Annotated in this window: 54 protein-coding genes and 4 tRNA genes (2 of these 58 only partly in view); 16 read left to right on the top strand and 42 right to left on the bottom strand. The window is 70.7% G+C overall.

Annotated elements, in window-relative coordinates:
* The 11 genes from ACIQ6Y_RS30575 to ACIQ6Y_RS30625 form a co-directional block, all read right to left on the bottom strand.
* Positions 1-374: the 5' portion of a DNA-directed RNA polymerase subunit beta' gene (locus ACIQ6Y_RS30575; protein ID WP_404043723.1), read on the bottom strand. The gene continues 3,523 nt to the left of window position 1, outside the view; only the first 374 of its 3,897 coding nucleotides appear in the window; the start codon lies at positions 372-374; the stop codon falls past the left edge of the window.
* A 99-nt stretch (positions 375-473) separates the two neighbouring features.
* Positions 474-3,959, bottom strand: coding sequence for a DNA-directed RNA polymerase subunit beta (gene rpoB, locus ACIQ6Y_RS30580; RefSeq protein WP_404043725.1), 3,486 nt, complete (start codon positions 3,957-3,959; stop codon positions 474-476).
* Positions 3,960-4,570: 611 nt separating this feature from the next.
* Positions 4,571-4,909, bottom strand: a complete 339-nt coding sequence (gene rplL / locus ACIQ6Y_RS30585) for a 50S ribosomal protein L7/L12 (protein ID WP_404044176.1) — start codon at positions 4,907-4,909, stop codon at positions 4,571-4,573.
* Between the two features lie 166 nt (positions 4,910-5,075).
* Entirely contained in the window at positions 5,076-5,606 is a 531-nt protein-coding gene (gene rplJ, locus ACIQ6Y_RS30590) for a 50S ribosomal protein L10 (RefSeq protein WP_356692205.1), read from the bottom strand.
* Positions 5,607-5,922: 316 nt separating this feature from the next.
* Positions 5,923-6,885 (bottom strand): hypothetical protein, encoded by a 963-nt coding sequence (locus tag ACIQ6Y_RS30595; protein WP_404043728.1) that lies wholly within the window; start codon positions 6,883-6,885, stop codon positions 5,923-5,925.
* 76 nt (positions 6,886-6,961) lie between these two features.
* Positions 6,962-7,768, bottom strand: a complete 807-nt coding sequence (locus ACIQ6Y_RS30600) for a hypothetical protein (protein WP_404043730.1) — start codon at positions 7,766-7,768, stop codon at positions 6,962-6,964.
* Between the two features lie 119 nt (positions 7,769-7,887).
* Positions 7,888-8,613 carry a 50S ribosomal protein L1 gene (gene rplA, locus ACIQ6Y_RS30605; RefSeq protein WP_404043732.1) on the bottom strand — a complete coding sequence of 242 codons (726 nt, stop codon included), beginning with the start codon at positions 8,611-8,613 and terminating at the stop codon, positions 7,888-7,890.
* An 81-nt stretch (positions 8,614-8,694) separates the two neighbouring features.
* A complete protein-coding gene (gene rplK / locus ACIQ6Y_RS30610) occupies positions 8,695-9,129 on the bottom strand; it encodes a 50S ribosomal protein L11 (RefSeq protein ID WP_028805116.1) in 435 nt (144 codons plus the stop codon).
* Between the two features lie 168 nt (positions 9,130-9,297).
* A complete protein-coding gene (gene nusG / locus ACIQ6Y_RS30615; protein WP_404043734.1) occupies positions 9,298-10,194 on the bottom strand; it encodes a transcription termination/antitermination protein NusG in 897 nt (298 codons plus the stop codon).
* 80 nt (positions 10,195-10,274) lie between these two features.
* Positions 10,275-10,559: a preprotein translocase subunit SecE gene (gene secE, locus ACIQ6Y_RS30620; protein ID WP_404043736.1), complete on the bottom strand. Its 285-nt coding sequence runs from the start codon at positions 10,557-10,559 to the stop codon at positions 10,275-10,277.
* 105 nt (positions 10,560-10,664) lie between these two features.
* Positions 10,665-10,737 (bottom strand) — tRNA-Trp (locus ACIQ6Y_RS30625).
* Positions 10,738-11,021: 284 nt separating this feature from the next.
* Between ACIQ6Y_RS30625 and ACIQ6Y_RS30630 the strand changes: the two genes are divergently transcribed.
* Both ACIQ6Y_RS30630 and ACIQ6Y_RS30635 read left to right on the top strand, forming a co-directional pair.
* Positions 11,022-12,248 (top strand): pyridoxal phosphate-dependent aminotransferase, encoded by a 1,227-nt coding sequence (locus tag ACIQ6Y_RS30630; protein ID WP_404043738.1) that lies wholly within the window; start codon positions 11,022-11,024, stop codon positions 12,246-12,248.
* Positions 12,249-12,368: 120 nt separating this feature from the next.
* Positions 12,369-13,409, top strand: a complete 1,041-nt coding sequence (locus ACIQ6Y_RS30635; protein ID WP_404043740.1) for an adenosine deaminase — start codon at positions 12,369-12,371, stop codon at positions 13,407-13,409.
* Here the strand turns inward: ACIQ6Y_RS30635 and ACIQ6Y_RS30640 are convergent.
* Positions 13,390-14,061, bottom strand: coding sequence for a hypothetical protein (locus ACIQ6Y_RS30640; RefSeq protein ID WP_404043742.1), 672 nt, complete (start codon positions 14,059-14,061; stop codon positions 13,390-13,392). The two genes, ACIQ6Y_RS30635 and ACIQ6Y_RS30640, sit on opposite strands and share 20 nt — an antisense overlap.
* Positions 14,062-14,092: 31 nt before the next feature.
* Positions 14,093-14,713, bottom strand: coding sequence for a TetR/AcrR family transcriptional regulator (locus ACIQ6Y_RS30645; RefSeq protein WP_404043744.1), 621 nt, complete (start codon positions 14,711-14,713; stop codon positions 14,093-14,095).
* A 106-nt stretch (positions 14,714-14,819) separates the two neighbouring features.
* Between ACIQ6Y_RS30645 and ACIQ6Y_RS30650 the strand changes: the two genes are divergently transcribed.
* Positions 14,820-15,458: an NAD(P)-dependent oxidoreductase gene (locus ACIQ6Y_RS30650; RefSeq protein WP_404043746.1), complete on the top strand. Its 639-nt coding sequence runs from the start codon at positions 14,820-14,822 to the stop codon at positions 15,456-15,458.
* A 68-nt stretch (positions 15,459-15,526) separates the two neighbouring features.
* Here ACIQ6Y_RS30650 and ACIQ6Y_RS30655 read toward each other — a convergent pair whose 3' ends face one another.
* The 9 genes from ACIQ6Y_RS30655 to ACIQ6Y_RS30695 all read right to left on the bottom strand — a co-directional run bounded on the left by ACIQ6Y_RS30655 (position 15,527) and on the right by ACIQ6Y_RS30695 (position 20,770).
* Entirely contained in the window at positions 15,527-16,582 is a 1,056-nt protein-coding gene (locus tag ACIQ6Y_RS30655; protein WP_404043748.1) for a UDP-N-acetylmuramate dehydrogenase, read from the bottom strand.
* Between the two features lie 123 nt (positions 16,583-16,705).
* Positions 16,706-17,086: a DUF3291 domain-containing protein gene (locus ACIQ6Y_RS30660; RefSeq protein WP_404043750.1), complete on the bottom strand. Its 381-nt coding sequence runs from the start codon at positions 17,084-17,086 to the stop codon at positions 16,706-16,708.
* Between the two features lie 21 nt (positions 17,087-17,107).
* Positions 17,108-18,562: an MFS transporter gene (locus ACIQ6Y_RS30665; protein WP_404043752.1), complete on the bottom strand. Its 1,455-nt coding sequence runs from the start codon at positions 18,560-18,562 to the stop codon at positions 17,108-17,110.
* An 89-nt stretch (positions 18,563-18,651) separates the two neighbouring features.
* On the bottom strand, positions 18,652-19,221 hold the full coding sequence (locus ACIQ6Y_RS30670; protein ID WP_404043754.1) for a TetR/AcrR family transcriptional regulator: 570 nt from the start codon (positions 19,219-19,221) through the stop codon (positions 18,652-18,654).
* A 91-nt stretch (positions 19,222-19,312) separates the two neighbouring features.
* The gene (locus tag ACIQ6Y_RS30675) at positions 19,313-19,741 is read right to left on the bottom strand and encodes a MaoC family dehydratase (protein ID WP_404043756.1); all 429 of its coding nucleotides are present in this window, start codon (positions 19,739-19,741) and stop codon (positions 19,313-19,315) included.
* A 7-nt stretch (positions 19,742-19,748) separates the two neighbouring features.
* On the bottom strand, positions 19,749-20,201 hold the full coding sequence (locus tag ACIQ6Y_RS30680; protein WP_404043758.1) for a MaoC family dehydratase N-terminal domain-containing protein: 453 nt from the start codon (positions 20,199-20,201) through the stop codon (positions 19,749-19,751).
* 124 nt (positions 20,202-20,325) lie between these two features.
* Complete coding sequence (gene rpmG, locus ACIQ6Y_RS30685; protein ID WP_003948671.1) at positions 20,326-20,490, bottom strand: 50S ribosomal protein L33; 165 nt, start codon at positions 20,488-20,490, stop codon at positions 20,326-20,328.
* An 88-nt stretch (positions 20,491-20,578) separates the two neighbouring features.
* Positions 20,579-20,651 (bottom strand) — tRNA-Met (locus ACIQ6Y_RS30690).
* 46 nt (positions 20,652-20,697) lie between these two features.
* A tRNA-Thr gene (locus tag ACIQ6Y_RS30695) sits at positions 20,698-20,770 on the bottom strand.
* Positions 20,771-21,230: 460 nt separating this feature from the next.
* Here ACIQ6Y_RS30695 and ACIQ6Y_RS30700 point away from each other — a divergent pair.
* Positions 21,231-22,487, top strand: coding sequence for an amidohydrolase family protein (locus ACIQ6Y_RS30700; protein WP_404043760.1), 1,257 nt, complete (start codon positions 21,231-21,233; stop codon positions 22,485-22,487).
* Between the two features lie 88 nt (positions 22,488-22,575).
* Entirely contained in the window at positions 22,576-23,232 is a 657-nt protein-coding gene (locus ACIQ6Y_RS30705; protein ID WP_404043762.1) for an SDR family oxidoreductase, read from the top strand.
* A gap of 161 nt (positions 23,233-23,393) precedes the next feature.
* Here the strand turns inward: ACIQ6Y_RS30705 and ACIQ6Y_RS30710 are convergent, their stop codons facing one another.
* Positions 23,394-23,606, bottom strand: coding sequence for a hypothetical protein (locus tag ACIQ6Y_RS30710; RefSeq protein ID WP_399649652.1), 213 nt, complete (start codon positions 23,604-23,606; stop codon positions 23,394-23,396).
* Between the two features lie 92 nt (positions 23,607-23,698).
* Positions 23,699-23,780, bottom strand: a tRNA-Tyr gene (locus ACIQ6Y_RS30715).
* Positions 23,781-23,947: 167 nt separating this feature from the next.
* On the opposite strand from ACIQ6Y_RS30715, the gene ACIQ6Y_RS30720 reads away from it, so the two are divergent.
* Both ACIQ6Y_RS30720 and ACIQ6Y_RS30725 read left to right on the top strand, forming a co-directional pair.
* Positions 23,948-24,436, top strand: a complete 489-nt coding sequence (locus tag ACIQ6Y_RS30720) for a YajQ family cyclic di-GMP-binding protein (RefSeq protein WP_393585090.1) — start codon at positions 23,948-23,950, stop codon at positions 24,434-24,436.
* 101 nt (positions 24,437-24,537) lie between these two features.
* Positions 24,538-25,779, top strand: coding sequence for an APC family permease (locus tag ACIQ6Y_RS30725; RefSeq protein WP_404043765.1), 1,242 nt, complete (start codon positions 24,538-24,540; stop codon positions 25,777-25,779).
* Positions 25,780-25,901: 122 nt separating this feature from the next.
* Here ACIQ6Y_RS30725 and ACIQ6Y_RS30730 read toward each other — a convergent pair whose 3' ends face one another.
* The 12 genes from ACIQ6Y_RS30730 to ACIQ6Y_RS30785 form a co-directional block, all read right to left on the bottom strand.
* On the bottom strand, positions 25,902-26,294 hold the full coding sequence (locus tag ACIQ6Y_RS30730) for a YccF domain-containing protein (protein WP_404043767.1): 393 nt from the start codon (positions 26,292-26,294) through the stop codon (positions 25,902-25,904).
* Positions 26,291-27,154: a zinc metalloprotease HtpX gene (gene htpX / locus ACIQ6Y_RS30735; protein ID WP_404043769.1), complete on the bottom strand. Its 864-nt coding sequence runs from the start codon at positions 27,152-27,154 to the stop codon at positions 26,291-26,293. Before htpX ends, ACIQ6Y_RS30730 begins: the two co-directional genes overlap by 4 nt.
* 251 nt (positions 27,155-27,405) lie before the next feature.
* Positions 27,406-28,929, bottom strand: coding sequence for an NADH-quinone oxidoreductase subunit N (locus ACIQ6Y_RS30740; RefSeq protein WP_404043771.1), 1,524 nt, complete (start codon positions 28,927-28,929; stop codon positions 27,406-27,408).
* Positions 28,926-30,500, bottom strand: coding sequence for an NADH-quinone oxidoreductase subunit M (locus ACIQ6Y_RS30745; RefSeq protein WP_404043773.1), 1,575 nt, complete (start codon positions 30,498-30,500; stop codon positions 28,926-28,928). Before ACIQ6Y_RS30745 ends, ACIQ6Y_RS30740 begins: the two co-directional genes overlap by 4 nt.
* A 6-nt stretch (positions 30,501-30,506) precedes the next feature.
* Positions 30,507-32,501, bottom strand: coding sequence for an NADH-quinone oxidoreductase subunit L (locus ACIQ6Y_RS30750; RefSeq protein WP_404043775.1), 1,995 nt, complete (start codon positions 32,499-32,501; stop codon positions 30,507-30,509).
* Positions 32,498-32,875 carry an NADH-quinone oxidoreductase subunit NuoK gene (nuoK, locus tag ACIQ6Y_RS30755; RefSeq protein WP_404043777.1) on the bottom strand — a complete coding sequence of 126 codons (378 nt, stop codon included), beginning with the start codon at positions 32,873-32,875 and terminating at the stop codon, positions 32,498-32,500. The genes ACIQ6Y_RS30750 and nuoK overlap by 4 nt, the downstream gene beginning before the upstream one ends.
* Positions 32,875-33,609, bottom strand: coding sequence for an NADH-quinone oxidoreductase subunit J (locus tag ACIQ6Y_RS30760; RefSeq protein ID WP_404044178.1), 735 nt, complete (start codon positions 33,607-33,609; stop codon positions 32,875-32,877). Before ACIQ6Y_RS30760 ends, nuoK begins: the two co-directional genes overlap by 1 nt.
* A gap of 17 nt (positions 33,610-33,626) precedes the next feature.
* Positions 33,627-34,235 carry a NuoI/complex I 23 kDa subunit family protein gene (locus tag ACIQ6Y_RS30765; protein WP_404043779.1) on the bottom strand — a complete coding sequence of 203 codons (609 nt, stop codon included), beginning with the start codon at positions 34,233-34,235 and terminating at the stop codon, positions 33,627-33,629.
* Entirely contained in the window at positions 34,235-35,203 is a 969-nt protein-coding gene (locus ACIQ6Y_RS30770; RefSeq protein WP_404043781.1) for an NADH-quinone oxidoreductase subunit H, read from the bottom strand. Before ACIQ6Y_RS30770 ends, ACIQ6Y_RS30765 begins: the two co-directional genes overlap by 1 nt.
* Positions 35,200-36,843 carry an NADH-quinone oxidoreductase subunit C gene (locus ACIQ6Y_RS30775; RefSeq protein ID WP_404043783.1) on the bottom strand — a complete coding sequence of 548 codons (1,644 nt, stop codon included), beginning with the start codon at positions 36,841-36,843 and terminating at the stop codon, positions 35,200-35,202. Before ACIQ6Y_RS30775 ends, ACIQ6Y_RS30770 begins: the two co-directional genes overlap by 4 nt.
* A complete protein-coding gene (locus ACIQ6Y_RS30780; RefSeq protein ID WP_404043785.1) occupies positions 36,840-37,460 on the bottom strand; it encodes an NADH-quinone oxidoreductase subunit B in 621 nt (206 codons plus the stop codon). The genes ACIQ6Y_RS30775 and ACIQ6Y_RS30780 overlap by 4 nt, the downstream gene beginning before the upstream one ends.
* Positions 37,451-37,858 (bottom strand): NADH-quinone oxidoreductase subunit A, encoded by a 408-nt coding sequence (locus ACIQ6Y_RS30785; protein WP_404043787.1) that lies wholly within the window; start codon positions 37,856-37,858, stop codon positions 37,451-37,453. Before ACIQ6Y_RS30785 ends, ACIQ6Y_RS30780 begins: the two co-directional genes overlap by 10 nt.
* Positions 37,859-38,062: 204 nt before the next feature.
* On the opposite strand from ACIQ6Y_RS30785, the gene ACIQ6Y_RS30790 reads away from it, so the two are divergent.
* The 5 genes from ACIQ6Y_RS30790 (at position 38,063) to ACIQ6Y_RS30810 (ending at position 45,033) form a co-directional block, all read left to right on the top strand.
* Positions 38,063-39,241 (top strand): sensor histidine kinase, encoded by a 1,179-nt coding sequence (locus ACIQ6Y_RS30790; protein WP_404043789.1) that lies wholly within the window; start codon positions 38,063-38,065, stop codon positions 39,239-39,241.
* Between the two features lie 124 nt (positions 39,242-39,365).
* The gene (locus ACIQ6Y_RS30795; RefSeq protein WP_404043791.1) at positions 39,366-40,721 is read left to right on the top strand and encodes a sensor histidine kinase; all 1,356 of its coding nucleotides are present in this window, start codon (positions 39,366-39,368) and stop codon (positions 40,719-40,721) included.
* A gap of 410 nt (positions 40,722-41,131) precedes the next feature.
* The gene (locus ACIQ6Y_RS30800) at positions 41,132-41,803 is read left to right on the top strand and encodes a LuxR C-terminal-related transcriptional regulator (RefSeq protein ID WP_399649616.1); all 672 of its coding nucleotides are present in this window, start codon (positions 41,132-41,134) and stop codon (positions 41,801-41,803) included.
* Between the two features lie 259 nt (positions 41,804-42,062).
* Complete coding sequence (locus ACIQ6Y_RS30805; protein WP_404043793.1) at positions 42,063-43,991, top strand: 2-oxoacid:acceptor oxidoreductase subunit alpha; 1,929 nt, start codon at positions 42,063-42,065, stop codon at positions 43,989-43,991.
* Positions 43,984-45,033 carry a 2-oxoacid:ferredoxin oxidoreductase subunit beta gene (locus tag ACIQ6Y_RS30810; RefSeq protein ID WP_404043795.1) on the top strand — a complete coding sequence of 350 codons (1,050 nt, stop codon included), beginning with the start codon at positions 43,984-43,986 and terminating at the stop codon, positions 45,031-45,033. Before ACIQ6Y_RS30805 ends, ACIQ6Y_RS30810 begins: the two co-directional genes overlap by 8 nt.
* Before the next feature lie 39 nt (positions 45,034-45,072).
* Here ACIQ6Y_RS30810 and ACIQ6Y_RS30815 read toward each other — a convergent pair whose 3' ends face one another.
* On the bottom strand, positions 45,073-45,492 hold the full coding sequence (locus ACIQ6Y_RS30815; RefSeq protein ID WP_404043797.1) for a winged helix-turn-helix transcriptional regulator: 420 nt from the start codon (positions 45,490-45,492) through the stop codon (positions 45,073-45,075).
* Between the two features lie 89 nt (positions 45,493-45,581).
* Between ACIQ6Y_RS30815 and ACIQ6Y_RS30820 the strand changes: the two genes are divergently transcribed.
* Both ACIQ6Y_RS30820 and rarD read left to right on the top strand, forming a co-directional pair.
* Positions 45,582-46,436, top strand: a complete 855-nt coding sequence (locus ACIQ6Y_RS30820; protein ID WP_404043799.1) for an SDR family oxidoreductase — start codon at positions 45,582-45,584, stop codon at positions 46,434-46,436.
* Between the two features lie 187 nt (positions 46,437-46,623).
* Complete coding sequence (rarD, locus tag ACIQ6Y_RS30825; RefSeq protein WP_404044180.1) at positions 46,624-47,550, top strand: EamA family transporter RarD; 927 nt, start codon at positions 46,624-46,626, stop codon at positions 47,548-47,550.
* A 33-nt stretch (positions 47,551-47,583) separates the two neighbouring features.
* On the opposite strand, the gene ACIQ6Y_RS30830 is transcribed toward rarD, so the two are convergent.
* On the bottom strand, positions 47,584-48,216 hold the full coding sequence (locus tag ACIQ6Y_RS30830; protein WP_404043801.1) for a CGNR zinc finger domain-containing protein: 633 nt from the start codon (positions 48,214-48,216) through the stop codon (positions 47,584-47,586).
* Positions 48,217-48,237: 21 nt separating this feature from the next.
* On the opposite strand from ACIQ6Y_RS30830, the gene ACIQ6Y_RS30835 reads away from it, so the two are divergent.
* Entirely contained in the window at positions 48,238-48,729 is a 492-nt protein-coding gene (locus tag ACIQ6Y_RS30835; RefSeq protein ID WP_404043803.1) for a VOC family protein, read from the top strand.
* 135 nt (positions 48,730-48,864) lie between these two features.
* Here the strand turns inward: ACIQ6Y_RS30835 and ACIQ6Y_RS30840 are convergent, their stop codons facing one another.
* Positions 48,865-50,430 (bottom strand): tetratricopeptide repeat protein, encoded by a 1,566-nt coding sequence (locus tag ACIQ6Y_RS30840; RefSeq protein ID WP_404043805.1) that lies wholly within the window; start codon positions 50,428-50,430, stop codon positions 48,865-48,867.
* A gap of 227 nt (positions 50,431-50,657) precedes the next feature.
* On the opposite strand from ACIQ6Y_RS30840, the gene ACIQ6Y_RS30845 reads away from it, so the two are divergent.
* On the top strand, positions 50,658-51,239 hold the full coding sequence (locus ACIQ6Y_RS30845; RefSeq protein WP_404043807.1) for a flavodoxin family protein: 582 nt from the start codon (positions 50,658-50,660) through the stop codon (positions 51,237-51,239).
* Between the two features lie 43 nt (positions 51,240-51,282).
* Here ACIQ6Y_RS30845 and ACIQ6Y_RS30850 read toward each other — a convergent pair whose 3' ends face one another.
* From ACIQ6Y_RS30850 to ACIQ6Y_RS30860, 3 genes are all read right to left on the bottom strand, one after another.
* Positions 51,283-52,158 carry an ABC transporter permease gene (locus tag ACIQ6Y_RS30850; protein WP_404043809.1) on the bottom strand — a complete coding sequence of 292 codons (876 nt, stop codon included), beginning with the start codon at positions 52,156-52,158 and terminating at the stop codon, positions 51,283-51,285.
* Positions 52,145-53,149: an ABC transporter ATP-binding protein gene (locus tag ACIQ6Y_RS30855; RefSeq protein WP_404043811.1), complete on the bottom strand. Its 1,005-nt coding sequence runs from the start codon at positions 53,147-53,149 to the stop codon at positions 52,145-52,147. Before ACIQ6Y_RS30855 ends, ACIQ6Y_RS30850 begins: the two co-directional genes overlap by 14 nt.
* Before the next feature lie 163 nt (positions 53,150-53,312).
* Positions 53,313-54,240 carry the 3' portion of an outer membrane lipoprotein carrier protein LolA gene (locus ACIQ6Y_RS30860; protein ID WP_404043813.1) on the bottom strand. It continues 278 nt past the right edge of the window, so the window shows 928 of its 1,206 coding nt (coding positions 279-1,206); the start codon falls outside the window, past its right edge — the gene reads right to left on this strand; it ends in the stop codon at positions 53,313-53,315.

Below are 54,240 nucleotides of genomic sequence, written 5' to 3' on the forward strand. Positions count from 1 at the left end.
AGGTCCTTCGGGGCGAGGTCGAGCAGGTAGCCCAGGCGCGACGGGACACCCTTGAAGTACCAGATGTGCGTGACCGGGGCGGCCAGCTCGATGTGGCCCATCCGCTCACGGCGCACCTTGGCGCGCGTGACCTCGACGCCACAGCGCTCACAGATGATGCCCTTGAAGCGGACGCGCTTGTACTTGCCGCAGTAGCACTCCCAGTCCCGGGTCGGACCGAAGATCTTCTCGCAGAAGAGTCCGTCCTTTTCGGGCTTGAGCGTGCGGTAGTTGATGGTCTCCGGCTTCTTGACCTCGCCGTGGCTCCACTGACGGATGTCGTCAGCGGTAGCCAGACCGATCCGGAGCTCGTCGAAGAAGTTGACGTCGAGCACTATGCGTCAATCCCTCTCAGGGTTGTAAGTCTTGGGGTCTGAAACGGGGGTCCTGGGGCCGGCCGGGGGACCATCACTGGTCCCCCCGCCGGACTCCCGTCAGACCTCTTCGACGCTGCTCGGCTCGCGCCGGGACAGGTCGATGCCGAGCTCCTCCGCAGCGCGGAAGACGTCCTCGTCGGTGTCGCGCATCTCGATGGACATACCGTCGCTGGACAGCACCTCCACGTTCAGGCAGAGCGACTGCATCTCCTTGATGAGCACCTTGAAGGACTCGGGGATGCCGGGCTCGGGGATGTTCTCGCCCTTGACGATGGCCTCGTAGACCTTCACGCGGCCGGTGACGTCGTCGGACTTGATGGTCAGCAGCTCCTGGAGGGCGTACGCGGCGCCGTAGGCCTCGAGGGCCCACACCTCCATCTCGCCGAAGCGCTGGCCACCGAACTGCGCCTTACCACCCAGCGGCTGCTGGGTGATCATCGAGTACGGGCCGGTCGAACGGGCGTGCAGCTTGTCGTCGACCAGGTGGTGCAGCTTGAGGATGTACATGTAGCCGACCGAGATCGGGTCCGGGAACGGCTCACCGCTACGGCCGTCGTACAGCCGCGCCTTACCGGTCGGGAGCACCATGCGCTCGCCGTCGCGGTTCGGGACGGTGTGCTGCAGCAGACCCGCGAGCTCGTCCTCACGCGCACCGTCGAAGACCGGGGTGGCGACGTTGGTGCCGGGCTCGACGCGGTCGGCGCCGATCGCCTGGAGGCGCTGCGCCCACTCGTCGGCCAGGCCGGAGACGTCCCAGCCGCGGCTGGCGAGCCAGCCGAGGTGGATCTCCAGGACCTGTCCCGGGTTCATTCGGGACGGCACACCCAGCGGGTTGAGGATGATGTCGACCGGGGTGCCGTCCTCCAGGAACGGCATGTCCTCGATCGGCAGGATCTTGGAGATGACGCCCTTGTTGCCGTGACGGCCGGCGAGCTTGTCACCGTCGGTGATCTTGCGCTTCTGCGCGACGTAGACGCGCACCAGCTGGTTCACACCGGGGGGAAGCTCGTCGCCCTCCTCGCGGTCGAAGACGCGCACACCGATGACCTTGCCGGTCTCGCCGTGCGGCACCTTCAGCGAGGTGTCACGGACCTCACGGGCCTTCTCACCGAAGATCGCGCGCAGCAGGCGCTCCTCCGGCGTCAGCTCGGTCTCACCCTTCGGGGTGACCTTGCCGACGAGGATGTCACCGGCGATGACCTCGGCACCGATACGGATGATGCCGCGCTCGTCGAGGTCGGCGAGGACCTCCTCGGAGACGTTCGGGATGTCCCGGGTGATCTCCTCGGGGCCGAGCTTGGTGTCACGGGCGTCGACCTCGTGCTCCTCGATGTGGATCGAGGAGAGGACGTCGTCCTGCACGAGGCGCTGCGACAGGATGATCGCGTCCTCGTAGTTGTGACCCTCCCACGGCATGAACGCCACGAGCAGGTTCTTGCCCAGCGCCATCTCGCCGTTCTCGGTGGCGGGACCGTCGGCGAGGACCTGGCCCTCGACGACGCGGTCGCCCTCGGCGACGACGACCTTCTGGTTGACCGAGGTGCCCTGGTTGGAGCGGGCGAACTTGGCCAGGCGGTACGTGATGTACGTGCCGTCGTCGTTGGCGGTGGTGATGTAGTCCGCGGAGACCTCCTGGACCACACCGGCCTTCTCGGCCTTGACGACGTCACCGGCGTCGACGGCGGAGCGGTACTCCATGCCGGTGCCGACGAGCGGGGCCTCCGCCTTGATGAGCGGAACGGCCTGGCGCATCATGTTCGCGCCCATGAGGGCACGGTTGGCGTCGTCGTGCTCGAGGAACGGGATCATGGCGGTCGCGACCGACACCATCTGGCGCGGCGAGACGTCCATGTAGTCCACGTCGTCACCGGCGACGTAGTCGACCTCGCCGCCACGACGGCGGACCAGGACGCGGTTCTCGGCGAAGCGCATGTCGTCGGTCAGGCCGGCGTTGGCCTGCGCGATAACGAAGCGGTCCTCCTCGTCGGCGGTCAGGTAGTCGACCTCGTCGGTGACCTGGCCGTCGACGACCTTGCGGTACGGCGTCTCGACGAAACCGAACGCGTTGACGCGGCCGTAGGAGGCGAGCGAACCGATCAGACCGATGTTCGGGCCTTCGGGGGTCTCGATCGGGCACATACGTCCGTAGTGGGACGGGTGCACGTCTCGGACCTCGAAGCCGGCCCGCTCACGGGACAGACCACCCGGGCCGAGCGCGGACAGACGACGCTTGTGCGTCAGCCCGGACAGCGGGTTGTTCTGGTCCATGAACTGCGACAGCTGGCTGGTGCCGAAGAACTCCTTGATGGAGGCGACGACCGGCCGGATGTTGATCAGGGTCTGCGGCGTGATCGCCTCGACGTCCTGGGTCGTCATGCGCTCGCGGACGACTCGCTCCATACGCGCCAGACCCGTACGGACCTGGTTCTGGATGAGCTCGCCGACGCTGCGCAGACGACGGTTGCCGAAGTGGTCGATGTCGTCGGTCTCGACGACGACCGTGTCGCCGTTGTCGCCGACGGTCTCGGTCTCACCGGCGTGCAGCTTCACCAGGTACTTGATCGTCGAGATGATGTCCTCGACGGTCAGGATGCCCGCGTCGAGCGGGGCGTCCGCGGCCAGCTTCTTGTTGACCTTGTAGCGGCCGACCTTGGCGAGGTCGTAGCGCTTGGGGTTGAAGTAGAGGTTCTCCAGCAGCGTCTGCGCGGCCTCACGCGTGGGGGGCTCGCCCGGACGCAGCTTGCGGTAGATGTCGAGCAGCGCGTCGTCCTGGCCCTGGGTGTGGTCCTTCTCCAGGGTGGCGCGCATGGACTCGTACTCGCCGAACTCCTCGAGGATCTGCTCGGTGGTCCAGCCGAGCGCCTTGAGCAGGACGGTCACCGACTGCTTGCGCTTGCGGTCGATGCGGACGCCGACCATGTCGCGCTTGTCGATCTCCATCTCCAGCCAGGCACCCCGGGACGGGATGATCTTGGCGGAGAAGATGTCCTTGTCGGACGTCTTGTCGATGCTGGAGTCGAAGTAGACACCCGGCGAACGGACCAGCTGCGACACCACGACACGCTCGGTGCCGTTGATGACGAAGGTGCCCTTGTTCGTCATGAGCGGGAAGTCGCCCATGAAGACGGTCTGGGACTTGATCTCGCCGGTCTCGTTGTTGGTGAACTCGGCCGTGACGAAGAGCGGCGCGGCGTACGTGAAGTCGCGCTCCTTGCACTCGTCGATCGAGTTCTTCGGCGGCTCGAAGCGGTGGTCACGGAAGGTCAGCGACATCGACCCGCTGAAGTCCTCGATCGGGGAGATCTCCTCGAAGATCTCCTCCAGACCGGACTTGGTGGGGACGTCCTGACCGTTCTCCAGAGCCTCCTCGACCCGACTCTGCCAGGCGGTGTTTCCGAGCAGCCAGTCGAAGCTCTCGGTCTGCAGCGCGAGCAGGTTCGGAACCTCGAGAGGCTCCTTGATCTTTGCAAAAGAGATGCGCAGCGGGGCGGTGCTGGCGCCGTTGTTCGTATTCGCGGTCGAGGCGTTGCGCGAGGCGGCCAAGAGGGGGTCCTTCCGAGGGCTCGGACTCACTACGCGCGTACCGGCCCCTCACTCACACATGGCGACAGGCTTCCCTTTGTGGCTGTTCGGCCAGGTCAGAGAGTTCTGATCGTCAGTGCTGAGGTGAGGGCAGACCCCTGGTGACGGGCAGGGGACAGCTAACAGGCAGCGCAAAGGGTCAGTGTAGCCACTTGGCACACTGATGTCCAGTCCCGGTTTGCACCACAGCCATAGGGACCCTCTTTGTTCTCAACGTCTGCGGCATGCCTGCCCTCAACGCACGTTGATACTGCCCTCTTCGTCGTCGATCCATGCCTCGGATTCGGACCGTTGTGACGACGCGTCCTGAGAATTGCGCGCTGCGTTCGGTTCGTCAAGGCCCCCTGGCCGGAACCAGGACGTTCGGAGACACGACGAAGATCACCATACCCCCCGCCGTACCGGGTGCAAGGCAACCGCGGCCGGCCCCCCGCAAACGCCGAAGAGCGACCACCCGGATGGATGATCGCTCTTCGGTGCGTTCGCGTTACAGCCCTATCGGGCCGCGTTCAGCTCGCGCCGCCGCATCAATATGCGCCTACCGGCGCGCGGCCGTGTGGACCCGTGAGGTCTTACTTGACCTCGACGGAGGCGCCGGCAGCCTTGAGGGACTCGGCAGCCTTGTCCGCGGCCTCCTTGTTGACCTTCTCCAGGACCGGCTTCGGGGTGCCGTCGACCAGGTCCTTGGCCTCCTTGAGGCCCAGGGAGGTGAGCTCGCGCACGACCTTGATGACCTGGATCTTCTTGTCGCCGGCGCCGGTGAGGATGACGTCGAACTCGTCCTTCTCCTCCGGGGCCTCGGCGGCGGCGGCCGGACCGGCCGGACCGGCAACGGCGACCGCGGCGGCGGCGGTGACGTCGAACTTCTCCTCGAACGCCTTGACGAACTCGGAGAGCTGGATCAGGGTCATGCCCTCGAACTCGGCGAGCAGTTCTTCCTGGGTGAGAGCCACGATGGCTTTCCTTCCACTAATTCGGCTGGTGCCGGGATGTACATGAATGGCGGGCGTACGTTGGCCCGCTACGACCACTGCCTGCGGCGGAGCGCCTCAGGCGGCGATCATGTTGCGAGCCGAATTACTCGGCACCGCCCTGCTCGTCCTGCTTGGCGCGAAGAGCGTCCACGGTGCGGACGAGCTTCGTCGGAAGCGCCTGGAAGAGCTGCGCAGCCTGCGTCTGCTTGCCCTTCATGGCGCCCGCCAGCTTGGCGAGCAGAACCTCGCGGGACTCGAGGTCCGCAAGCTTCTTGATCTCATCGGCGGACAGCGCCTTGCCGTCAAGGACACCGCCCTTGATGATGAGATTCGGGTTGTCCTTGGCGAAGTCGCGCAGACCCTTCGCCGACTCCACCGGGTCACCGGTGACGAAGGCGACGGCCGTCGGACCAGCGAAGAGCTGGTCGTCCAGCGTGATCCCGGCCTCGTTGGCCGCAATCTTGGTCAGCGTGTTCTTCACCACGGCGTACTGGGCGTTCTCACCGAGCGAACGACGCAGCGTCTTGAGCTGCGCCACGGTGAGACCGCGGTACTCGGTCAGCACGGCGGCGTTGGAGCTACGGAACTTGTCCGTCAGCTCGGCAACCGCGGCAGCCTTGTCGGGCCTCGCCATAGAGCCTCGGCCTCCTTCCGGGTGATTCGGACCGCGCGGACCCGAAGGAGGACTGGGGAAAACGAAACGCCCCGGCGCAGGCGCTCGGGGCGGACTCGACCGGCCGTACACACACTTCGGTGTGCACTCCGGGAGTTCTTCCACGGTCACCTGCGCGGGTCGTCCGCATTTTCAGCGGATCCTTCGGCCACCGCGCCCTCTCACGAGCGCACGGCAACGACCAGCGGTCTTTGGCTTCGAGAAGGAGATTACGTGACCGGATCGCCGGGAAGCAAATCCGGTCGTACCAGGATCTTCGCAGAGGCCGAGAAGGGGCTCAGCTCGTGCCGAGAGGCTCGCTGTCGTCCAGGCCCTCCAGGTCGAGCGTGTCCTCGTCGATGGCGCTCTCGTCGAAGCCGCCGTCCTCGCCGAGGTCCTTGAACATCTCCATGAGGTCGAAGGTCTCGGACGCCGGCGGCACCTCGACCTCGGCCTTGGTGCCGTAGTCGGAGAAGGTCATGCTCATGTCGACGTCGCCCTCGGGGGTGTCGATCCCGATGTCCATACGGACCGGCAGGTCGTCATCGTTGACCCACACCTCGGTGTCGTAGCCCTTGATGCCGGACTTCTCGATGTTGTCCAGGAGCTGCTTGCGCTCGGCGGGCTTCAGCACCTCCAGCGACTTGTTGGTCTTCATCATCTCGGCGACGGTGAGCGTGCCCTTGTAGTGCTCGGCCTCGACGCCGCCGACCTTCTCGCTGCCCACGTGCTTGAGGTTGGGCGACTCCAGCAGGAGGGCTATCTGCTCGGCCGGGTTCTGGTTCATGTTGTCCATGCCGGCGGTCATCTGGCGGGCCAGGTCCTCGTTGCCGGCGGCCTCGGCCGCGGCGCCGAAGTCCAGCTTCATCCAGCGCTTGCCGTCCATCTCGACGGCGGCCTCCTTGCCGCCGTCCATGTACATGACGTCGTCGCGCATGATCATGCGGATCTTCTCCGGCATGTCCGGCTCCGCCGCGTAGCCCTCGACCGTGAGGTCCATCACGGCCGGGTCCCAGCCCATGACGCCGCTGACGATCGCCTTGTCGCCGCCGCCCATCATCCCGGGCGCGCTCATGGTCATGTGGACCTTGGCGGACTTGGCCTCGGCGGTCTTCTCGTACGCCGCCGTCAGGACCTGGAACGGCGTCCGGTCGGCCCTGTCCCCCTTGTCCCCGCCACAGCCGACGGCCCCGCCCGCGAGCAGGAGCGCCGAGAGACCGGCGAGAGTGGCCCCACCCCGGGTACGTACAGAAAGGCCCATGATTCCCCCCACGGAACGAACGGCCGATACACAGTCAGTCTGTCGAGCGTATCCGAGGCCACCGACAGCCGACCTCTCAATTCCGGCCGGGACGGACGAGGTCCTTGAAGTCCTGGGTGTCCCGCGCGGGCGGCGGCTGGACGGAGACGCGCAGGCCGTAGTCGTCGTAGTACGCGGTCTGGATCACCGTCCCGCTCCTCTCGGCCTTCTTGACCAGCAGGCCGTCGCCGGCGATCCACAGGTCGACGGTCTGCCCGGGGAGGCCTGCGGGCTGCGCGCTGCCCGTGTAGTGCGTGGCCGGCTCGCCGCGAACGGGCTCCGTGCCGACCAGGCGTACGTCCCCGGAGGCCAGCAGCAGCGCCACGGCCCGGTGCGGGGCGGCCTCCCGGATCTGCGCGGCGAGCCGGGCGCCGGAGGCGTCGCCGAGGTCGGCCAGGTCGTCCCAGCCGTACCGGATCCAGTGCCGGCCGCCCGCCTTCGCCGCGAACGCCTCGCCCACGCGCGTGTAGTACGCGTCGGGCAGATAGCGGGCCTGCGTCGAGGTGCTGCCCAGCTCCGCCAGGGTCGCGGCGACGCCGCCGCCGGTGTAGGTGAGGGCGAGGGCGCCGGTGAGCCCGTCGCGCCACGCGAGCGTGCCGGTGGAGGTCATGGTGGCGTCCGGCCCGAGCGTGGTCGTGGACCGCACACGCGCCGACCCGGCCCTCTCGGTGGCCCGCTCGGCGTCCCGCAGCGCAGCGAGGACAGCGGGCGCCGCCCGGGCCGTACGACGTTCAGCGGCGTGGTCCGCCGGGGAGTCGCTGTCCGCCGAGGTGCAGGCGGCCGCGCCCGTGAGCAGCAGCGCCGCCATCAGTACCCGGCCCCGCCATGCCCTGCCGCCGGCCATACGCCCTCCCCCGCGCCCGTCCCTGCCGGCACGCTAGCGCAGGACCGGGCAACGGGAACGGGCCCCGCACCTTCGAGAAGGTGCGGGGCCCGTGGCCTGCTTCAGTGAGCCTTGGGGGCTCAGACCGCGGCCGGGTCCTCCTCGACGAGGAGGTTGCGGGTGCGGTTCGGGTCGACCGGAATGCCGGGGCCCATCGTGGTGGTGATGGCGGCCTTCTTGATGTAGCGACCCTTGGCGGCGGACGGCTTCAGACGGAGGATCTCCTCCAGCGCGGCGCCGTAGTTCTCCACCAGCTTGGTGTCGTCGAAGGACGCCTTGCCGATGATGAAGTGCAGGTTCGAGTGCTTGTCGACGCGGAACTCGATCTTGCCACCCTTGATCTCGGTGACGGCCTTGGCCACGTCGGGGGTGACGGTGCCGGTCTTCGGGTTCGGCATCAGACCACGCGGACCGAGCACGCGGCCGAGGCGGCCGACCTTGCCCATGAGGTCCGGGGTGGCGACGACGGCGTCGAAGTCCAGGCGGCCCTTCGAGACCTCGTCGATCAGCTCGTCGGAGCCGACGATGTCGGCGCCGGCGGCCTCCGCGGCCGCAGCACGGTCACCGGTCGCGAAGACCAGGACCCGGGCAGTCTTGCCGGTGCCGTGCGGCAGGTTCACGGTGCCACGGACCATCTGGTCGGCCTTGCGCGGGTCGACACCCAGACGGAAGGCGACCTCGACGGTGCCGTCGAACTTGGTCGTGGAGGTCTCCTTGGCGAGACGGACGGCCTCGAGCGGGGCGTACAGCTTCTCCCGGTCGATCTTGGCGTCCGCAGCGCGGAGAGACTTGCTGCGCTTGCTCACTACTGCTCCTGGGGTTTTCTTAGGAGTCGTGGTCCGGGCCGAGCAGGCCCTGCCACTACTGCTGGTCTACGAGGTTGGGGCTCAGCCCTCGACCGTGATGCCCATGGAACGGGCGGTGCCGGCGATGATCTTCGCGGCGGCGTCCAGGTCGTTGGCGTTGAGGTCGGGCATCTTGGTGGTGGCGATCTCGCGGACCTGCGCCTCGGTGATCTTGGCGACCTTGGTCTTGTGCGGCTCGCCGGAGCCCTTCTCCACACCCGCGGCCTTGAGGATCATCTTCGCGGCCGGCGGGGTCTTGGTGATGAAGGTGAAGGAGCGGTCCTCGTAGACCGTGATCTCCACCGGGATGACCCAGCCACGCTGCGACTCGGTCGCGGCGTTGTAGGCCTTGCAGAACTCCATGATGTTGACGCCGTGCTGACCCAGCGCGGGGCCGACCGGCGGAGCCGGGTTGGCGGCACCGGCCTGGATCTGGAGCTTGATGAGCCCCGTGACCTTCTTCTTCTTGGGAGGCATAGCTCTCCGGGTCCTTTCGATTCGGGTCCTGCCCGCGCGCGGGAATCACCCGGACGCAGGCATACCGCACAACGATAACGGGTATGGATGCGCGGCCAAAAACCGAGCAGGTCAGACGGGCCTCAGCGGCCCGCCCGACCTGGTCGGAAGCGGTAGGTCCAGAGAGAACTAGTTCTTCTGGATCTGGTCGAAGCTCAGCTCGACCGGCGTCTCGCGGCCGAAGATCTCCACGAGACCCTTGACCTTCTTCGAGTCGGCGTTGATCTCGTTGATCGTGGCCTGCAGCGTGGCGAACGGACCGTCGGTGACGGTGACCGAGTCGCCGACCTCGAAGTCCAGCACCTGGACCTCGACCTTGCGCTGCGGAGCGGGCTTGCCCTCGGCCTCGGCGGCCTCGCGGGCCGCCTTCTCCTCCGCCTCCGGGGCGAGCATCTTGACGATCTCGTCCAGGGTCAGCGGGTACGGGTCGTAGGCGTTGCCCACGAAGCCGGTGACGCCGGGGGTGTTGCGGACGACGCCCCAGGACTCGTTCGTCAGGTCCATGCGCACCAGGACGTAGCCGGGCAGCTTGTTCTGACGGATGGTCTTGCGGTCGCCGTTCTTGATCTGGACGACCTCTTCCTGCGGCACCTCGGCCTGGAAGATGTAGTCCTCGACGTTCAGGGAGACCGCGCGCTGCTCCAGGTTGGTCTTCACGCGGTTCTCGTAGCCGGCGTACGTGTGGATGACGTACCACTCGCCGGGCAGGGTGCGCAGTTCCTCGCGCAGGGCCTGGACGGGGTCGACGGGAGCGGCCTCTTCGGCCTCCTCTTCCTCGACCTCTTCGTCAGTGGCCTCTTCGTCGGAGGGCTCCTCGTCGGAGGACTCTTCGCCGGCCTCTTCGTCGGTCGCGAGGACCTCGTCCTCGTCCTCGACGTGCACAGCGGCTTCCTCGGCGGGCTCGCCCGACTCGGCTTCGGCAGCCTCGAACTCGTCCAGGTCCTCGTCCGCGCCCTCGACGATGTCGAGCTCGTCGTCCACCGACTCTTCCGGCTCGATGGCGTCGTTCAGGTTCTGGTCAGACACGGTGGCTGCTTCTTCCTGGATACATAGGGGTGGAACATGCGAAAGGGGCGCCGGTAACCGCGGCGCCCTTCGCTCTTGGCTCAGCCGAAGACGTACTTGGCTGCGTGGTCAAGTCCATAGTCAATCACGGTGACCAGGCCGATCATGATGACCACGAAGACGATCACGACGGTCGTGTACGTGGTCAGCTGATTGCGCGAGGGCCAGACGACCTTGCGGAGTTCCGCGACGACCTGGCGGTAGAAGAGCGCGAGACGCTTCAGCGGGCCCTTCTTGGCGCGCTTGCCACCCTTGCGGGCCTTCTTCGACTCAGGCGCCTCATCCCGGGCGTCAGGCGTGTCGAGGGAGCCCACGGCGTCCGTCATTCATCCTCACCTGATCCCGGGTCGTGGCCGTGCCGCGCCCGGTCTGAGCCGCACGGCGGTGCATTGCTGTACGTACCTGCGCACACATCCTGGCGGTGTGTGTAGCAGGGCCGGAGGGACTTGAACCCCCAACCGCCGGTTTTGGAGACCGGTGCTCTACCAATTGAGCTACGACCCTTTGTGTGTCCCCCAACGTACCGCATCCGGACGGGTGCTCGGTGTGCACCGTCTGGAGTGCGTGCCGGTGGAGGCCGACGAGGTGAGAGTGTACGTGGTCCGGGGCCGGGCGTCGAACAGAAAGTGCCTGTGGGGCAGGGAAAGCTGCCGGGAAAGCGAAAGATCGCCGGAAGATCACCCAGGCCGGGCGGCGGATCCGGACACCTGTCCACAGCGTTGCCCGTCCATGTTCAGTCCGTGAAACCCGTGTGCCGGGCAGGTTTCGGGTCTGGAACGATGGGCTGCATGAGCGCTGCAACCCCTCCCACCGAGCGCCGGGTCTCCGCCCGAATCGGCGCGATCTCCGAGTCCGCCACCCTCGCCGTGGACGCCAAGGCCAAGGCCCTCAAGGCCGCCGGGCGTCCGGTGATCGGCTTCGGCGCGGGCGAGCCGGACTTCCCGACCCCGGACTACATCGTCGAGGCGGCCGTTGAGGCCTGCAAGAACCCCAAGTACCACCGCTACACGCCGGCCGGCGGCCTGCCCGAGCTGAAGGAGGCCATCGCCGCCAAGACGCTGCGGGACTCCGGCTACCAGGTGGAGGCCGCGCAGGTCCTCGTCACCAACGGTGGCAAGCAGGCCATCTACGAAGCCTTCGCCGCGATCCTCGACCCGGGCGACGAGGTCATCGTCCCGGCCCCGTACTGGACGACGTACCCGGAGTCGATCCGGCTGGCCGGCGGTGTCCCGGTGGAGGTCGTCGCGGACGAGACGACCGGCTACCGCGTCTCGGTGGAGCAGCTGGAGGCGGCTCGCACGGAGAACACCAAGGTCCTGCTCTTCGTCTCCCCCTCCAACCCGACCGGCGCGGTCTACTCCCGTGAGCAGATCGAGGAGATCGGCCGCTGGGCCGCCGAGAAGGGCCTGTGGGTCCTGACCGACGAGATCTACGAGCACCTGGTCTACGGCGACGCCGAGTTCCACTCGCTGCCGGTGGTCGTGCCGGAGCTCGCCGACAAGACCATCGTCGTCAACGGTGTCGCCAAGACGTACGCCATGACGGGCTGGCGCGTGGGCTGGATCATCGGCCCGAAGGACGTCGTCAAGGCCGCGACGAACCTCCAGTCGCACGCCACGTCGAACGTCTCCAACGTCGCGCAGGTCGCGGCCCTCGCCGCCGTCTCCGGCGACCTGTCGGCCGTCGAGAAGATGAAGGAGTCCTTCGACCGCCGCCGCCGCACGATCGTGCGGATGCTCAACGAGATCGACGGCGTGCTCTGCCCCGAGCCCGAGGGCGCCTTCTACGCCTACCCGTCGGTGAAGGGCCTGCTCGGCAAGGAGATCCGCGGCAAGCGCCCGCAGGACACCGTCGAGCTGGCCGCGCTGATCCTGGAGGAGGTCGAGGTCGCGGTCGTTCCGGGCGAGGCCTTCGGCACCCCGGGCTACCTGCGCCTGTCGTACGCGCTCGGTGACGAGGACCTCGTCGAGGGCGTCTCGCGCATCCAGAAGCTGCTGGCCGAGGCCCGCGACTGACGCACGCGCGCGTGGACGGGCCGTCTCCCTTCGGGGAGGCGGCCCGTTTCTTCGTACGAGCAAGCCCCCGTCCGGGGAAACGGCTACCGGGACATGTACGGCGTACGGCAGGATCGGCGAATGGAGCGTGTACGTGATGTCGCCGAACTGCCGAAAGCCCATCTGCACCTGCACTTCACCGGCTCGATGCGGCCGGGGACCGTGCTGGAGCTGGCCGACAAGTACGGGGTGCGTCTGCCGGACGCCCTGAGCGAGGCGCTGACGAGCGGGGAGCCGCCGCAGCTGCGGGCGACGGACGAGCGCGGCTGGTTCCGCTTCCAGCGGCTGTACGACGCGGCCCGCTCGTGCCTCAGGGAGCCGGAGGACATCCAGCGGCTGGTGCGCGAGGCGGCGGAGGAGGACCTTCGGGACGGCTCCGGCTGGCTGGAGATCCAGGTGGACCCGACCTCGTACGCGCCGCGCCTGGGCGGGCTGATCCCGGCGCTGGAGGTCATCCTGGACGCGGTGGAGACGACCTCCAGGGATACCGGGCTCGGGATGCGGGTGCTGGTCGCCGCGAACCGGATGAAGCACCCGCTGGACGCGCGCACACTGGCCCGCCTGGCGGTGCGGTACGCCGATCAGGGTGTGGTCGGCTTCGGGCTGTCCAACGACGAGCGGCGGGGCATGGCGCGGGACTTCGACCGTGCCTTCACCATCGCGCGTGAGGGGGGCCTGCTGTCGGCCCCGCACGGCGGCGAGCTGGCCGGTCCGGCCTCGATCCGCGACTGCCTGGACGACCTGGATGCCGACCGGATCGGGCACGGGGTGCGCGCGGCGGAGGACCCGCGTCTGCTGAAGCGGCTGGCCGACCGGGGCGTGACCTGCGAGGTGTGCCCCGCCTCGAATGTGGCCCTGGGCGTCTACGAGAAGCCCGAGGACGTCCCCCTGCGCACTTTGTTCGAGGCGGGCGTCCCGCTCGCCCTGGGCGCCGACGACCCCCTGCTGTTCGGCTCCCGCCTCGCGGCCCAGTACGACATCGCCCGCCGGCACCACGCCTTCACGGACCCGGAGCTGGCCGAGCTGGCCCGCCAGTCGGTGCGCGCCTCGTCGGCCCCCGAGGGGACCAAGGCGAAGCTGCTCGCGGGGGTGGACGACTGGCTCAGCGGCCCGGCCGCTTGAAGTGGGCGTACGGCGGATACGGCTTGAAGCAGATCAGCACCTCGAAGGGATGCCCGCCGCCCGGAGGCTGACGCAGCCCGGGAATCGCGGAGACGAGGGCGAGGTCGCCCTGCTGGACACGCTTGTGCAGGGGGCCGTTGCCCGCCGCGTACGCGAAGGAGTCGGCGGCCTCGGCGAACACGTCCCGGCTGCCGAACAGGAAGAACGTCCGGGCGTGTGTGGTGTGCCGCAGTTCGTCGCGGCGGTCCGCGCGGTGCGCGCGCGCCTGCCAGGCCGCCGCGTCCCGGGCGGTGCGCGCCTCGTCGGTGCGGACGGTGAGCGGGGTGCCGTGGGTGAGCCTGCGGCGCAGCCCGGGCCACTGGCTGGGGCGCAGTCCGTACGAGTGGTGGACCAGGACCAGGTCCACGAGCTCGCCCATGCCCTCGTCGGGCGGGACGCCGTCGCGGAGCGGGATGTGGACGACGGTGTGCCGGGAGTAGGCGGCGAACGAGAACAGCCCGGCGAGACGGTTCAGTCCGTCGTGGTCGGCGAGCAGGTGGCCGATGGGGTCCGGGTCGCGCAGTGAGGCGTGGCGCAGCGGGTGCAGGGGCTGGACGACGCGGTGCTCGTGGGGGCCGGTCCGGGGCCGGAACCGGCGAAGTCTCAGGCGCATGCGGGGGTTACGGCAGGCAGGTGCATGCCCTTCAGGGTCGCGGCCCGGGGTCGCTGTCGGCAACGGAGATTCCGGCGAGCAGCGTCCGTGCCAGCCGGGCGGCGAACTCGTCCACGGGTGGGCGGGCCTCCTCGTCGGCGTCGTAGGCGAAGGCGCGCTGGGCGCAGGCGCCGAGGAGGAGGGAGGCGGCGGCGAAGGTGTCCGCGTCCGCGCGCAGGCGGCCCTGCGTCCGCTCGGCCCGCAGGTACGCGTCCAGCGACTCGATGGGCAGGTGCGGGCCCATGCCCATCCGGCGCATCGCGTCGTCGTGCCGCCGCTTGAGCTGGGTCTCGGCGTACAGGGAGGCGGCGATCGGGAAGCTCTGTTCGTAGAACAGGGCCGCCTGGCGGGCGATCTCGGTGAGGTTGTCCTCCAGCGTGCCGCGGCCCGGTGCGGCGGCGAGGCTGTGCAGCAGCGGGTTCAGCCGGGGCAGCCGCTCGGTGAGGACGCGGATGAACAGCTCCTCCTTGCTGTCGAAGTGCTTGTAGAGCGCCGCCTCGGAGCATCCGGCGGCCCGCGCGATCTCCTTGGTCGTGGTGCGTGCCAGCCCGACCGTGAGCATCAGTTCGTGCGCGGCGTCGAGAATCCGGACCTGGGCCGGCTTGTGCTCCATGGGTTGTCGTCCAATCGCCCTTGACGGGTGGGTGAGTGCTTACCCACCCTAGAGGGCAAGGGGGTGAGTGAATACTCACCCACCACTCGATGGACGGGAGTCCGCCATGAAACTCACCGTTTTCGGCGCCACCGGCGGCATCGGCGGTCACGTCGTCCGTCAGGCCCTGGACGCGGGCCACGAGGTCACCGCGGTCGTACGGGACCCCTCCCGGCTCGGCATCGACAGCGACGGCGACGGCCGGCTGGAGGTGGTGCGCGCCGATCTGACCGACGCCCGGTCACTGGGTGCGGCGCTCGCGGGGCGGGACGCGGTGCTGTCGGGGCTCGGCGCCCGCAGCCGCAAGGACGCCGGGGTGGCCGCCCGCCTGACCCGTACGGTCCTGGACGCCATGGAGGCGGCCGAGGTGCGGCGCCTGGTCGTGGTGAGCGCGGCGCCGGTGGGGCCGGAGCCGGACGACGGCTTCCTCGACCGTGGGATGCGCGCGATCGTCTCGACGGTGCTCAGGGACGTCTACGACGACCTGCGGGCGATGGAGGCCGCGCTGGCGGGCAGCGCCACGGACTGGACCGTCGTACGGCCGCCGCGGCTCCAGGACAAGCCGCTGACCGGCCGCTATCGCACGGTCGTGGGCGGCTTCCCGCCCCGGGGCCGCTTCATCGGCCGCGCGGACGTGGCCCACGCGATGCTGGCGCTGACGGGGGACCCGGGCGCGGTGAAGCAGGGGGTGGGGGTCGCCTACTGAGCCTCGGCGCCGGAAGTGCTACAGGCTGACGCCCTGGGAGGCGCTACAGGCTGACGCGCCGGGAGGCGCTACAGGCTGACGCCGACCGTCACCGGCTCGTTGACCAGCGTGATGCCGAAGGCCTCGCGGACTCCGGCGACGACCTCGCGGGCCAGCGCCAGCAGGTCCTCGGTGGTGGCCTCGCCGCGGTTGGTGAGGGCGAGGGTGTGCTTGGTGGAGATGCGGGCCGGGCCGGTGCCGTAGCCCTTGGTGAAGCCGGCCTTGTCGATCAACCAGGCCGCGGAGGTCTTGGTGTGGCCCTCCCCCGCCGGGTAGGCGGGCGGCTCGACGCCCTCGCCGAGGCGCTCACGCACGCGCGCGTGGAAGGCGGCGAACTGGGCGTCGGTGAGGATCGGGTTGGTGAAGAACGACCCGGCCGACCAGGTGTCGTGGTCCTCCGGGTCGAGCACCATGCCCTTGCCCGCACGGAGCTTCAGCACGGTCTCGCGGGCCTCGGCGAGCGGTACCCGGTCGCCGGGCTCGACGCCGAGGGCGCGGGCCGTCTCGGCGTACTTGATCGGCGCGGACAGGCCGTCCGCGTCCTCCAGCTCGAAGCGGACGCGCAGGACGACGTACCGCTCGGGGTCGGCCTTGAAGCGGCTGTGGCGGTAGGAGAACCCGCACTCGGCGCCGGTGAGCGCGACGGTCTCGCCCGCGTGGCGGTCGTAGGCGATGACCTCGGTGATGGTGGAGGAGACCTCCTGGCCGTACGCCCCCACGTTCTGGATCGGGGTCGCGCCCGCCGAGCCGGGGATGCCGGCCAGGCACTCGATGCCGGCGAGCCCGGCCTCCACGCTGCGGGCGACGGCGTCGGTCCACACCTCGCCTGCGGCCAGCTCCAGGCGGGTGCCGGTCAGCTCCACGCCGCGGGTGGCGATGCGCAGGGCGGTGCCGGCGAAGCCCTTGTCGCCGATGACCAGGTTCGACCCGCCGCCGATGACCAGCAGCGGGGTGCCGTCGGCGTCGGCCTCACGGACGGCGTCGATCACTTCGGCGTCGGTCGTCGCGGTGACCAGTCGGGTGGCGGGGCCGCCCAGCCGGAAGGTGGTCAGCGGGGCGAGGGGGGCGTCGTGGAGTTCCTGCACGCGCTCAAGACTACGAGACCCCACTGACAGCCCCGGCACACGCGCGTGCGGCCCCGCCGGAGTGGGCGGGGCCGTACACGCGTGTGCCGGGTTCGGTCTCAGGTCAGGCGCCGGGGTTCGGTCTCAGGTCAGGCGCCGGGCCGCCTCGGTCCAGCCGAGCGGCAGTTCCTCGGCGGACACCGACCAGGTCGCCAACTTCACGTCCTTCATCTCGGCGGCGAGCCCCCGGGAGGTCGGAGCGTGTGCTCCGGCCCGGGCGAAGGCCTTGAGGGCGGTGGGCGACTCCCAGGCGGAGAGCGTCCAGAAGGTCCGCTTCAGCGGCTCGGCCTTCAAGGTGGCCCCGTAGGCGCCGGGCGCGCTGCTCACCTGCCGCCACACTCCCGGCGTACGGGCGAGGAACTTGAGCGCTCCCCACAGGGTGCGGGTCTCGAAGCGGGAGGCGAAGACGTGGATCTCGGCGCCGGCGGGCGGGGTGTTCGGCACGGTCCAGGGAAGGGTGGGCATGTCGGACTCCTGTCGGCGCGGTCAGTGGGAGGAGCCGGCGGGAACCTTGACCGGAGCGGGCTCGGTGGCGTCGGTCACGTCCGGCAGGGTCCCGCGGCGGGACGGGACCACCAGGGCCGCGACCCCGGCCAGGGCGACGATCCCGGCACCGACGGCGACCGCGGGCCGCAGCCCGTCGACGAAGGCCTGCGCGGACTCGTAGCCGCCCTGGGCCGAGAAGATCGAGGACATGACCGCGATGCCGAGCGCGCCGCCCACCTCGCGCAGCGCGTTGTTGGCGCCGGAGGCGATGCCCTGCTCCTTGGCCGTGACACTGGCCATGACCAGCGCCGAGGCCGGCGCGAAGAACAGCGCCATGCCGATGCCGCTGAGGATCAGGCCGGGCAGCTGGGAGGCGTAGGAGGCGTCGGCGGTGGCCACGTAGGCGAGGTAGCCGAGGCCGGCGGCCTGCAGGAAGAGTCCCGCGGCGACGACCGGGCGGCCGCCGATGCGGTCGGAGAGGATGCCGGCGATGGGTGCGACGAGCATGGGCATGCCGGTCCAGGGCAGCATCCGCAGCCCGGCCTCGGTGGGCGAGTAGCCGAGGACGCCCTGCATGTACTGGCTCAGCAGGAAGATCGAGCCGAACATACCGAGGAACATCAGCATGCTCGCGGCGTTGATCCCGGCGAAGGCCCGGGAGCGGAAGAGCCGCATCGGCAGCATGGGGTTCTTGGCGCGGGTGCCGTGCAGCACGAACCCGGCGAGCAGGGCCGCTCCGGCGAACAGGCCGAGCAGCACGGGCAGGGCGGTCCAGCCGTCGGCGGGGCCGCGGACCAGGCCGTAGACGATGCCGAACAGGCCGCCGCTGGCGAGCAGGGTGCCGGGCAGGTCGAGCGGGGCGCCGGTGCCGTGCGACTCGGCCAGGCGCAGTCGGGCGAGCGGCAGCAGGGCGATGCCGAGCGGAACGTTCAGCCAGAAGATCCACTGCCAGGAGACGTGTTCGGTGAGGGTGCCGCCGATCAGCGGCCCCGAGGCGACCGCGAGGCCGTTGACCGCACCCCAGATGCCGTACGCCATCCCGCGCTTCTCGGCGGGGACCGCGGCGGTGAGCAGGGTCAAAGTGAGCGGCATCATGACGGCCGCGCCGACACCCTGCACCGCGCGGGCGGCGATCAGCGAGTCGATGCCGGGCGCGAGGGCCGCGGCGGCGGAGGCGACGGTGAAGATCGCGAGGCCGACGCCGAAGAGCCGGCGGCGGCCGAAGCGGTCGCCGAGCGCCGCACCGAACATCAGCAGCACGGCGAAGGTGAGCGTGTAGGCGCTCACGGTCCATTCCAGGTCGTGCAGTCCGCCGCCGAGGTCCTCGCGGATGGAGGGCAGGGCGGTGGTGACGACGAGGTTGTCGAGGGCCGCCATGAACCCGGCGACGCTGGTGATGGCGAGGGCCCAGCCGACTCCTGTGCGGCGGGCGCCCGGTGCGCTGTGCTGTGACATCTCTCCCCCAGAGGATGCTTGATTAGTTATTGATGACTAACTTTTGCGGCCATGAGTAGGCGGCGGTTCCGTCTCCTCACGGTGGTGCCCTACTTCTCCAGCGTGCCCTTGAGCCTCGCCTGCGGGTACAGCCCCTCCCACACGCGGTGCTCGGGCGGAAAACCCATGGCCACCAGGCTGTTGATGAGCATGCCGTACGCCATGAACGTCGTCGTCTCCTTGACGTCCGCTCCCAGCGGCAGGTGGACGACGTCCCACAGTCGCATCCAGCCGGTCCGCACGGCCTCGCCGAACTCGTGGTCGCCCTCCTCCTCGGCGGCCCCGACGGCGATGAACATCTGCATCTGCATCATCAGCCGCTCGGGCTGCTCGGCGATGACCTTGGTGTACGCGTTGGCCATCGCCCGCAGGGCCTCCTCGCCATGGAGCCCCTCGGAGGCCTCCTGGAAGGTGCGGATGGTGCTTTCCATGCACCAGTCGGCCGCCGCCAGGAACATGGCCTTCTTGCCCGGGAAGAGCCGGAAGAGGTACGGCTGCGAGACGCCGACGCGCTTGGCGATCGCCTCGGTCGACGTGCCGTGGTAGCCGCCGCGGGCGAACTCCTTCATCGCCGCGCGGACGACGCTCTCGCGCCTCTCTTCTGCGCTCATCCTGACCATGCGGCTAAGTTAGTACTCAATCACTAACTAAGTCAAGTGCGGGAAAGGGGCGCCCCTCGCGGCAGGCGCCCCTTCACTGCGAGTTCGACCCTCAGGCGAGTCGTACGACCGCGCGGGACATCCCCAGCACCTTCTGTCCGGCGCAGGTCACCGTCAGGTCCACGCGGACGGTGTGGTCGTCGAGCTTGGCCGCGACCTTGCCGCTGACCTGGATCTCGGCGCCCTGGTCGTCGTTGGGGACGACGACGGGCTTGGTGAAGCGCACGCCGTACTCGACGAGCGCGCCCGGGTCGCCGGTCCAGTCGGTGACCACGCGCGCGGCCTCCGCCATGGTGAACATGCCGTGCGCGATGACGTCCGGCAGCCCGACCTCCTTGGCGAACTTCTCGTTCCAGTGGATCGGATTGAAGTCCCCGGAGGCGCCCGCGTAGCGGACGAGAGTGGCACGCGTCACGGGAAAGGTCTGCGCGGGCAGCTCGGTGCCGACCTCGACGTCGGCGTACGCGATCTTGGCGGTCATCTGCTGCTCACGCCTCCTCGGCCGCGCGGGCCACGAGCTTGGTCCAGGCGGTGACGACATGCTCGCCGGCCTCGTCGTACACCTCACCGCGGACGTCCAGGATGTCGTTGCCTGCCATCGACTTGATCGCCTCGATGGTCGAGGTGACCGTCAGGCGATCGCCCGCACGGACCGGGCGCGCGTAGGCGAACTTCTGGTCGCCGTGCACCACGCGGCTGTAGTCCAGGCCGAGCTGCGGGTCGTGGACGACCTCCTGCGCGGCCTTGAACGAGATCGCGAAGACGAAGGTCGGCGGGGCGATCACATCGGCGTGACCCAGCGCCTTGGCGGCCTCCGGGTCCGTGTAGACCGGGTTGGTGTCCCCGATGGCCTCCGCGAACTCACGGATCTTCTCCCGGCCCACCTCGTAGGGCTCGGTGGGCGGATACGTGCGCCCCACGAAGGACTGGTCGAGTGCCATGGTTCGGCGCCTCCTGGTCTCAGCGGTGGTCCTGCTTCTTGCGGCGGTGGTCCTGCTTCTTGCGGCAAACGGCACGAGGCCGCCCCCCTGAATGATGGGGGCGGCCTCGTACGTAAGTCTGAAGTCAGCGCGTCTCGCGGTGCGCGGTGTGCGCGTTGCAACGCGGGCAGTGCTTCTTCATCTCAAGACGGTCCGGGTTGTTACGCCGGTTCTTCTTGGTGATGTAGTTCCGCTCCTTGCACTCCACGCAGGCCAGCGTGATCTTCGGGCGGACGTCGGTGGCAGCCACGTGAGTGCTCCTTGACGAAACGGTAGGTGATTCAACACAAGAAAGAGTAGCCGACTGAAGGACCGACCCCGCAATCGGCTACTATTAGTAGCGGTGACCGGACTTGAACCGGTGACACAGCGATTATGAGCCGCTTGCTCTACCGACTGAGCTACACCGCTGCGGTGGGATCGGTTCCCGTCTTGCGACGGGAACTTCTCTCACCAGAGCCCCAAAACGGAATCGAACCGTTGACCTTCTCCTTACCATGGAGACGCTCTGCCGACTGAGCTATTGGGGCGAGCGATGAAGACATTACACGGTCCGTGGCCGTTCACCCAAATCCGTATCCCGGACCCCCTTCGCCTGTGCTCCACACCGCTCTCGGCGGCCCTTCCGGTCCCGTCCACCCCATGCGTCCACCTGGGGCCACACCGGTACGACTATTGCGCTCCTCCCGGCCAGGGGCGGACCGCCGCCCTAGGCTCGACTCACTCTGCGTGATCTTTGCGTGATCTTGCGTGCTGTGCGGCGGATGCGGTCTGAGCAGGGCGGAGTCGCGCGGTGCCATGGAGTGCGGGGTGTGCGGTGCGTGCCGTGCGTGCCGTCCTGGTCGTGCAGTCCTGGTCGTGCGGCTTGGTGCCCCGTCACATCCGAGTCCCGAGCCCTTCGTCCCCGAGCCTGAGCCCGTCAGTCCGAGCCCTTCGTCCCGAGCCCTGAGCCCGTCAGATCCGAGCCCCGAGCCGAGCCCCTGGAGCGCGATGCCCGACAGCCAGCCGCAGCCGCCACGCCCGTCGTCCTCGCCGGGCTCCTCGGGGCTGTCCGACACGCTGCTGCTGTGCGGGGCACGGCTCACCGACGGCCGGACCGTCGACGTGCGGCTGGGCGGCGGGCGTATCGAGGCGGTCGGCACCGCCGGCAGCCTGGGCGGAGCCGTCCGGGGCCAGGGCGCGCGCGTGGACCTCTCGGGGTACCTCCTGCTGCCCGCCCCGGCCGAACCGCACGCCCACGGCGACACCGCGCTCACCGCCGACGAGGACGGGCCGGTCTCCTACGACGCCCGGGACGTGCAGCGCCGCGCCACGGAGGCGGCTCTGTTGCAACTCGGGCACGGCGCCACCACGCTGCGGGCCCATGTGCGCGTGGGCGACGTCCAGGGGCTCGGCGCGCTGGGCGCCGTACTCCAGGCGCGGCGCTCGCTGCGCGGGCTCGCCGAGCTGACGACGGTGGCCGTACCGCGGCTGCTGACGGGGGTGGCCGGGGCCGACGGCCTCGCGATGCTGCGGGACGCGGTGAAGATGGGCGCGTCCGTGGTGGGCGGCTGTCCCGACCTCGACCCCGACCCCACGGGCTACGTCGAGGCGGTCCTGGAGGTGGCCTCCGAGCACGGCTGCCCCGTCGACCTGCACACCGACGCCGGCGACCCGGGCCGGCTCGCCCGGCTGGCTGCGATGGCCGGCGGGCTGCGGCCCGGTGTGACGCTGAGTCCCTGCGCGGGCCTGGCCCGGCTGCCCGTGGAGGCGGTCACGCGCACCGCCGACCAGCTCGCCGCGGCGGGGGTGGGCGTGGTGTGTCTGCCGCAGGGCGGCTGCGCGGGCGTCGACGGGCGCGGTACTGCTCCCGTACGGCTGTTGCGCGCCGCGGGTGTCCGCCTCGCGGCCGGCAGCGGGGCGCTGCGGGACGTCTCCAACCCGGTGGGGCGCGGTGACCCGCTGGAGGCCGCGTACCTGCTGTCCTCGCGCTACGGGCTGCGCCCCGAGGACGCCTACGACGCCGTGAGCGCGTCCGCGCGTGCCGTGCTGGGCCTGCCCGAGGTACGCGTGGAGGCCGGTTTCCCCGCGGAGCTGCTCGCGGTGCGCGGGGACCGGCTGTCGGGCGCGCTGTCCCTCGCGTACAGCCGGATCGTCGTCCATCGGGGGCGTGTGGTGGCTCGCACCAGCGCGGTGCGGGAGTACTGCAACTCGGCCGCCGCGGCGGAGCTGGGGCTGCCGCGGCAGGGGCGGGGTGAGGTGTCGTAGCGCCGGTGCGCCGAATCCCTCCGGCAGGCCGGGGCGCGACGTTCGAGTCGCGCGGCGGGGGCGGGCGTTCGGGCGTACGGTCGAAGACATGCGCATTGTCATTGCTGGAGGTCATGGTCAGATCGCGCTGCGGCTGGAGAAGCTGCTCGCCGCGCGCGGATATGAGGTCGCGGGCATCATCCGCAAGGCCGAGCAGGGCGACGATCTGCGGGAGGCGGGCGCCGAACCGGTGCTGCTGGACCTGGAGTCGGCCGCGGTGGAGGAGGTCGCCGCGCATCTGCAGGGCGCGGACGTGGCGGTGTTCGCGGCGGGCGCGGGCCCGGGCAGCGGACCGGCCCGCAAGGACACCGTGGACAAGGGCGCGGCCGTGCTGTTCGCGGACGCGGCGGTCCGGGCGCGCGTACGGCGCTTCCTCCTCGTGTCCTCGATGGGCGCGGACCCGGGGCATCAGGGCGACGAGGTCTTCGACGTCTATCTGCGCGCCAAGGGCGAGGCGGACGCGCACGTCCAGGGCCTGAACGCCCTGGACTGGACGGTCCTGCGCCCCGGTTCGCTGACGGACGACGCGGGCACCGGGCTGGTCCGGCTCGAGGCGCACACCGGCCGTGGCGCGGTCACGCGTGACGACGTGGCCGCCGTGCTCGCGGAGCTGATCGAGACCCCTGCGACGGCCGGTCTGACTCTCGAACTGGTCGGCGGATCGGTGCCGGTGTCGGTGGCGGTGAAGTCGGTGGCGGGCAACTGAGCGTCGGCGCGGGGATGTCACCGGCGGGCAACTGAGCCGCGGTGGAGAGGAGTCGTCGCCGGGCGACTGAGCGTCGGTGGAGAGGAGTCGCAGGCGGGCGACTGAGCCTCGGGTGGGGTGAAGTCGGCGGCGGGCGATGTGCCTCTACGTCGGGACCGGGGTCAGAACAGGGGCAGTTGGCCGGGGAACTCGGGGACGACGTAGCCGTCGAGCGACGGCTGCACCGCTCCGAGCTGCGCGGGCCGGCGGGAGCCCGGACACGAGACGAGCCGGTCGCCCTCCCGCGCCCCGGGCGGGTCATGCCGGGCGAACCGTCCGGCGACGACGGCGATTTCACGACGGCACTCGGGGCAGCGCCTGCGGCGGGACGACATGGGATCAGTGTGCCCGCCGGGTCTGACAATGGCCGCCTTCCCAGGCAACGCAAAGACCCCCTCCGTTCGCACGGAGGGGGTCTTCCCCAGTGTGGCGGCGCCAGGATTCGAACCTGGGTAGGCTAAGCCGACGGATTTACAGTCCGCTCCCATTGGCCACTCGGGCACACCGCCTGGGATTGCTGCTCGGAGCCGCTTTTCGGCGGTGCTCCGTGGCAACGACGTAAACAATACCTGATCCCGGGGGGTGCTTCGCCACCCGATTGATCAGCGGCGAGATCGCTAGGCTTGGGGCCTACCCGCAGAGCGTCATCCCAGGACCGAGCAAGGAGCCACACGTCATGGCCGACTCCAGTTTCGACATCGTCTCCAAGGTCGAGCGGCAGGAGGTCGACAACGCACTCAACCAGGCCGCCAAGGAGATCTCCCAGCGCTACGACTTCAAGGGCGTCGGCGCCTCGATCTCGTGGTCCGGCGACAAGATCCTCATGGAGGCCAACTCCGAGGACCGGGTCAACGCGGTCCTCGACGTCTTCCAGTCCAAGCTGATCAAGCGGGGCATCTCGCTGAAGGCGCTGGACGCGGGCGAGCCGCAGCTCTCCGGCAAGGAGTACAAGATCTTCGCGTCGATCGAGGAGGGCATCTCCCAGGACAACGCCAAGAAGGTCGCGAAGATCATCCGGGATGAGGGCCCCAAGGGCGTCAAGGCCCAGGTTCAGGGCGACGAGCTGCGCGTCAGCTCGAAGAGCCGTGACGACCTCCAGGCCGTCATCTCCCTGCTGAAGGGCAAGGACTTCGACTTCGCGCTGCAGTTCGTGAACTACCGGTGATCTCACCCGTCCTGGCGGGCGGGCATCCGGGGAGCTCCCGGGATGCCCGCCCGCCTCGTCGGTGAACGGGACGTTCGAATTCCTTCGCTAGGGTGCGCCGCATGACGCACCCCTCTGGCCCCGGGCTGCGGCGCACGCTCGGTGTGAGCGACGCCGTGGTGATCGGGCTCGGCTCGATGGTGGGGGCCGGGATCTTCGCCGCGCTCGCGCCCGCCGCGCGGGCGGCCGGTTCCGGGCTGCTGCTCGGGCTCGCGCTGGCCGCCGTGGTCGCCTACTGCAACGCCATGGCCTCCGCCCGGCTGGCCGCGCTGTATCCGGCCTCGGGCGGCACGTACGTGTATGGACGCGAGCGACTCGGGCCGTTCTGGGGCTACCTCGCCGGCTGGTCCTTCGTCGTCGGCAAGACGGCCTCCTGCGCGGCGATGGCCCTCACCGTGGGGGCGTACGTCTGGCCGGAGCAGGCGCACGCCGTGGCGGTCGCGGCCGTGGTCGCGCTGACCGCGGTGAACTACGGGGGCGTACAGAAGTCCGCCCGGCTGACCAGGGCGATCGTGGCGGTCGTGCTGGCCGTCCTCGTGCTCGTGGTGGCCGTGTGCCTGGGCTCCGGGCACACGGTGGCCGCCCACCTGGACATCGGCCTCTCCGGCGGACTGGGCGGTGTGCTCCAGGCGGGCGGACTGCTGTTCTTCGCCTTTGCCGGGTACGCGCGGATCGCCACGCTCGGCGAGGAGGTGCGGGACCCTGCGCGGACCATCCCCCGCGCGATTCCGCTCGCCCTGGGGATCGCCCTGGCCGTGTACGCGTGCGTGGCGGTGGCCGTGCTGGCCGTGCTGGGCCCTGACCGGCTCGGGCAGGCGGCCGCGCCGCTCGCCGAGGCCGTGCGGGCGGCCGGGCTGCCGGGGCTGGTGCCCGTCGTGCGCGTGGGCGCCGTCGTGGCCGCGCTGGGCTCGCTGCTCGCGCTGATCCTGGGCGTCTCGCGCACCGTTCTGGCGATGGCCCGGGACCGGCACCTGCCGGGGGCGCTCGCGGCGGTGCACCCGCGGTTCCAGGTGCCGCACCGGGCGGAGCTCGCCGTCGGTGCGGTGGTCGCGGTCCTCGCCGCCACGGCCGACGTACGCGGCGCGATCGGCTTCTCCTCCTTCGGCGTCCTGACGTACTACGCCATCGCCAACGCCTCCGCCTGGACCCTCGACCCCTCCCCCAGGGCGCGCGCCCTGCCCGCGCTGGGCCTGCTGGGCTGCGCGGTGCTGGCGTTCTCGCTGCCGGGGGTGTCGGTGCTGGTGGGCGCGGCCGTACTGGCTGCCGGGGCGGTCGCCTACGGCGTACGCGCGCGGTCGGCGTAGCGGACGCTGTCGGCCTGGCGGATGCTGCCGGCCTGGCGGGCGCTGCCGCCTGGCGGGCCTCCCGGGCCTCGGACGCGGCCGGCCTGACGGACGCCTCCGACCCTCGGGCGCTGCCGGTCGGGTCAGCGGGCCGCGAACGGCTGGTCCGTCGGGACGATCTCGCGGCCCAGCGGGAGCAGCGAGACGGGTATCAGCTTGAAGTTGGCTATGCCGAACGGGATGCCGATGATCGTCAGGCACAGGGCGATGCCGGTGGCGATGTGGGCGAGGGCGAGCCACCAGCCGGCCAGCAGCAGCCACAGGACGTTGCCCAGGCAGGACGGGGCGCCCGCGCCGCGGCGTTCGACCGTGGTGTAGCCGAAGGGCCACAGGGCATAGACGCCGATCCGGAACGCGGCGATCCCGAACGGGATGCCGATGATCGTGATGCAGAGCAGCAGGCCCGCGGCCAGGTAGCCGAGGAAGAGCCAGAAGCCGCTCAGGACGAGCCAGATGACGTTCAGGATCAGTTTCATCGGCGGGGACCTGCCATCTGCTCCAGGCGCGAGATGCGCTCGGCCATGGGCGGGTGGGTGGAGAACATCCGGGACATGCCCTGTCCGGGCCGGAACGGGTTGGCGATCATCATGTGGCTCGCTGTCTCGATTCTGGGCTCGGGGGGCAGCGGAAGCTGCTTGGTGCCGGCGTCGAGCTTGCGCAGGGCTGAGGCGAGGGCGAGAGGGTCGCCGGTGAGCTGGGCGCCGGAGGCGTCGGCCTGGTACTCGCGGGAGCGGCTGATGGCCAGTTGGATGAGCGACGCGGCGAGCGGGCCAAGGATCATGATCAGGAGCATGCCGAGGAGGCCGGGGCCGTCGTCGTCGTCCGAGCGGCCGACCGGGATCAGCCAGGCGAAGTTGACCAGGAACATGATCACCGAGGCGAGGGCGCCGGCGACCGAGGAGATGAGGATGTCCCGGTTGTAGACATGGCTCAGCTCATGGCCGATGACTCCGCGCAGCTCGCGCTCGTCGAGCAGGCGCAGGATGCCTTCCGTGCAGCACACGGCGGCGTTGCGCGGATTGCGGCCCGTCGCAAAGGCGTTGGGCGCCTCCGTCGGGGAGATGTACAGGCGGGGCATGGGCTGGCGGGCCTGCGTGGAGAGCTCGCGGACCATGCGGTACAGGGCGGGCGCCTCGAACTCGCTGACCGGACGGGCCCGCATGGCGCGCAGGGCCAGCTTGTCGCTGTTCCAGTACGCGTACGCGTTGGTGCCCAGTGCGATCAGCACCGCGACGATCAGTCCCGTACGGCCGAAGAAGCCGCCGATGACGATGATGAGTGCGGACAGTCCCCCGAGGAGTACTGCGGTCCTGAGCCCGTTGTGCCGGCGGTGCACGGTACGCCCTCCAAGTGGTGCGGCAGGGGAACCCTTTGCTGTGTCGATCTCGATGCCACTGGTGCCGTGGTGTCACGTCCAGTGGACCCTCCCGCTTTGGACAACGCGAGGCGAGAGCCACTAGTTCCCTTGTGCCCGTGGGGGCGCTCCGAGGCGGGCGTGGGCCGTACGGGTGACCGTCGGCCCACGCGTCTCAGAACCGGTCCGCGCGTCTCAAGACAGGCCTGCGGATCTCGGAGCAGGTGCGCGTCTCAGAACAGGCCCGTGTCGGCGAAGCGCAGGACCAGCTGGGGTGCTCCGGACAGGGCGACGCCGATGACGGCCGTGACGGCGATCGCGGCCGTGAGGGGCGCCGGAACGGTGTGCCGGCCGGGCTCGCCCTCGGGGGCACGGAAGAGCAGGGCCGTCCACTTCAGGTAGTAGACCAGCGCGATCACGACGTTCACGGCCATCACCACGGCCAGCCAGCCCAGGCCCGCCCCGACGGCCGCCGAGAAGACGGTGACCTTGGCGAACAGGCCGATGATGCCCGGCGGCAGGCCCGCGAGGCACAGCAGGAAGAACGCCAGGACCAGAGCGGTGACGGGGTTCTTGGCGTACAGGCCCCGGTAGTCCGCCACCCGGTTGAGGGCGTGCGTACGGCCCACCAGCGCGGCCACCGCGAACGCGCCGAGGTTCACGGCGCCGTACATGAGGGCGTAGGCGAGGGTGGAGCCGACGGAGTGCTCGGCGTCGTCGGAGTACGCGGCGGCGGCGATCGGCACCAGGAGATAGCCGGCCTGACCGACCGAGGACCAGGCGAGCAGGCGTACGGCGCTGTACGCGCGCGTGGCCTGCTGGCGCAGGGCGCCGACGTTGCCGACGGTCATGGTGAGCGCGGCCAGCACGGCGAGGGCGGGGCCCCAGACGTCGGCGTAGGACGGCAGGGCGACGACGGTGACGAGGATCAGGCCGGAGAAGCCGACCGCCTTGCCCACGACGGACAGATAGGCGGCTACCGGGAGGGGCGCGCCCACATAGGTGTCGGGGACCCAGAAGTGGAAGGGCACGGCGGCCGTCTTGAAGGCGAAGCCGACAAGGGTGAGGACGACGCCGGTCTGGGCGAGGGTGTGCAGCTGGCCGTCGACGTCCTGGATGCGGTCGGCGACCTGGGTGAGGTACAGGGTGCCGGTGGTGGCGTAGACGAAGCTGATGCCCATCAGGCTGACGGCGGTGGCCGTGACCGAGGACAGGAAGAACTTCAGGGCCGCCTCGGAGGAGCGCTTGTCGCCGTGGCGCAGGCCGACCAGCGCGAAGGCGGGCAGGGACGCGACCTCCAGGGCGACGATCAGGGTCGCCAGGTCACGGGAGGCGGGCAGCAGGGCGGCGCCCGCGGCGGAGGACAGCAGCAGGAACCAGAACTCCCCTTCGGGGAGTTCCTTGCGCGCGTCCTTCAGCGCGGTGACCGACAGCAGGGCGGCGACCAGGGCTCCGGCGAGGACCAGGAACTGGATGACGAGGGTGAAGCGGTCCGCCGTATAGCTGCACACGCGTGTGTCGCCGGTGAGGCAGAAGGTGGAGCGGTCGCCGTCCAGCAGGGGCAGCAGCATGGCGGTCGAAGCGGCGAGGCCCGCGACCGAGATCCAGCCGAGTACGGCTTTCCTGCCGTCGGCCACGAACAGGTCGGCGACGAGGACGGCGAGCGCGACGACCGCCGCGATGGTGGGCGGCGCGACGGCGAGCCAGTCGACGTCCTGGACGAGGTTGACGGCCTGCATCTGGGCCGGGGAGCTCATCGGGTGCCTCCTGCGAGGAGCTGCTGCACGGCCGGGTCGGTGAGGCCGAGGAGGGTCTTGGGCCACAGCCCGGCGACGACGGTGAGGACGACGAGCGGGGTCCAGGCGGCGAACTCGTACGTGCGGACGTCGGCCAGTTTCGGCACCTCGTCCTGCGGGGCGCCCATGCACACCCGGCGGACCACGACCAGCAGGTAGGCGGCCGTGAGCAGCGTGCCGAAGGCGCCGATCGCCATGAAGGTGAGGAACGCCGGCCTGCTGAGCCCGTCGGCGGGGTCGAACGCGCCGAACAGGGCGAGCATCTCGCCCCAGAACCCGGCGAGTCCGGGCAGGCCGAGAGAGGCGACCGCGGCGAACGCGAGCAGGCCGCCGAGGCGCGGGGCACGGCCGTACAGGGCGGCGCCGGTCTCCTCGGCGAGGGTGTCGAGGTCGGTGCTGCCGGTGCGGTCCTTCAGGGCGCCGACCAGGAAGAACAGCAGGCCGGTGATGAGGCCGTGGGCGACGTTGGCGAACAGGGCGCCGTTGACGCCGGTGGGGGTCATCGTGGCGATGCCGAGCAGGACGAAGCCCATGTGGCCGACGGAGGAGTAGGCGATGAGCCGCTTCAGGTCGCCCTTGGCGCCGCGCCTGGCGAGGGCCAGACAGGCGAGCGATCCGTAGATGATGCCGACGACCGCGAAGGCGGCGAGATACGGCGCGAAGTCCCGGAACCCGTCCGGCGCGACCGGGAGCAGGATGCGGACGAACCCGTACGTGCCCATCTTCAGCAGGACGCCCGCGAGCAGCACCGAGCCGACGGTCGGGGCGGCGGTGTGGGCGTCGGGCAGCCAGCTGTGCAGCGGCCACATCGGGGTCTTGACCGCGAGCCCGAGACCGATCGCCAATACGGCGATGACCTGCACGGACGTGGTCAGCGACCGGCCGTTGTCAGTGGCGAGTGCCACCATGTCGAATGTGCCCGCCTTGATTCCGATCAGGAGCAGGCCGAGCAGCATGACCACGGAACCGAGCAGCGTGTAGAGGATGAACCGCCAGGCGGCCTCGGCCCGTCCCTCGCCGCCCCAGCGGGCGATGAGGAAGTACATCGGGATCAGGACCATCTCGAAGGCGAGGAAGAACAGCAGCAGGTCGAGGACGGCGAAGGTGGCGAGGGTGCCGGACTCCAGGACGAGCAGCAGGGCGACGAAGGCCTTCGGGGACGGGCCCGCGGGCATCTTGAAGTACGAGTAGAGCGCGCAGAGGAAGGTCAGCAGCGCGGTCAGCACCAGAAGGGGGAGGGAGATGCCGTCGATGCCGAGGTGGATGCGTACGTCGAGTGCGGGGATCCAGCTGATGTCCGTGCCGGCCTGCATCTTCGACGGGTGGTCGTGGTCGAAGCCGAGCGCGAGGACGATCGCGGCGAGAAGGACCGCACCGGTGACGGTGACTCCGTGGCGTAGCACGGCCTGCTCGGGCGACTTCCCCTTCAGGCCGGGCGGGGCGGGCAGCAGAGCGGCGGCGGCGCCGAGGAGCGGGCCGACGACGACGAACGCCAGAAGGAACTGCATCACTGACTCGTTGATATCGATCACGCCTGCTCACGCTCCCGTGGCGACGAGGACGACGGCGACCGCCAGGACGACGGTGCCGGCGAGCAGCGCGCTCACATAGGTCTGCACATTGCCGGTCTGGGCGCGCCGGACGGCCGCGCCGAGCAGGCGGGGCAGGGCGCCCGCGCCGCGTACGTAGGTCTCGACGACCTCGCGGTCGAGGAACCGGACGAGGCTCGCACCAGCTCGCACCGGACGGACGAACAGCGCCGAGTAGACGGCGTCCAGGTGGAAGCCGACGGCCGCGTGCCGGTGCAGCGGGCCGAGCAGCAGCCTCCCGGGGTCGGCCGGGTCGGGGGCGTAGGCCATGTCGCCGTAGGCGGGCGCGTGGCTGGCGATGGCCTCGGCCTCGACGAGTCCGGCGTCGCCCTCGGGGTGGGCGGCGACCGCGCCCAGGGGCACGCGCGCGGCGAGGGCCGTGGTGTGCCGCCAGGCGGCGTACGTGACGAGGCCGCCGACGAGGGCCACGCCCGTGCCGAGGACGGAGGTGGTGAGCGTGGGCGCGAGGTCGTTGCCGTCGAACCAGTCGGGCATCAGCCGGTAGGTGAGGCCGCCGAGCGCGAGGGACGGCAGGGCGAGCACCCACAGCACCGCGGTCATCGTCAGCGGCTGACGGCCGTGGTCGGGGGCCTCGGCGCCCCGGCCGCGGAAGGCGCGCAGCCACAGCCGCATCGCGTAGGCCGCGGTGAGCAGGGCGGTGACCAGGCCCGACACGAGGACGATCCACCCGGCGGCGCCGGGGGCGTGCTCGGTGTGCCCGGTGGAGACGTGCTCGGCGGCGCCGAGGACGGACTCCTTGGAGAAGAAGCCGCTGAACGGCGGGATCGCGGCGAGCGCGAGGAGCGCCACGGTCATCGTCCAGTAGGCGTCGGGGACGCGGTCGCGCAGGTCCTTCATCCGGGACATGGCGGCCAGCGAGTTGGTGCCGGCGGCGTGGATGATCACGCCGGCGGCGAGGAACAGCAGCGCCTTGAAGGCGCCGTGGGACAGGAGGTGGAAGACGGCGGCACCACGGTCGCCGACGGCGAGGGCGCCGGTCATGTAGCCGAGCTGACCGATCGTCGAGTACGCGAGGACGCGCTTGATGTCGTCCTGGGCGAGCGCGGCGAGGCCGGAACCGACCATCGTGACGGCGGCCATCACCGCGAGGGTGACCATCGCGGCCGTGGAGGCCTGGAAGACGGGCAGGAGCCGGGCGATGAAGTAGACACCGGCGGCGACCATCGTCGCGGCGTGGATCAGCGCGGAGACCGGGGTGGGGCCGGCCATCGCGTCGGGGAGCCAGGTGTGCAGCGGGAACTGCGCCGACTTGCCCGCCACGCCCGCGAGGAGCAGCAGGGCGATCAGCGTCGGGTGGTCGAGGCCGCCGCTCGCGACGGCACCGAGGACCTTGGTGATGCGGAACGACCCGGCGTCCGTGGCCAGGGCGAACAGGCCGATCAGGAAGGGGACGTCACCGAGCTTGGTCACCAGGAAGGCCTTGAGAGAGGCGGCGCGGGCCTCGGGGGTCTCCCAGTAGTGGCCGACGAGGAAGTAGGAGCAGATGCCCATGACTTCCCAGCCGACGAGCAGCACCATCAGGTCGCCGGAGTAGACGACCAGAAGCATCGCGGAGGTGAACAGCGAGACGAGGGCGGCGTACGACGGGTAGCGCGGGTCGTCGCGGAGATAGCCGGTGGAGTAGATCTGCACGCAGCCGGCGACGAACGCGACCAGCACGGCGACGAGCGCGGCGAAGCCGTCGATGTGCAGGGCGAGTTCGATCGGGACCGAGCCGGTGGGGGTCAGTTCGGTGGCCGCGTCGACGGCCGCGTCCCCGCCCTGGCGGGCCGCGACGACGCAGGCCAGCACGAGGGAGGTGAGGACCGGCAGGACGGCGAGCGGGCGGACGAAACCGGGGGCGGTGCGGCCGAGGAGCAGTCCGGCGGCAGCGCCGAGGAACGGCAGGAGGGGGACGAGAACGGCGAGGGTGGTCGTGGTCACGCGGTGGCCTCAGCCTTCTCGGCGGCCGTCCCCGCCTCGGGGACGTCGGTCTCGTGGCCCTCGGCGGTGTCGCGGAGCTTGTCGATGTCCGCGGTGCCGCGGTTGCGGTACACGGCGAGGACGATCGCCAGGCCGATGCCGATCTCGGCGGCGGCGATGGCGATGGTGAACAGGGTCAGGGCCTGCCCGGAGTGCAGGGTCTCCTCGGCGGTACGGCTGAGCCAGACGTCGAACGCGACGAGGTTGAGGTTGACGGCGTTGAGCATCAGCTCGACCGACATCAGGACCAGGATCGCGTTACGGCGGGCGAGGACGCCGTACAGGCCGGTGCAGAAGAGGAGGGCGGAGAGTACGGCGGGATAGGCGAGGTGCATCAGCGGGCGCCTTCCTGCTCGGACGGGGTGACGCCCTCGGACGGGTCGCGTCGCGGGGCCGACTCCGCTCGCTCCACCGGCTTGGTTCGCCCGATCGGGTGATTACGGGAATTCGGGGCGAAGGGGGAACCACCGGTGGTGGCCCGGGAGTTCACAGGGGGAGAGCTCGACTCCGCCTTCGCCTTGCGGGACAGGACGATCGCGCCGACCAGGGCCGCGAGGAGCAGGACGGAGAGGGCCTCGAAGGGGAGGACCCAGTTCTGGAAGAGCGCCTGGCCGGTGACCTCGGTGGAGCCGGCCGGGGCGCCGTCGAGGTCGATCCAGGTGGCGCGGAAGGCATCGACGACCACCCAGATCAGGGCGGCCGCCGAGGCGACGGCGACCGTGAGGGCGGCCCAGCGGTTCCCGGAGTCCGCGTCCGGGGAGCGGCCGATGGGTGCCCTGGTGAGCATCAGACCGAAGAGAAGGAGGACGACGACGGAGCCTACGTAGATCAGGACCTGCACCCAGGCGATGAACTCTGCGGTGAGCAGGAGGTACTCGACGGCGAGGCCGCCGAGGGTGACCACCAGCCACAGGGCGGCGTGCACCAGCTGACGGGTGGTGACGGTGACCAGGGCGGCGCCGAAGGTGACCAGGCCGACGAGGAGGAAGGCGATCTCCACGCCGGTCGGGGACAGGAAGCCGTGGCTGTCCGCGGCGACCGTGGTCAGCGCCGTGGAGCCGGGGGCCATGGCGAGGGAGGCGAGGCTCACGCGTCCCCTCCCTGCGACTCGGTTCCCTGCGGCCCGGTTCCCTGCGGCTTGGTCGGCTCGGTCGGCTCGGCATCGGCAGCCTGGGCCGCGGCGAGCTTCTCCGCCGTCTTGTGGGCCGCGGCGATCTCCTTCGGTTCCTCCGCGCCCGGGTCGAGGGCAGGCGGGGCCGGCACGGTCCACATCCACTCGCGGAGCTTGTCGCGCTCGTGGGTGAGCTCGTGGATGTCGGTCTCGGCGTACTCGAACTCCGGGGACCAGAAGAGCGCGTCGAAGGGGCAGACCTCGATGCAGATACCGCAGTACATGCACAGCGAGAAGTCGATGGCGAAGCGGTCGAGCACGTTGCGGCTGCGCTCGCGGCCGCCGGGCGTCGCCGCCGGGATCGTCTCCTTATGGGAGTCGATGTAAATGCACCAGTCGGGGCACTCACGGGCGCAGAGCATGCAGACCGTGCAGTTCTCCTCGAACAGGCCGATCACACCGCGGGTGCGGGGCGGGAGGTCGGGCTGGACGTCGGGGTACTGCTCGGTGACGGTCTTCTTCGTCATCGTGCGGAGGGTGACGGCCAGGCCCTTGGCGAGGCCGGAGCCAGGAATGGGGGCCACTAGGAGATCACCACCTTGACGATGCCGGTGAGGGCGATCTGAGCGAGGGAGAGGGGGACGAGGAGGGTCCAGGAGAGCTTCTGGAGCTGGTCCTCGCGCAGGCGGGGATAGGTGACGCGGAGCCAGATCACGACGAAGGCGAGGACGGCCGTCTTCAGCAGGGTCCACACCCAGCCGAGGCCGTCGGCGCCCCAGGGGCCGTGCCAGCCGCCAAGGAACAGGACGGTGGTCAGGCCGCACAGGACGACGATCCCGGCGTACTCGGCGAGGAGGAAGAGAGCGAACCGCAGACCGGTGTACTCGGTGTACGCGCCGAAGATGATCTCGGAGTCGGCGACGGGCATGTCGAAGGGGGGCCGCTGGAGCTCTGCCAGACCGGCGACGAAGAACACGATCGCGCCGACGATCTGCCAGGGCAGCCACCACCACTCGAACGCGTCGATGATGCCGGGGAGGGAGACCGTGCCGGCCGCCATCGCCACCGAGGCGGCGGCGAGCAGCATCGGGAGTTCATAGGCGAGCAACTGGGCGGCGGTACGTAGACCGCCGAGGAGGGAGAACTTGTTGGCGCTGGCCCATCCGGCCATGAGAGAGCCGAGGACGCCGACGCCCATCACCGCGAGGACGAAGAAGACACCCGCGTCGATGACCTCACCGACCGCGCCTTCGCTCGGGCCGATCGGGATGGCGAGCAGCACGAGGAGGTAGGGCAGGAGAGCGACGGCCGGGGCCAGCTGGAAGATCCGCCGGTCCGCGCCGGTGGGGACGACGTCCTCCTTCTGCGCGAACTTCACGCCGTCCGCGACGAGCTGGGCCCAGCCGTGGAAGCCACCTGCGTACATCGGGCCGAGGCGGCCCTGCATGTGGGCCATCACCTTGTGCTCGGTCTGACCGATGATCAGCGGGAAGGTGAGGAAGACGCCGAAGACGATCAGGAGTCGCAGGGCGACGTCGAGAGCGTCGTTCACTGCGGGCCTCCTGAGGGGTCGGCGGGGGTTTCGGTGTGGTCGGGGGTGTCAGGGCCGGGGTTGTCGGGGCCGGTCTCGTCAGGGCCGGCATTGTCGGGGGCGGGGCTCTCCGACGCGCGACCTCGGGAGCCGGTCTCCTGGGCGGTGGTTCCGAGGGGCTCCGGGAATGCCTCGGCGCCGGGTTCCCGCGCGGCCTGGGCATCCGGCTCCTGGGCCGGCACCGTCTCGGAGGTGCCTGTGGCCTGCGCCTCCGGCTCCTGGGTCGGTGCCGTCTCGGGCGTGCGCGCGGCCTGGGCATCCGGCTCCTGGGCCGGCACCGTCTCGGACGTGCCTGTGGCCTGCGCCTCCGACTCTCGCGTCGGCGCCGCCTCGGACGTGCCCGCGGCCTGCGGTGCCTTCGGCTGTTCCGGTTCCTGCTCCGGCTCCGGCTTCGGCCCCGGGCCCTGCTCCCGCTCCGGCTTCGGCTCGTCGAAGGCCGGCCGGGCGTGGTGCCAAGGCGCGTCCGCGCTGCGAGGGGCCGGGCGGGGCTTCGCCTCAGCGGGGGCCTGCCGTTCGGCAGATGCCTGCTGCCCGGCGGGACCCTGCTGCCCAGCAGAGGCCTGCTGGTCTACCGGGGCCTGCTGATCAGCCGATGTCTGCTGCTCCGCGCGATCAGCCGACGCCTGCTGCTCCGCAGGAGCCGCGACTCGCTGAGAGGCCGACCCCTGCGACGCGCTGCGGGCACGTCGGGGACCGGCCGGGGCCGTCGGTGCCGAGGTCGCCCCCTCGGTGCCGGACTCCCTGGCGGACTCCAGGCCGGACTCCGTGGCGGGCGTGGTCGCGGCCATCGGGCGTTGGGAGGCCGAGCCCTGTGAGGCGGTGCGGGCGCGGCGCGGGCCTGCGGGGGCCTCCGGGGCGCGGGGCGTCCGGCCGGGGGAGGCTTCCGGGGCCGGGGGCGTCTGGTCGGCGGAGGTGTCCGTCGTGGGGGTGGTCTGGCTTGCGGAGCCCTCGCTCGCGGTGCGGGTGCGGCGGGCCGGGCGTTCGCCTGCTGGGCGGGCGGCGCCTCGGGCCGGGCGGGCGGGGGCAGGGGGGAGCTGGCCCTTGAGGGGGCCCCAGTCGTTGGGGTCGGGGACGCCCGGCGGGAGCATCTGGCGGCGCTTGGGGCCGCCGTGGTCGGACTCGCCCGGCTCCTTGGCGCCCGGCCAGGCCTTGGCGACGCGGGCGGCGAGGACGAAGTCCTTGCGCAGGGGGTGGCCCTCGAAGGTCTCCGGGAGGAGGAGGTGTTCCAGGCCGGGGTGGCCCTCGAAGGTGACGCCGAACATTTCGTGGGTCTCGCGCTCGTGCCAGGTGGCACCGGCGTAGACGTCCACGGCGGACGCAAGCAGCGGCGTCTCGTGGGGGACGGTCGTGCGGAGCAACAGCCGCCGGACCGGGTGGAGGGCGACGACGTGGGCCGAGACGCGGAAGCCGGTGCCGGGCTCGTCGACGGCGCTCAGCCAGTCGAAGTAGGTGCAGTCCAGCTCGTCGCGGGCGGTGCGCAGGGCCTGGATCCAGGCGGCCGGGGGCACGTCGACGGTGAGGACGTCGTAGGACTCCTCGGCGGTGGCGTCGGGGCCGAAAAGTTCCTCGGCGGGGGCGGGCAGCCAGCCGGTGGCGGTCATCGCGCGCCCTCCGTACCCGAGTCGGTCTCCTCGGCCGGTACCGGCGGCCGCACCAGGCCGCTCTGCAGGGCTGCCGTGGAAGGCCGGGTGGCGGTGTGGCCGTAGCGCTCGCCCAGGGACTCGCGGGCGATCTTCTCCTGGAGCTTGAGGATGCCCTGGAGAAGGGCCTCGGGGCGGGGCGGGCAGCCGGGGACGTAGACGTCGACGGGGATGATCTGGTCGACGCCCTTGGTGACCGAGTAGGAGTCCCAGTAGGGGCCGCCGCAGTTGCTGCACGCGCCGAAGGAGATGACGTACTTGGGCTCGGGCATCTGCTCGTACAGGCGCTTGACGGCGGGGGCCATCTTGTCCGTGACCGTGCCCGAGACCACCATCAGGTCGGCCTGGCGCGGGCCCGGCGCGAAGGGGATCACGCCGAGGCGGATGAAGTCGTGGCGGGCCATCGACGCGGCGATGAACTCGATCGCGCAGCAGGCGAGGCCGAAGTTGAAGACCCAGAGGGAGTAGCGGCGGCCCCAGTTGAGGACCACCTTCATCGGCTCGGGGGCCAGGCGTGCGAGCGCGCCCAGGCGCTTCGGCTCGGGAAGCAGAACCGGTTCCGAGGGGGTCACGTCCATGCCAGGACGCCCTTCTTGTATGCGTAGAGCAGGCCCACGGCGAGGAAGCCGAGGAAGATGAACATCTCGACGAGGGTGGTCGCCCCGTAGCCCGGCGCGGCGAACACCGTCGCCCAGGGGAACAGGAAGATCGAGTCGACGGCGAAGATGACGTAGAGGAAGGCGTAGACGTAGTAGCGGACCTGGGTGTGGGCCCAGCCCTCGCCGACCGGGTCGACGCCGCACTCGTAGGTCAGGAGTTTCTCGGGGGTGGGCACGACGGGCCGCAGCAGCCGGCCGGCCCCGAAGGCGACGGCGACGAACAGCACGCCGACGGCGGCGAGCAGTCCGACGACGGAATAGGACTGGAAGTAGTCCGCCGCGACGACGACAGCCGGTTCGACGGTCGATTCCCGCACGTCCGTCCCCTCGCTCCCTGGCCCTCGGCCCTCGACCCGCGACGACGACCTGTTCGACGATCTGTACGCACGGGAGTCTAGGCCCTGATAAAGAGACGGTAAGCAGCCCGTCACGCCTTGAGATGCCGGGGTGGGGTTTTCCCCAGCAGAGCCGGGCGGTCCGCCTCATGGCGTGGCCGGGCGCGGGCGGGCAGGCTGAGCCGTATGACCGAACGTACTCCGTCCGTGGGCGCCGGGACTGCCGAGCCGTTGCCGCCGCCTCGCCTCGCCTACGACGCTCACACCTGGAAGGAGATCGCGCATCTCCTGGCGAACCTTCCGGCGGCGCTGCTGGGCTTCGTCTATGTGACGACCGTGGTGTTCACCAGCGCGTTGCTCACCGTCACGGTGATCGGGTTCCCGTTGCTCGCGGCGGGGCTGATGGGGGCGCGGCAGCTGGGCAAGCTGGAGCGGGCGCGGGCCCGGGCGCTGCTCGGGGTGCGGGTGGAGGAGCCGTCGCCGCTGCCGTTGCGCGGGCGGGGCGGGTTCCTTCAGCAGCTGTGGATGATGCTGAAGGACCCGGTGGGCTGGCGGACGCTGCTGTACGACTTCATCCGGCTGCCGTGGGGCGTGCTGACGTTCGCGCTGACGCTGGTGTCGTTGTTCGTGCTGTGGCCGGTGCTGCCGTATCTGGCGCGGGGGCTGGCGAACGCGGACCGGGCGATGGTGCGCGGGCTGCTGTCGCCGTCGGACGAGCTGGAGCGCCGTATCGCCGAACTGGAGTCCGACCGGGGGGTCGTGGTCGACACGGCGGCGGCCGATCTGCGGCGGATCGAGCGGGATCTGCACGACGGGGCGCAGGCCCGGCTGGTGAACCTCGCGATGGGGCTGGGCCTGGCGAAGGAGAAGCTTCTGGAGGACCCGGATTCGGCGGCCGTGATGGTCGAGGAGGCGCACGGCGAGGTGAAGCTGGCGCTGCAGGAGCTGCGGGATCTGGCGCGCGGCATCCATCCGGCCGTTCTCACCGACCGCGGTCTGGACGCGGCCCTGTCGTCGGTGGCCTCGCGGTGCACGGTGCCGGTGAAGGTGACCGTGGATCTGGACGGGCGGCCGGCGGAGGCCATCGAGGGGATCGCCTACTTCACCGTGTCCGAGCTGCTGCAGAACATCAGCAAGCACTCGGCGGCGCGGTCCGCCGCGGTGGAGGTGTGGCGGAGCCGGGACCGGCTGCTGATCCAGGTCGAGGACGACGGCCGGGGCGGTGCCTCGCTGGACGCGGGCAGCGGTCTGCGGGGGCTCGCGGAGCGGCTGGGCGCGGTCGACGGGCTGTTCGTCGTCGACTCGCCGCAGGGCGGTCCGACCACGATCACCGCCGAACTGCCCTGGCGCGCCCGCCCGAGGTAGGGAAAACCCCCCTTCCAAGACGCCGACGGCCTCCATGGTCCGTGGAGCGCCGGGCCGACAGGCTGGACGTAGAACAGCAGGAATCCGCGAGCAGCGAGCATCGAGCAGAAACGGACGGCGGGCGATGGCCACCACGCGGTACGGGGACACCGGGTACGGCGACACGGGGTACGGGCAGGGCTACGGGCGCGACGGCGGGCGGCGCCGGATGCCCGCCGGGCTGCGGGCGCCGTTCGAGGCGCGGCACTGGCGCGAGCTGGGCTATGTGCTGCTGAGCCTGCCGGTGAGCGTGCTGATGTTCACGTACGCCGTGACGATGGTGTCGCTCGGGGCGGGTCTGCTGGTGACGTTCCTCGGCATCCCGGTGCTGGCGGCGGCGCTCGCCGGGTGCCGGGGGCTCGGGGCGATGGAGCGGGCCCGGGCGCGAGCGCTGCTGCGGGTGGACGTGGCCGACCCGGAGCCGCTGCGGATGCGCGACAGCGGGCTGATGGCGTGGATGGGCGCCGTCTTCAAGAGCGGCTCGTCCTGGCGGCAGCTGCTGTACGCGGTGCTGCACCTGCCGTGGGCGGTGTTCTCCTTCACCGTGTCGGTGGCGTTCTGGTCGTACGGCTGGGCGATGCTGACGTATCCGCTGTGGTTCTGGGTGTTCCCGGCGTACGCCGGTCAGGACGGGCTTCAGCTGTACGGCGACGAGACGCACTCGGTCTATCTGGACAACCCCTTCGAGATCGGGGTCACCGCGCTGATCGGGCTGCTGATCACGCTGGCCACGCCGTGGATCGTACGGGCGCTGACGATGGTGGACCGGCTGCTGGTGCATGGGCTGCTCGGGCCGTCGCGGCTGTCGGCGCGGGTGGTGGAGCTGGAGTCGGACCGGGGGGTCGTGATCGACACGGCGGCGGCCGACCTGCGGCGCATCGAGCGGGATCTGCACGACGGGGCGCAGGCCCGGCTGGTGAACCTCGCGATGGGGCTGGGCCTGGCGAAGGAGAAGCTGGCCGAGGACCCGCGGGCGGCGGCGCGGATGGTGGACGAGGCGCACGGCGAGGTGAAGACCGCGCTGCAGGAGCTGCGTGACCTCGCCCGCGGCATCCACCCGGCCGTCCTCACCGACCGCGGCCTGGACGCCGCGCTCTCCGCGGTCGCCTCCCGCTGCACGGTCCCGGTCACGGTCGAGGTCGACCTGCCGTCCCGGCCGGCTCCGGCGATCGAGGGCATCGCCTACTTCACCGTCTCCGAGCTGCTGCAGAACATCAGCAAGCACGCGCGGGCCCGGTCGGCCTCGGTGGACGTGTGGCGCGCCGAGAGCCGGCTGATGCTCCAGGTGACGGACGACGGTGTCGGCGGTGCCGACGCGAGCCGGGGTTCCGGCCTGGCCGGTCTGGCGGAACGGCTGGACGCCGTGGACGGGATCCTGGTGGTGGACTCCCCCGCGGGCGGCCCGACGACCGTGACGGCCGAACTTCCCTGGCGGGGCTGAACCGGGTTCCGCCCTCACTGCCCGTACTTCCCTGGCGGGGCTGAACCGGGTGCCGCGCTCGCTGCCCGTACTTCCCTGGCGGGGCTGAACCGGGTGCCGCCCTTGCTGCCCGTACCTTCCCGGCGGGCCTGGACCGGATTCCGCCCTCGCCGCTCGTACTTCCTTGGCGGGGCTGACCGGCTTCCGCGCCCGCTGCCCGTACTTCCCTGGCGGGGCTGAAGCGGGTTCCACCCTCGCTGCCGAACTTCCCTGGCGGGGCCGAACCGGATTCCGCCCCTCCTGCCCCTACTCCCCTGGCGGGGCTGACCGGATTCAGTCCCCGCTGCCCTTACTTCCCCCCGCCGCCCCCCATTCCCTGGAATGCTTGAGAACCGTACGGGCAGAGCCAGGGCACGGGGGGACCGAACAACGTGGAGAACAGAGTGCGCGTAGTCATCGCTGAGGACTCCGTGCTGCTCAGAGAAGGCCTGACCCGGCTGCTGACCGACCGCGGTCACGACGTGGTCGCCGGGGTCGGGGACGCCGAGGCGCTGATCAAGACGATCACCGAGCTGGACGCCGAGGGTGCGCTGCCGGACGTGGTCGTCGCGGACGTGCGGATGCCGCCGACCCACACCGACGAGGGCGTACGGGCCGCAGTCCGGCTGCGTCAGTCGCATCCGGGGCTCGGTGTCCTCGTGCTGTCGCAGTACGTCGAGGAGCGCTATGCCACCGAGCTGCTGGCCGGCTCCAGCCGGGGTGTCGGCTATCTGCTGAAGGACCGGGTCGCCGAGGTGCGCGAGTTCGTGGACGCCGTGGTGCGGGTAGCCGGGGGTGGTACGGCGCTCGACCCGGAGGTGGTCGCGCAATTGCTGGGGCGCTCCCGCAAGCAGGACGTGCTCGCGGGACTCACCCCGCGGGAGCGGGAGGTGCTGGGGCTGATGGCCGAGGGACGCACGAACTCCGCGATCGCCAAACAGCTGGTGGTCAGCGACGGCGCGGTCGAGAAGCACGTCAGCAACATCTTCCTCAAGCTGGGGCTCTCCCCGAGCGAGGGCGATCACCGGCGGGTGCTGGCCGTGCTCACCTATCTGAACTCCTGAGCCCCGTCCTCGGGCCGGGGCCCGGCCCAGAACCGAACGATGAGCGGTGCACGTCTTCAGCAGCGACGCCGGGGGGCGAGGACGAGATGACATGGCAGGGCGCCGGATCGAGGGCGCGTACGGGGGCCGGATGGGCTCGATGCGGTGATCGTCGCGCGAATGGTCCAGGGAAGGCGACCCTTACGGACGTAGGGTTGATCCTGGGAAGGCCTGCGGGAAGGCCGCTCCCCGACAGCCGCCTCGAAGGAGGTCCAGTTCAGTGACCAGTAGGGTCAGCAGTCCAGCGGAACAGGCCGACGGAGCCGTCGTAGGAGAGCAGCGCAAACCGGCCGGGGCGAAGGATGTCCGGCGCGTCGACCGGGTGATCATCAGGTTCGCGGGGGACTCGGGTGACGGTATGCAGCTCACCGGTGACCGCTTCACCTCGGAGACGGCGTCCTTCGGCAACGACCTGTCGACGCTGCCGAACTTCCCTGCCGAGATCCGGGCGCCCGCCGGCACCCTGCCCGGTGTGTCGAGCTTCCAGCTGCACTTCGCCGACCACGACATCCTCACGCCGGGCGACGCGCCGAACGTCCTGGTGGCGATGAACCCGGCCGCGTTGAAGGCGAACGTGGGGGATCTGCCGCGCGGCGCGGAGATCATCGTCAACACGGACGAGTTCACCAAACGGGCGATGCAGAAGGTCGGCTACGACAGCAACCCGCTGGAGGACGGGTCGCTGGACGGCTACCACCTCCACCCGGTCCCCCTGACCACACTGACGGTGGAGGCACTGAAGGACTTCGACCTCACCCGTAAGGAGGCCGAGCGCAGCAAGAACATGTTCGCGCTCGGCCTCTTGTCATGGATGTACCACCGGCCGACGGAGGGCACGGAGAAGTTCCTGACGTCGAAGTTCGCGAAGAAGCCGGAGATCGCGGCGGCGAACATCACGGCGTTCCGCGCGGGCTGGAACTTCGGTGAGACGACCGAGGACTTCGCGGTCTCCTACGAGGTGGCCCCGGCGGCGAAGGCCTTCCCGGTGGGCACCTACCGCAACATCTCCGGGAACCTGGCGTTGGCGTACGGGCTGATCGCGGCCTCCCGGCAGGCGGACCTGCCGCTGTTCCTGGGCTCGTACCCGATCACCCCGGCCTCCGACATCCTGCACGAGCTGAGCCGGCACAAGAACTTCGGTGTGCGCACCTTCCAGGCCGAGGACGAGATCGCGGGCATCGGCGCGGCGCTGGGCGCGGCCTTCGGCGGCTCCCTCGCGGTGACGACGACGTCCGGCCCCGGTGTGGCGCTGAAGTCGGAGACCATCGGGCTCGCGGTGTCGCTGGAGCTGCCGCTGCTGATCGTGGACATCCAGCGCGGCGGTCCTTCGACGGGTCTGCCGACCAAGACCGAGCAGGCGGACCTGCTGCAGGCGATGTTCGGCCGCAACGGCGAGGCGCCGGTCCCGGTGGTCGCCCCGTGCACCCCGGCGGACTGCTTCGACGCGGCGCTGGAGGCGGCCCGGATCGCGCTGACGTACCGCACCCCGGTCTTCCTGCTGTCCGACGGCTACCTGGCCAACGGCTCCGAGCCGTGGCGGATCCCCGAGGTGGACGAGCTGCCCGATCTGCAGGTGCAGTTCGCGCAGGGCCCGAACCACACCCTCGACGACGGTACCGAGACCTTCTGGCCGTACAAGCGCGACCCGCAGACCCTGGCCCGTCCGTGGGCCGTGCCGGGCACGCCGGGTCTGGAGCACCGTATCGGCGGCATCGAGAAGCAGGACGGCACCGGGAACATCTCCTACGACCCGGCCAACCACGACTTCATGGTCCGCACCCGCCAGGCCAAGATCGACGGCATCGAGGTGCCCGACGTTCAGGTCGACGACCCGCACGGTGCGCGGACGCTGGTGCTGGGCTGGGGTTCGACGTACGGCCCGATCACCGCGGCGGTACGGCGGCTGCGGACGGCCGGGCAGGAGATCGCGCAGGCCCATCTGCGTCACCTCAACCCGTTCCCGCGCAACCTCGGTGACGTGCTCAGGAGCTACGACCGTGTGGTGGTGCCCGAGATGAACCTCGGCCAGCTCGCCACGCTGATCCGGGCGAAGTATCTGGTGGACGCCCACTCGTACAACCAGGTCAACGGGATGCCGTTCAAGGCGGAGCAGCTCGCCAGGGCCCTGAAGGAGGCCATCGATGACTGAGGCACTGAAGCTGGTCCCCAAGGCCGAGGCCAAGCAGTCCATGAAGGACTTCAAGTCCGATCAGGAAGTGCGCTGGTGTCCCGGCTGCGGTGACTACGCGATCCTCGCGGCGGTCCAGGGCTTCATGCCGGAGCTGGGTCTGGCCCGCGAGAACATCGTCTTCGTCTCCGGCATCGGCTGCTCGTCGCGCTTCCCGTACTACATGAACACGTACGGCATGCACTCCATCCACGGCCGCGCCCCGGCCATCGCGACGGGTCTCGCCGCCTCGCGAAGAGACCTGAGCGTGTGGGTGGTGACCGGTGACGGGGACGCCCTGTCCATCGGCGGCAACCATCTGATCCATGCGCTGCGCCGCAATGTGAACCTCAAGATCCTGCTGTTCAACAACCGGATCTACGGCCTCACCAAGGGGCAGTACTCCCCCACCTCCGAGGTCGGCAAGATCACCAAGTCGACGCCGATGGGTTCGCTGGACGCGCCCTTCAACCCGGTGTCGCTGGCGCTCGGCGCGGAGGCGTCCTTCGTGGCCCGCACGATCGACTCCGACCGCAAGCATCTGACCGAGGTGCTGCGGCAGGCCGCCGCCCATCCGGGCACGGCGCTGATCGAGATCTACCAGAACTGCAACATCTTCAACGACGGCGCCTTCGACGCCCTGAAGGACAAGGACTCCGCCGACGAGGCGCTGATCCGGCTGGAGCACGGGCAGCCGATCCGCTTCGGCACGGACCTCGCCAAGGGGGTCGTACGGGATCGCGCGACCGGTGATCTGCAGGTGGTCACGGTGACGCCGGAGAACGAGGCGGACGTGCTGGTCCACGACGCCCACGCCGCCTCCCCGACCACCGCCTTCGCGCTGTCGCGGCTGGCCGACCCGGACACCCTGCACCACACGCCGATCGGCGTGCTGCGCTCGGTCGAACGGCCGGTCTACGACGCCCAGATGTCCGAGCAGCTCGACACGGCCGTCGAACAGAACGGCAAGGGCGATCTCGCGGCGCTGCTGGCGGGCGGGGACACCTGGACGGTCGTCGGCTGACCCGTCCGCTCTCAGGAAGCTGTTTTCAGAAGGCTGTTTTCAGGAGGCCCGGACGTCCGTCGTCCGGGCCTCGTCGTATGCCTTACGGGCTTCCTCCACGGCACTCATACGCCGCTCGGTCCACCCGGCGAGGGCACGCACCTGCTCGGCGGCCTCGCGGCCCAGCTCGGTGAGGGAGTAGTCCACCCGGGGCGGGATGACCGGCTTGGCGTCCCGGTGGACCAGGCCGTCGCGCTCCAGGGTCTGCAGGGTCTGGGTCAGCATCTTCTCGCTGACGCCCCGGCCGCTCCGGCCGATCTCGCGGCGCAGCTCGCTGAACCGGTAGGAGCGGTCGAGCAGGGCGATCAGCACGAGGACGCCCCAGCGGCTGGTGACGTGCTCCAGGACGAGGCGGTGGGGGCACATGGCCTCGGGGTCGGCCTTGCCTTCGGGGCTGAACCGGTGGGTGCTTACTGCCATACCAGTACCTTACTTCAAAGTGGGTACTTACGAATAGTTAGCGCCTCTCCTAGGGTGAGTGTCAGACCCCACCGAAGGAGACAGGAACCATGGGCATCGTCGTCACCGGAGCCACCGGAAAGCTCGGCCGTCACGTCGTGGAGCAGCTGCTGGAGAAGGTCCCGGCCGAGCAGATCACCGCGGTCGTGCGGGACAAGGCCCGGGCCGCCGACCTCGCCGAGCGCGGCGTGCAGCTGGCGGTCGCGGACTACAACGCCCCGGAGACCTTCGCCGGAGTGTTCGCGGCCGGCGACAAGGTGCTGCTGATCTCCGGCAACGAGTTCGACAAGGGCCGCCCCGCCCAGCACAAGGGCGTCATCGACGCCGCGAAGGCCGCGGGTATCGCCCTGCTCGCCTACACCAGCGCCCCCGGCTCCCTCACCGCCGCGCTCGCCGACGACCACCGCGCGACAGAAGAGATCCTGCTCGGCTCCGGCGTGCCCTACACGCTGCTGCGCAACGGCTGGTACTTCGAGAACTACACCGAGCACCTCGCCCCCGTCCTGGAGCACGGCGCCGTCGTGCAGGCCGCCGGCGAGGGCCGGGTCTCGGCCGCCTCGCGCGCCGACTACGCGGCCGCCGCGGCCGCGGTGCTGACCGGCGAGGGCCACGAGAACAAGACCTACGAGCTGGGCGGCGACACGGCCTTCTCCTTCGCCGAGTACGCGGCCGAGCTGAGCCGCCAGACCGGCCGGGAGATCGCGTACCACCCGGTCTCGGTCGAGGCGTTCACCGGCATCCTGACCGGCGCGGGGCTGCCCGAGCCGCTCGCCGCGGTCTTCGCCGGGGTGGACGCGTCCATCGAGAAGGGCGAGCTGGTGGTGTCCACCGGCGACCTGTCCCGGCTGGCCGGGCGTCCGACCACGTCGCTGGAGCAGGCGGTCGCGGACGCCCTCAAGGGCTGACCTGACCTGCGCGAACACCTGACACCCCAGGCCTGTCATGACCGTATGCCGATACGGGCATGACAGCCGGGGGTGCTCGGCGTTACCGTCGTCCGGACGGGTGACGGCGACGAGGTGAGGAGGGCCCGTGGGCGAGTCGAAGGGCGAGCAGCGCATAGGACTGCTGAACGGCTTCGCGGCCTACGGGATGTGGGGCCTGGTCCCGCTCTTCTGGCCGCTGCTCAAGCCCGCCGGGGCGGTGGAGATCCTCGCCCACCGGATGGTGTGGTCCCTCGTCCTGGTCGCCGCCGTCCTGCTCGTCGTACGGCGCTGGGCCTGGGCCGGTGAGCTGCTGCGGCAGCCGAAGCGGCTGGGACTGATCGCGATCGCCGCCGCCGTGATCACCGTCAACTGGGGCGTCTACATCTGGGCCGTGAACGACGGACAGGTCGTCGAGGCCTCCCTGGGGTACTTCATCAACCCGCTCGTCACCATCGCCATGGGTGTGCTGCTGCTGAAGGAGCGGCTGCGGCCCGTGCAGTGGGCGGCCGTCGGGATCGGCGCGGCCGCGGTGCTGGTGCTGACCATCGGCTACGGGCGACCGCCGTGGATCTCCCTGATCCTCGCCTTCTCCTTCGCCACCTACGGGCTCGTGAAGAAGAAGGTCAACCTCAGCGGCCTGGAGTCGCTGGCCGCCGAGACCGCGATCCAGTTCCTGCCCGCGCTCGCCTATCTGCTGTGGCTGAGCGGCCAGGGCGGCATGACCTTCGGCACGGAGGGTGCCGGGCACGCAGCGCTGCTCGCCTCGACCGGCGTGGTGACCGCGCTGCCACTGATCTGCTTCGGTGCCGCCGCCATCCGGGTGCCCCTGTCCACGCTGGGGCTGCTGCAGTACCTCGCCCCGGTCTTCCAGTTCCTGTGCGGCATCTTCTACTTCCACGAGGCCATGCCGCCCGAGCGCTGGGCCGGCTTCGCACTGGTATGGCTGGCCCTGACCCTGCTGACGTGGGACGCGCTGCGGACGGCTCGATGGACGGCACGGGCTCTGCGGGGTGCTGCTGCGGCGGTGGCGGCCGAGGAGGGCGTGGTCGGGGTGGAGGACGTGGCTGTCGCGGAGGCCAAGCAGGAGGCCTAGGGCTGGGGGCTGGGGGCTGGGCTACGACTACGGCTAGCGCTGGGCCTTCGTCGCGCCGCGGGCCCGGTGGGCGCGGACCTTCTCGCGGTTGCCGCAGTGCTCCATGGAGCACCAGCGGCGCCGGCCCGGGCGTGAGGTGTCGACGAACAGCAGAGAGCAGTTGTACGCCCCGCACTCCCGGATGCGCTCGCCGTACGGCCCACTGAACAGCTCGATCGCGTCGCGGGCCAGCGTGGCCAGCAGCCGGGTGCCGGTGGCGCCGGGCGCCCAGGCGGTCGAGCCGTCGGGGCCGAGGCGGGTGACGAGGGGCGGCTCGGCGGCGGCCGCGTTGACGACGTCGAGATGGCCCGGCTGGAGCGGCCGACCGTGCGCACGGTCGGCGGTGAGCAGGAACAGCACGTCACGGAAGTGCCGTACGGCGCTCAGCTCCTCGTCGGTGACGGCGATTTCCAGCCCTTCCGCCAGACGGCTGTGCCCCACCCACGCCACCAGGTCGGCGGGCTCGTGCAGCACCTCGTAGCGCGCGAACGCGCCCGGGCCGCCCGTGGTCAGCAGCTCCAGGCACAGGGCACCGGGGTCGAAGCGGTACGGCTTGCCCTCGCGCGAGACCAGGGTCAGACCAGGTGCTCTTGATGCTTTCGGCGTTTCCGTTGCCCGCTCGCTCACGTAACCAATATAACTGGTTACATGAACGACAGCGACGTACCCGCGAGCGGGTCCGGCTCCCCGGCGCCCGTCCACTTCAAACTCGTCATCGACTGCGCGAACCCTCAGGCCCAGGCCGACTTCTGGGCCGCCGCCCTCCACTACGAGGTCGAGGACAACAACGCCCTCATCGAGCGGCTGCTGGAGCTCGGCGCCCTGCCGCGCGAGGCCGTCGTGGAGTTCCACGCCCGTCTGGCCTTCCGGGACCTGGTCGCCGTACGGCATCCCGACGACCCCGTCGCCCCGGACAGCGGCACCGGCCTCGGCCGGCGGCTGCTCTTCCAGCGCGTCCCCGAGCCGAAGACCGGCAAGAACCGGCTCCACCTCGATCTGCACCCGGGTGAGGGGCTGCGCGAGGGTGAGGTGGAGCGGCTGAAGGGACTCGGGGCGAGCGTGCTGCGGGAGGTGAAGGAGCCTTCGGGGCAATGGGTGGTCATGGCGGACCCGGAGGGGAACGAGTTCTGCGTGCAGTAGGGCGGGGGTGCTTGCGCTGGAGGCGGGGGTGCTTGCCATGGAGGCAGGGGCGCCTGCCCTGGAGGCGGGGGCGCCTGCCCTGGAGGCAGCAGTCGACGTCCCCTCGGGTCCTCCTGGCCCACTCGGCCCGCCCCCTCACTCGGCCCGTGCTGCCCGCTCGGCTCGTTGCGTGAGGCGGCTCATGCGGGCGTGGGCCGACTCCAGTTCCTCCAGGTCGTCGCCCGCGGGGCCGCCCTCGGCCGCCAGCTCGGTCCACAGCCCGATCAGTTCGCGACCGAGGTGCAGCCCGAGCCGCGGGTCGCGCACCGCACGCCAGGCCGTGGCCGCGCTCTGGACGTTGCTGTAGGCGGCCTCGGCGTCACGCCGACGGCGATGCGTCCGGGCCAGCTCCAGCGACAGCGTCAGGGCGCGCTCGCCGTCACCCGCCAAGTAGGCGATGTACGCGGCCAGTTCCCGCAGCCGCAGCACATCGGGGTGCTCATCACCCAACGCCCCCGACGCCTGCCCGAGCACCCGCCCGGCCAGCTCGGCGGCCCTCTCCACCTGCCCCGACCGCACGGCCTCGTTGATCCCGGCCATGGGCTCCGCCAGCGGCCCGGGCACACTCTGGTCGTCGTCCAGCACGGCTTCCGCTATGGCGTCGAACCCTCGCGGCGGGGTGGGAGTGGTGGAGGTAGCCGCGGCTGAGGACTCCACGAAGGCTGCGGAAGCCAGGGCGGCCATGGGGGCCGTGGGAGCGAACGGGGCCCTGGGAGGCGTCGGAGCCGGGGCCGGCGGAGCAGGGGGAGCCATCGGGGCCATGGGGTCCTTGGAGGTCGGGAGCGGCGCGGGCGTCGGATGCGGGGCCTGCTGCGGTGACGGCCGGCTCGGGCCCGACTCCGCGCACGGGCCCTCCGTCGGCCGGAGGTACGGGTTGGACTCCCCCTGCTGGGCAAGCTGCGGCACCGAGGCATAGGGCGACCCTGCCGACCGCACCGGCGCCTGCCCACCGCCGCACGACTCGGCCTCACGCGAAGGCACCCCCATCACGGGCGGCGGCCCGAAGCCCCCGGCCGGGGACGGGGACGCCGGGGACGGCGAGGGGGCCGGAGCGGCGGGGGACGGCGAAGAGGAAGCCTGCGGGGTCGAAACGGCCGGGGACGACGACGAAGCCGACGTGGCCGGAGCAGCCGGAGCAGCCGGAGCAGCCGGAGCAGCCGGAGACGATGACAGCGAAGGCGAAGGCGTGAGCGACGACGTGAGCGACGGCGACCCCGACGAGCCCGACCCCGCACCCGCCCCCTCCGCACCAGGCGCCTCGCTCCGGGACGGGTCCTCCCTCTCCGGCGCCGCACCCGGCACCTGGCGCGCCGCGTCCTGCGAGGCCCGGTGCGACTCCGGTCGCGACTCGGCCCGCACCCGGACCGGCTCCCCCGTGAAGCGGCTCGCGCCGTCCGGGTCGACCTGGAGGGGGACGACGTAGCCGATGCGCTCGTCGTGGACCAGGGCGAGGACGGGATGACCGGCGGCACGGGCGAGGGTGTGCAGGTGCTTGAGGACCGCGCGCTGGATCTCCTCGCCGGAGGCGGCGGTCACCCGCACCTCGTCGACCAGGGCACCGGCCGCTGTGACGCGGACATCGAGCGGTGCCGCCGGTCCGGCGGCAGGCGCGTCGACGCCGTACGGCTGCTCACGCTGCTCGCCGCGGCTGGATCGTGTCATCGTCATCGGTCCCCCCACTCACATGTGTCCGCGAACGCCGCCGGACACGCACTGACGAGTCTCTCCGCTCACCGGCCCTGCACACGTCACTACGACGTCACAGCCTCGTCCCAAGCGCCGGTCCAGGCCCCTGCAGACCCGGAAATCCGGATGTCCGCGCCAGATAGATGCGTGTGCATATACTGGCGTGGCCTGCTGAAGGCACCACACCGAGACCTGGGGGACCCATGACCCGCCGCTTCCTCTTCCTGATCACCGGCAGCCGCGCCGACGGCAACACCGAGCTGCTGGCCCGCCGTGCCGCCGAGCAGCTCCCCGCGGACGTCGAGCAGCGGTGGATCAGCCTGGCCGACCATCCCCTGCCGGACTTCGAGGACCTGCGGCACGACCCCGACCGCGTCCGCTCCGCCGACCCCAACGTCGACCTGCTCCTCGACGCCACCCTCGCCGCGACGGACCTCGTCATCGTCTCGCCGCTGTACTGGTACTCGCTCTCCGCGCAGGCCAAGCGCTACCTCGACTACTGGTCGGGCTGGCTGCGTCACCCCGGCGTCGACTTCCGCGCGACGATGGCCGGGCGCACCCTGTGGGGCGTGACCACTCTGGCGCACCGCGAGACCGAGGTCGCCGACCCGCTCGTCGGCACCCTCAACCACTCGGCCGCGTACATGGGCATGCGCTTCGGCGGCGTGCTGCTCGGCAACGGCAGCAAGCCCGGTGACGTCCTGAACGACACCGAGGCCCTGACCCGCGCCAAGACCTTCTTCGCGCAGGAGGCGCCCTTCGCCCGCTTCCCGTACGACAACTGACGGGCACCGAGGCCGGTCCGGGGCGTCGAGGCCCCGGGCGGTCTCAGGCGGTGATGTCCTTCGCCGTGAACCGCGCCCACGCCGCCGAGCCGAACACGACCGCGTACAGCGCCTGTATACCGAGGTTCTTGCGCAGGTCCTCCCAGTAGACCGGCTCGCGCATCAGGTCGGCGAAGGACAGCCAGTGGTGCGAGAAGAAGTACGGCTGCAGGGCGCTCAACTGGGGTATCTGGTCGAGGATCTGCACGGTGATCAGCAGGCCGACGGTCGTCGCCATCGCGGCGATGCCACTGCCGGTCAGCGTCGAGACGAACAGTCCGAGTGCCGCCATGCCGAGCAGGGACGCGGCGACGACCAGGGCTATCAGCACCGCCCGGCCGAGGCCCTCGGCGAAGCTGATCCGGGTCCCGGAGATGGTCGTCAGGTCGCCGAGCGGGAAGAGCAGTGCCCCGACCGCGAGCGCGGATATCGCCACAGTGAGGGTGGCCGCCAGGCAGAAGGCGATCACGGTCGCGTACTTGGTGAGCAGCAGCCGGGTGCGGCCGGCGGGCGCGACCAGCAGATAGCGCAGGGTGCCCGCGTTCGCCTCCCCGGCGAGGGCGTCGCCCGCGACCACGCCGACGGCCATCGGCAGGAAGAACGGCAGGGTCGCTGCGAGGCCCGTGAACACCAGGAACAGGCCGTTGTTGGTGATCTGCGAGATGAACGCCGGGCCCTCGCCGCCACCTCCGCCGACCGACGAACCGTCGCCGGTCTCGATCTTCACGGCGATCCCGACCAGCACCGGCACGGCCGCCAGCACGCCCAGCAGGGCGAGTGTGCGCCAGCGCCGAAAGGTGATCACGAGTTCGCTGCGCAGCAGGCCGAGGGTCCACAGGGGGTTCGGCCGCACGGCGACGGCGGTCTCAGCCTGCGACATCGAATCCCTCCCCCGTCAGTGCCACGAATGCCTCTTCCAGCGAGGGCCGTTCGACGCCGAATCCGCGCACCCGCACCCCTGCTTGCACCAACGCGGCGGTGAGGTCCGCGAGTTCCCGCTCCGGCGGCTCACCCGTCACCCGGTCCCCGTCCACCACCACATCGCCGACGCCCTGTTCCTTCAGCACCCGGGCCGCGTCCCCCGCGTCCGGCGTCGTGACGACCAGGCGTCCGCGCGCCCCGGCCGCGAGGTCGGCGACCGGGCCCTGAGTAAGGAGCCGGCCGCGGGCCATCACGGCCACGTGAGTGCAGACCTGCTCGATCTCGTCGAGGAGGTGGGAGGACAGGAACACGGTCGTGCCGTCGGCGGCGAGTTCCCTGACCAGGGTGCGGATCTCCCGCATACCCTGCGGGTCGAGCCCGTTGGTCGGCTCGTCCAGCACGAGCAGCCGGCGCGGCTGGAGCAGGGCCGCGGCGAGCCCGAGCCGCTGCTTCATGCCGAGGGAGTACGCCCTGGCCTTCTTGCCGGCCGCGGCCGCGAGTCCCACCCGGTCCAGCGCCGCGGCGACCCGGGCTCGCCGGGTGCGCGGGTCGGCGGTGGGGTCGGCGGCGTCGTAGCGCAGCAGATTGTCGCGGCCGGACAGGAAGCCGTACAGCGCCGGGCCCTCGATGAGCGCGCCCACCTGCGGCAGCACGGCGCGCGCGGCGCGGGGCATGGGCTGCCCCAGGACGCGTGCCGTGCCCGAGGTGGGCGCGATCAGGCCCATCAGCATGCGGATGGTGGTGGTCTTGCCGGAGCCGTTGGGGCCGAGGAAGCCGAAGACGCTGCCCGCCGGGACGGTCAGGTCGAGGCCGTCGACGGCGAGCTGGCCGCCGCGGTAGCGCTTGGTGAGGCCGCGGGTGGCGATGACGCCGTCGCCCGCGTGGCTCCCTCCGGGGGCGCCTTCGCCCTCGTCGGTCCGTTCCGGCTCCCTGGCAGGCGCTTCACGCATGGGCTCCCCCGGCTCCCTCGACTCGTCGTACGCGCGTACGGTACTCACTGCCCCACACGCACGCCCTCCACCGCGGCACCACCCTTCTCGCTACGGCTCGGCCGACAGCGCTACGGCTCGGCCCGCAGTGCCACTGCTCGGCCGTAGCGCCGCGCCCCGGCTGTCAGCGCTGCGACTCGGCCGCCTTCACCAGCGCGTCCTTGGTGACCGCGCCGACGTAGACCTTGCCGTCCTCGGTGATCAGGGCGTTGATCAGGCGGGTCTTGAAGACGGTGCCGGAGCCGAACTTGCCGCTGACGTGGTCGCCGAGGGAGTCCAGGAAGCCGCCGAAGTCGCCGCCGACCTCCTGGCCGGAGGGGATGCCCTCGCCGCCGGTGTCGAAGGTGGCTATCGCGTTCCAGCCCTCGCCGATGGTGTTCATGCCCTCGGCGCCGCGGGCGGCGGCATCCTCCTCGGTCTCGAACGGCTGCGCGCCCTCGTGGTGTTCGACATCGCCGTCCTGGGTGACCTTCGCGCCCTTGGGCGGGGTGAAGTCGAAGGTGGAGGCGGCCGGCTTGTCGAAGCTGACCTGGGTGAAGCCGGCGTCCACCACGGCCGCGCCGCCGCTGGTGGGGGTGAGCGTGAACTTCAGCGGCGTCCAGGTCTTCGCGTCCACCGCGATGCTGATCGCGCCGACGGTGCTGCCGGACTGCTTGGGCTTGATCAGCAGCTTGTAGGTGTCGCGGCCGGCGACCCGGGCGGTGCCATCGACGGTGACGGACGTGGTGTCGTCGACCGCCTTCAGCGCCTGCTCGGCGAAGTCCTTGGGCGTGGCGGGCACGTCCTCGGCCTTGCCGCTCCCGGCGGTCGTGGAGTGGTAGACCTCGTTGGACTTGCTGTCGTAGCCCCAGACGTCCTTGCCGTTGTGGATGAGGCTGTACTCGGCGGCGTCCTGGAGCAGTGACACCTTCTGCCGGTCGGGGCCGTCGGCGGCCACGCGCAGGGTGTGCGTGCCGGTGGCCAGTTCGGTGAGGCGGGCCGACGGATCGGCCGCGGAGCCCTCGCCGCCGTCCCCGCCCTGGCCGGCGCCGGCCAGCAGGCCGCTCTCCAGT

The sequence above is a fragment of the Streptomyces sp. NPDC096205 genome (assembly GCF_044763135.1).
Lineage (GTDB): Bacteria > Actinomycetota > Actinomycetes > Streptomycetales > Streptomycetaceae > Streptomyces.

Excerpts from the sequence above, each read along its gene's own strand:
- rplL (WP_404044176.1), bottom strand. The coding sequence starts at position 4,909 with ATGACCCTGATCCAGCTCTCCGAGTTCGTCAAGGCGTTCGAGGAGAAG.
- rplJ (WP_356692205.1), bottom strand. The coding sequence starts at position 5,606 with ATGGCGAGGCCCGACAAGGCTGCCGCGGTTGCCGAGCTGACGGACAAG.
- ACIQ6Y_RS30595 (WP_404043728.1), bottom strand. The coding sequence starts at position 6,885 with ATGGGCCTTTCTGTACGTACCCGGGGTGGGGCCACTCTCGCCGGTCTC.
- ACIQ6Y_RS30600 (WP_404043730.1), bottom strand. The coding sequence starts at position 7,768 with ATGGCCGGCGGCAGGGCATGGCGGGGCCGGGTACTGATGGCGGCGCTG.
- rplK (WP_028805116.1), bottom strand. The coding sequence starts at position 9,129 with ATGCCTCCCAAGAAGAAGAAGGTCACGGGGCTCATCAAGCTCCAGATC.
- secE (WP_404043736.1), bottom strand. The coding sequence starts at position 10,559 with ATGACGGACGCCGTGGGCTCCCTCGACACGCCTGACGCCCGGGATGAG.
- ACIQ6Y_RS30630 (WP_404043738.1), top strand. The coding sequence starts at position 11,022 with ATGAGCGCTGCAACCCCTCCCACCGAGCGCCGGGTCTCCGCCCGAATC.
- ACIQ6Y_RS30635 (WP_404043740.1), top strand. The coding sequence starts at position 12,369 with ATGGAGCGTGTACGTGATGTCGCCGAACTGCCGAAAGCCCATCTGCAC.
- ACIQ6Y_RS30640 (WP_404043742.1), bottom strand. The coding sequence starts at position 14,061 with ATGCGCCTGAGACTTCGCCGGTTCCGGCCCCGGACCGGCCCCCACGAG.
- ACIQ6Y_RS30645 (WP_404043744.1), bottom strand. The coding sequence starts at position 14,713 with ATGGAGCACAAGCCGGCCCAGGTCCGGATTCTCGACGCCGCGCACGAA.
- ACIQ6Y_RS30650 (WP_404043746.1), top strand. The coding sequence starts at position 14,820 with ATGAAACTCACCGTTTTCGGCGCCACCGGCGGCATCGGCGGTCACGTC.
- ACIQ6Y_RS30660 (WP_404043750.1), bottom strand. The coding sequence starts at position 17,086 with ATGCCCACCCTTCCCTGGACCGTGCCGAACACCCCGCCCGCCGGCGCC.
- ACIQ6Y_RS30665 (WP_404043752.1), bottom strand. The coding sequence starts at position 18,562 with ATGTCACAGCACAGCGCACCGGGCGCCCGCCGCACAGGAGTCGGCTGG.
- ACIQ6Y_RS30670 (WP_404043754.1), bottom strand. The coding sequence starts at position 19,221 with ATGGTCAGGATGAGCGCAGAAGAGAGGCGCGAGAGCGTCGTCCGCGCG.
- ACIQ6Y_RS30675 (WP_404043756.1), bottom strand. The coding sequence starts at position 19,741 with ATGACCGCCAAGATCGCGTACGCCGACGTCGAGGTCGGCACCGAGCTG.
- ACIQ6Y_RS30680 (WP_404043758.1), bottom strand. The coding sequence starts at position 20,201 with ATGGCACTCGACCAGTCCTTCGTGGGGCGCACGTATCCGCCCACCGAG.
- ACIQ6Y_RS30700 (WP_404043760.1), top strand. The coding sequence starts at position 21,231 with ATGCCCGACAGCCAGCCGCAGCCGCCACGCCCGTCGTCCTCGCCGGGC.
- ACIQ6Y_RS30705 (WP_404043762.1), top strand. The coding sequence starts at position 22,576 with ATGCGCATTGTCATTGCTGGAGGTCATGGTCAGATCGCGCTGCGGCTG.
- ACIQ6Y_RS30710 (WP_399649652.1), bottom strand. The coding sequence starts at position 23,606 with ATGTCGTCCCGCCGCAGGCGCTGCCCCGAGTGCCGTCGTGAAATCGCC.
- ACIQ6Y_RS30720 (WP_393585090.1), top strand. The coding sequence starts at position 23,948 with ATGGCCGACTCCAGTTTCGACATCGTCTCCAAGGTCGAGCGGCAGGAG.
- ACIQ6Y_RS30725 (WP_404043765.1), top strand. The coding sequence starts at position 24,538 with ATGACGCACCCCTCTGGCCCCGGGCTGCGGCGCACGCTCGGTGTGAGC.
- ACIQ6Y_RS30730 (WP_404043767.1), bottom strand. The coding sequence starts at position 26,294 with ATGAAACTGATCCTGAACGTCATCTGGCTCGTCCTGAGCGGCTTCTGG.
- ACIQ6Y_RS30740 (WP_404043771.1), bottom strand. The coding sequence starts at position 28,929 with ATGAGCTCCCCGGCCCAGATGCAGGCCGTCAACCTCGTCCAGGACGTC.
- nuoK (WP_404043777.1), bottom strand. The coding sequence starts at position 32,875 with ATGCACCTCGCCTATCCCGCCGTACTCTCCGCCCTCCTCTTCTGCACC.
- ACIQ6Y_RS30760 (WP_404044178.1), bottom strand. The coding sequence starts at position 33,609 with ATGGCCCCCGGCTCCACGGCGCTGACCACGGTCGCCGCGGACAGCCAC.
- ACIQ6Y_RS30775 (WP_404043783.1), bottom strand. The coding sequence starts at position 36,843 with ATGACCGCCACCGGCTGGCTGCCCGCCCCCGCCGAGGAACTTTTCGGC.
- ACIQ6Y_RS30780 (WP_404043785.1), bottom strand. The coding sequence starts at position 37,460 with ATGGACGTGACCCCCTCGGAACCGGTTCTGCTTCCCGAGCCGAAGCGC.
- ACIQ6Y_RS30790 (WP_404043789.1), top strand. The coding sequence starts at position 38,063 with ATGACCGAACGTACTCCGTCCGTGGGCGCCGGGACTGCCGAGCCGTTG.
- ACIQ6Y_RS30795 (WP_404043791.1), top strand. The coding sequence starts at position 39,366 with ATGGCCACCACGCGGTACGGGGACACCGGGTACGGCGACACGGGGTAC.
- ACIQ6Y_RS30810 (WP_404043795.1), top strand. The coding sequence starts at position 43,984 with ATGACTGAGGCACTGAAGCTGGTCCCCAAGGCCGAGGCCAAGCAGTCC.
- ACIQ6Y_RS30815 (WP_404043797.1), bottom strand. The coding sequence starts at position 45,492 with ATGGCAGTAAGCACCCACCGGTTCAGCCCCGAAGGCAAGGCCGACCCC.
- ACIQ6Y_RS30820 (WP_404043799.1), top strand. The coding sequence starts at position 45,582 with ATGGGCATCGTCGTCACCGGAGCCACCGGAAAGCTCGGCCGTCACGTC.
- rarD (WP_404044180.1), top strand. The coding sequence starts at position 46,624 with ATGTGGGGCCTGGTCCCGCTCTTCTGGCCGCTGCTCAAGCCCGCCGGG.
- ACIQ6Y_RS30835 (WP_404043803.1), top strand. The coding sequence starts at position 48,238 with ATGAACGACAGCGACGTACCCGCGAGCGGGTCCGGCTCCCCGGCGCCC.
- ACIQ6Y_RS30840 (WP_404043805.1), bottom strand. The coding sequence starts at position 50,430 with ATGACACGATCCAGCCGCGGCGAGCAGCGTGAGCAGCCGTACGGCGTC.
- ACIQ6Y_RS30845 (WP_404043807.1), top strand. The coding sequence starts at position 50,658 with ATGACCCGCCGCTTCCTCTTCCTGATCACCGGCAGCCGCGCCGACGGC.
- ACIQ6Y_RS30850 (WP_404043809.1), bottom strand. The coding sequence starts at position 52,158 with ATGTCGCAGGCTGAGACCGCCGTCGCCGTGCGGCCGAACCCCCTGTGG.
- ACIQ6Y_RS30855 (WP_404043811.1), bottom strand. The coding sequence starts at position 53,149 with ATGCGTGAAGCGCCTGCCAGGGAGCCGGAACGGACCGACGAGGGCGAA.